Raw genomic sequence first — 55805 nt, forward strand, 5'->3', positions numbered from 1 at the left:
TCACGGAGTTGTGACTTATCAAACAAGGTTTCGTAATGACGGGCGGTGCGGCCAGGGGTGGGAGACTTCGGGCTAAGACGTACCACCGGGTAGGGAGAGAGTGATGGACGAGGCGAGGGCGCGGGAGATCCTGGCGGCGGCGGGGCTCGCGGCCGGCGGGGCACGGCTCCTCGCGCTGGGCGAGAACGCGGTCTTCGCGGTGGACGGCCTGGTCGTGAAGGTGGGCCGGTCCGCCGAGCTGTTCGAGCGGGCGGAGCGCGAGGTCGCGCTGGCCGGCTGGCTCGCGGAGGCCGGGGTGCCGGCGGTGCGGGCGGCGGAGAAGGAGCCGCGCCTCGTCGAGGGGCATCCGCTGACCTTCTGGCACCCGCTGCCGGAGGCCGTCCGCCCGGCCGAGCCGCGCGACCTGGCGCCGCTGTTGCGGGCGGTGCACGCGCTGCCCGAGCCGACGGGCCTCGTGCTGCCCCGGCGGGAGCTGCTGGGCGGGGTGGAGCGGTGGCTGCGGCTGGCCGGGGAGGCGATCGACCCGGCGGACGCGGCCTTCCTGCGGGAGCGGCGGGACTCCTTCGCCCCGGCGGCGGCCGCGCTCACCCCGCGTCTCGCCCCCGGCCCGATCCACGGCGACGCCCTGCCGCGCAACGTGCAGGTGGGTCCCGACGGGCCGGTCCTGATGGACCTGGAGACCTTCTCCTCCGATCTGCGCGAGCACGACCTGGTGGTGCTCGCGCTCTCCCGGGACCGGTACGGCCTGGACCCGGCCGCCTACGACGCCTTCACCGAGGCGTACGGCTGGGACGTGCGGGAGTGGGAGGGGTGCGCGGTCCTGCGCGGGGCGCGCGAGACCGCGAGCTGCGCCTGGGTGGCCCAGCACGCGCCGCACAACCCGAAGGCGCTGGCCGAGTTCGAGCGGCGGGTGGCGTCGCTGCGGGAGGGCGATCCCGAGGTCCGCTGGTATCCGTTCTGACCGGTTCCCGTCGCCCTACCGACTGGTACGCGTTCCGCCGGGGCTGCCATCATGATCTCTGGTGAACCGGCCGACGGGAACGGGGTGTTGTGATGCGCGTGCAGCTGTCCGAAGTGAGTCTCGACGTCGAGGTGAGCGGCGAGGGGCCGGTGGTCCTGCTCCTGCACGGCTTCCCCGACAGCCACCGCCTGTGGCGCCATCAGGTGGCGGCGCTGAACGCCGCGGGCTACCGGACGGTCGCCCCCACGCTGCGCGGCTTCGGCGGTTCGGACCGTCCGGAGGGCGGCCCGGAGGCGTACCACCCGGCGAAGCACGTCGGCGACATGCTGGAGCTGCTCGCGCACCTGGAGGTGGACCGCTTCCACCTGGTCGGCCACGACTGGGGGTCCGGCGTCGCGCAGGGGCTCGCCTCGACGGTCCCCGACCGGGTGCGGAGCCTGGGCCTGCTGTCGGTGGGGCACATCACGGCGGTCCGGGGCGCGGGCTGGGAGCAGAAGCAGCGCTCCTGGTACATGCTGCTGTTCCAGCTGGCCGGGCTGGCGGAGGACTGGCTCTCGCGGGACGACTACGCCCAGATGCGGGAGATGCTGGCCGAGCACCCGGACGCGGAGCCGGTCATCGAGACGCTGCGGGCGCCGGGGGCGCTCACGGCGGCCCTGAACATCTACCGCTCGGGCTTCCCGGCGGAGGCGCAGTTCGCCCCGGACCTTCCGGTGCCGCCGCTGCCGGCCGGCGTGCCGGTCATGGGCGTGTGGTCGACCGGGGACCGCTTCCTCACCGAGCGCTCGATGGAGCGGACGGCCGACGCGGTCGGCCACACCTGGCGGTACGAGCGGGTCGAGGACGCGGGCCACTGGTTCCCGTTGGACCGGCCGCAGGCCGTGAACGATCTGCTGCTGTCGTTCCTGAAGGAGAACGCCTGACCCGAGCGAGGCCGACGGGCCCCCGTCAGGGGGTCACGGCCACCGGCTCGCCGCGCAGGGGCCAGACCGGGTCGACGACCGCGTCCTGCTCGCCCTTGCGCCGCAGGAAGTCCTGGAAGTTCTCGGCCCAGGCGCGGTACCAGCCGATCTGCCGGTCGTGCAGTTCGGCCGGGTCGAGGGCGGCGACCTGCGGGTGCCGCTCGGCTATCGCGAGGGCGACCCGGACGGCGGCGAGGGCGTCGGCGGACGCCTGGTGGGCGCTGGTGAGCTCCACGCCGTACTCGCCGCAGACCGCTTCCAGGGTCCGCTTGCCGCGCCGGTAGCGGTCGACGGCCCGGTCGATGGTGTACGGGTCGAGGACGGGGCCGATGCCGGTGCCGCCCATCCGCTCGGCGAGCGAGGGCAGTCCGTGCCGGCGCAGCTCGGCGGAGAGCAGGGTGAGGTCGAAGGAGGCGTTGTACGCGACGACCGGGACGCCCTGGGTCCAGTACCGGGTCAGGGTGTCGGCGACCTCGTCGGCGACCTCGCGGACCGGGCGGCCCTCGGCGGCGGCGCGCTCGCTGCTGATGCCGTGGATGGCCGAGGCCTGTTCGGGGATGCGGACGCCGGGGTCGGCGAGCCAGTCCCGCTGCGCGGCCACCGCGCCGCGGCGGACCTCGACGATCGACGCGGTGACGATGCGGGATTCGAGCGGGTCCGTTCCCGTCGTCTCCAGGTCGAAGCCGACCAGTGCTTCCCCATGCCAGGCCATCGGGTCCTCCTTACGTGATCTCCCCCGTGGTGCTCACACCCTCGCACGCGCCTCTGACAACGCGGCCGAGGGGGCGGGGCACCGGGGCTCTCCCGGGAACGGGGCGCTCTCAGGAAACGGGCCGGGAGTCCAGCCAGACGGACTCGAACTCCTCCCGGTAGGTCTCGAAGAGTCCGTGGTCCGCGTCACGTCCGGGGGTGTCGTGGCGGACGACGGTGCGGCCGCCGCCGCGCAGGACGAGGACGGGGGCCTCCATGCCGCGGGCCCTGCGCAGGTAGGACTGGACGACGCCGACGCCGTCGGGGCCGTCGCCGTCGACGAGGTAGGCGGTGAAGCGGGGGGTCTCGTCGAAGACGTGGATCTGGAAGGCGTCGGGGTCGCGGAGCTTGGAGCGGACCCGGCGCATGTGCAGGATGTTCATCTCGACGGAGCGGCTCAGCTCGCCCTTGCGGATGCCGAGCTCCCGCTCGCGGCGCTTGACGGCGCTGCTGGCGGGGTTGAGGAAGAGGAGCCGTATCCGGCAGCCGGACTCGGCGAGGCGGACCATGCGGCGGCCGGAGAAGTTCTGCACGAGCAGGTTCAGGCCTATGCCGGTGGCGTCGAGGCGGCGGGCGCCGCCGAAGAGGTCCTCGGCGGGCAGCTGGCGCTGGAGCCGGACGCGGTCGGGGTGGACGGAGACGACGTCGGCGTACCGGTCGCCGACGAGGTCCTCGACGGCGTCGACGGGGAGCCGGTCGGCGGAGGGGACGCCGGCGCCGCTGCCGAGGATCTCCAGGATGCGGGCGGAGGCCCGTTCGGCCTGGGCGAGGACGGTGGGCGAGAGGGCCCGGTTGCGGGAGACGACGTTGCGGGTCACCTCCAGTTCGTCGAGGGCGAGTTCGACCTCGCGCCGGTCGTCGAAGTAGGGCTCGAAGCAGGGCCAGTGCTGGACCATCAGCTCGCGGAGCTGGGGCAGGGTGAGGAAGGAGAGGACGTTGTCGTCGGCCGGGTCGAGGAGGTAGCCCTTGCGGCGGGAGACCTCGCGGACGGCGACGGCCCGGCGGACCCATTCCTGGCCTGCCGGGCCGGCCGCGGCGACGACCCACTCGTCGCCGTGGACGGGCTCGTAGACGGGCCGGAGGACGGCGGCGACGACGGCCCGCATCCGCTGTTCGACGAGATTGAGCCAGATGTAGGCGCGGCCCGCGCGCTGGGCGCGGGTGCGGACCTCGCCCCAGGCCTCGGCGCCCCAGTCGAGCTCGGCGCCGATCTCCACGGGGCGGGCCACCGCGACCGCGCCGGGGGGTGCGGCCTGGCCCGTGGGGAGGATCACCGTGGGCGGTTCCTCCCCGGGGTCGGCCGGTCCCCCCTCGTGACCCGCGTCACCTGGGGGCAGCTCAAGGCCTCCCGAGCTCACCCGCGCACCGCCTTCTGCTCTGGACGCCCGTCCCGATTCTTCCGACAAGATCAAGGAAGGGTACTCCGCGAGCGGGAGGCGGTGCAGCAGGATCGGTCGGCGGCTTGCTCAACTCCGGGTGTCCGGCTGTCCGTTCTGGGAGGCGAGATCGGACGGAGTGAGGGGATTCATAGCGGTTACGTCCCGGGGTGCGAGCTGGAAGCCCTGCCAGTGGACGGGCATGGGCTGCTGGTCCTCGTCCCGGGCGACGTGGTGGAACCCGATGTTGACCCAGACGGTCGGACGGGTCAGCGTCTCCCCGTTCACCCACTTGTCCACGCTGTCGCCGGCGCCGGCCGGGCAGTTGCCGATGTTGTTGCTGGCGTACTGCTCGCAGGCGCGGGACTGGGTGAAGTAGACGTCGTGCCGGGTGAAGCCGCGGCCGGCGTGGGTGTCGGTGTGGCCGGGGACGATCTCGTAGCTGCGGGCGTGGCCGTCGGCGTTCTTGCCGGTGCCGCTGACCACCCGCCACCAGCGCATGTTCTTCGCGTCGCCCGCGAGTTCCTTGGTCACGGTGGTGCGCTTGGTGTGGACGGTGGGGCTGCCCTCGCCGGCGGGCGGGGTGACGGTGGAGTCGTACTGCTCGACGCGGTCCCGGCCGCCGTCGAGGCCGAAGTCGAGCTTCCAGAAGACGTTGTGGGCGTGGCTGGTGGCGTAGCCGCGGGCGCCCTTGCCGATGGGCCAGCCCCGGCCGTCGGTGGCGTTGTAGTCGACGGGCGAGAGGCTGCCGGTGGCGCCGACGTTGGCGCCTATGGTGCCGTCGGAGGAGAAGCGCCACTCGGAGATGTACTCGTACCAGCCGACCTTGTTGACGGTGTAGACCAGGAGGTCCTTGGCCTGGGCCTGGTAGACGCCGGCGCCGGAGTCGCTGGCCATGCGGTAGGCGTGGCCGCGGGCGCGGGTGGTGGTGCACAGGCCCTTGACGGTGCCGACCTCGGGGACCTTGACGGAGGAGAGGGTGCCGCCGGGGCATTCGGCGGGCTTGAGGTCCTGCAGGCCCCAGCCGAAGCCGGCGCCGGTGAGGTCGTCGTACTCGGCGCCGCCGTCGTCGTACGGCACGTGGATCTGGGCGAGGCGGGCGGTGGTGAGGACGCGGACCGGGGCGCCGCCGGGCGGCTGGTAGGTGACCCGGTCGAGGATCAGGCCGGCGTCGGTGCTGTAGCGCCAGCACATCTCCCAGGAGGCTCCGCCGTCGAGCTTCGTGGTGATGCGGTGGGCGGGCGAGCAGACGGCGGAGGCCGGGGGCCTGTCGGGGGTGGGCCGGGGTCCGGGTGTCGGCGGCGGGGTGGGCGTCGGCGCGGGTGCCGCGGCGGCGGTGGCGGTGCCGAGGAACGCGGTGGCCGCGAGGGCGGCGAGGATCCCCCTGGCTCGCCGGTGGTGCGGGCGGGTCATGCGGTCGGTACTCCTTGCGTACGGCCCCGGCGGGCGGGGCGGGTGGCAAAGCGGCGGGCGGCGGTGGTCAGCCGACGCGGACGACGTTCTTCGCGGAGAGGTCGACGATCAGGTTCCGGGTGTCGATCCAGGCGCCGTTGCGGACCTTGGTGACGAGCCGGACGCAGCGGTGCTCGCCGCAGCGGGAGAGCGCCTCGGGGACGTTCTTCTCGCGGTAGGTGCGGTAGACGTCGCCGTTGAACCAGAGCTGGTCGGCGCTGGTGAGTTCGGTGCCGGTGGCGTCCCGGTAGTCCTCCTTGACGCCCTTGCCGAGGGGGCTCGCGAGGATCAGTTCGAGGGCGGCGCGCAGTTCCTCGGGGTGGGCCGAGGGCTGCACCCCGCGCCGGGCCGCGGTGGTCTCGACCTTGCCCGTGGCCAGGTCGACGGTCCGGGTGACGAGCTCGTCGCGGGCGTAGTCGTAGAAGCGGACCCGGGCGCGGCGGTCGGTCTCCCGGCCGGGCTCCGGGTCGGCGAGTTCGGTGCCGAGGTGCTGCGGGCGGCCCCGGTCGCCGTCGACGTCCTGCCGGGCGGCGGAGTCGGCGGGGCCGAGCGCGAGCTCCCGGGCCCGGGCCAGTTCGTCGTCGGTGAGCGGATCGGTGCCGGTGCCCCGCGCCCCCTCGGCGGCGGGCGGGGCGACGGTGGCGGGGGCGAGCGCGGCGGCCCCCCGGCCGCCCGTTCCCTCCGCGCCCCCGGCGCCGTCCGTCCCCTCCGCGCCCGGGGCGCCGTCCGCCGCCGCGCTCCCGGAGCCGGCCGCGCGGCCGGCGGGCGTGTCCTCCGCCCCGGCCGTGCCCGGCAGGCTGATCGCGACCGCGACGGCGGTGCCCGTCACCGCCATGGCCGCTCCGGCCACCACCTTCCCCAGGTGGCGGCGCACTATTTCGTACACATTTCCCCCTCTATCCCCCGCTTGGTCTGCGGTCACCCGGTAGGACGGGGCGGGTTCCCGCGAGGTTGCGCGTCTTTCGGGCAGGATCTGGCCGAAGAGCACGCATGAACCCGGACAGAAGAGGAAGATTCGTATCCATGCAGGTCTGGCCGGGACAGGCGTACCCCCTGGGCGCCACCTATGACGGAGCGGGCACCAACTTCGCGGTCTTCTCGGAGGCGGCGCACCGCGTGGAGCTGTGTCTCATCGACGACGACGGCACGGAGACGTCCGTCGAACTGCGCGAGACGGACGCCTTCGTCCGCCACGCCTATCTGCCCGGCGTGATGCCGGGGCAGCGGTACGGCTTCCGGGTGCACGGGCCGTACGCGCCGGAGCGCGGCCTCCGGTGCAACCCGGCGAAGCTCCTCCTCGACCCGTACGCGCGGGCGATGTCGGGCGCGGTCGACTGGGGCGAGGCGGTGTACGGGTACCCCTTCGGGCGCCCGGACGCGCGCAACGACCTGGACTCGGCGGGCCGGACGATGACCTCGGTGGTGGTGAACCCGTACTTCGACTGGGGCGACGACCGCCGGCCGCGCACCGAGTACCACCACACGGTGATCTACGAGGCCCATGTGAAGGGCCTGACCAAGCTGCACCCGGACCTTCCGGAGGAGCTGCGCGGCACCTACGCGGGGCTCGCGCACCCCTCGGTCATCGGCCATCTGAAGGAACTGGGCGTCACGGCGCTGGAGCTGATGCCGGTGCACCAGTTCGTGAACGACCACCGGCTGGTCGACGCGGGGCTCTCGAACTACTGGGGCTACAACACGATCGGCTTCTTCGCCCCGCACAACGCCTACGCCTCCTGGGGCGACCGGGGCCAGCAGGTCCTGGAGTTCAAGTCGGCGGTGCGGGCGCTGCACCAGGCGGGCATCGAGGTCATCCTGGACGTCGTCTACAACCACACGGCGGAGGGCAACCACCTGGGCCCGACGCTCTCCTTCCGCGGCCTGGACAACCCCTCGTACTACCGCCTGGGCGACGACCCCCGGTACTACACGGACACCACCGGCACCGGGAACTCGCTGCTCATGCGGTCCCCGCACGTCCTCCAGATGATCATGGACAGTCTGCGGTACTGGGTGACCGAGATGCACGTGGACGGCTTCCGCTTCGACCTGGCGGCCACCCTGGCCCGGCAGTTCCACGAGGTGGACCGGCTGTCGTCCTTCTTCGACCTGGTCCAGCAGGACCCGGTGGTCAGCCAGGTGAAGCTGATCGCCGAGCCGTGGGACGTCGGCGAGGGCGGCTACCAGGTCGGGAACTTCCCGCCGCTGTGGACCGAGTGGAACGGCAAGTACCGGGACTGCGTCCGGGACCTGTGGCGGGGCGAGCCGCGCACGCTGGCGGAGTTCGCCTCCCGGCTCACCGGCTCCTCCGACCTGTACCAGGACGACGGCCGGCGCCCGCTGGCCTCGGTCAACTTCGTGACCTGCCACGACGGTTTCACGCTGCGCGACCTGGTCTCGTACGACGCGAAGCACAACGAGGCCAACGGCGAGGGGAACCGGGACGGCGAGAGCCACAACCGGTCCTGGAACTGTGGGCAGGAGGGCGAGACCGACGACGTCGGGATCAACGAGCTGCGGGCCCGCCAGATGCGCAACTTCCTCGCCACGCTGATGCTGTCGCAGGGCGTGCCGATGCTCAGCCACGGCGACGAGTTCGGCCGCACCCAGGGCGGCAACAACAACGCCTACTGCCAGGACGGCGAGGTGTCCTGGGTGCGCTGGCCGAAGGAGAACAGCGAGGCCGAGGCGACCCTGCTGCGCTTCACGCGGGCGATGGTGCGGCTCCGCCGCGAGCACCCGGTCTTCCGGCGCCGCCGCTTCTTCCACGGCCGGCCGGTGGAGGGCACGCACGACGAGCTCACCGACATCGCCTGGTTCACCCCGGAGGGCGAGGAGATGACGGCCCGGGACTGGCAGGCGGCGCACGCCCGGGCGCTGACCGTCTTCCTCAACGGCAACGCCATCTCCGAACCGGGCACGCAGGGCGAGCGGATCGCCGACGACTCCTTCCTGCTGATGTTCAACGCCTCTTCGCGGGAGCTGGAGTTCGCGGTGCCGGACAGCCACGGCCGGTGCTGGCGGACGGTGGTGGACACCTCGGAGCCGGACGGGCTGCCGCCCCGGGAGGGGCCGGAGATCGTGGCGGGCGAGCGCGTCACCCTCGCGCCGCTGAGCCTGACGGTGCTGCGCCGCCCGGCGTGACCGCCGCCCCGCGCGGCGCCCTCCCCGTCCGCACGGTCCAGGAGAGCGCCGCGCAGGCCACGGCCGCCCCCACCGCCACGGCGAAGGCGGCGGGGGCGCCGTGCTGTTCGGCGAGCCGCCCGGAGAGCGCCAGGGCGAGGGCCTGGCCGCCGACGATCCCGCTGGTGAGGAAGGCCATGGACTCGGCGAGCCGGCCGGCCGGGACGGACCGCTCGGTCAGCGCGAAGACCGTGATGAGGTGCGGGGCGTAGGCGGCGCCGAGCACGGTCACCACCACGTACAGGCCGGTGAGGGAGTCGACCGCGAGCAGCGGCAGGGAGAGCAGGACGAGCCCGGCGGTCGCGGTCCGCCAGCGCAGGGTCAGCCCGATCCGGGCGGGCAGCGCGGCGAGCGACAGGCCGACGGCGGCGCTCATCACCCCCATCGCCGCGTAGACGAGCCCGGCCTGGGCGGGGGCGCCGAGACCGGCGGTGAGGGCGGTGATCCCGGCCTGGGAGGCGCCGAACATGGCGCCCTGGAGGACCATCGTCACCCGGAGGGCGTACGCGGAGCCGGGCAGCCGCGTCCGTTCGGCGGCGCCCGTGCGGGTGGCGGTGCCGTCCGGCGGCGTCGCGGCGGCGGAGGCGGTCGGGTGGAGGGCGAAGCCGGTGCCGCAGAGGGCGAGGAGCAGGGACGCGCCGAGCAGCGCGGCGCCGGGGTGGGCGAGGGCGGCGGCGAGGCCGACGAGCGCGGGGCCGAGGACGAAGGAGACCTCGTCGAGGGTGCCCTCGAAGGAGAGGACCGCGCCGACGGTCCGGTCGTCGGCGCCGGCCCGGCGGGTGAGCGCCACCGAGCGGGTCCGGGCGAGCGGCCCGATCTGCGGGACGGTCGCGCCGGCGAGCAGCGCCAGCGGCACGAGCAGCCCGGTGGGGGCGTCGGCGACGGCGGCGAGGACGAGGGCCGCGACCGCGACGGCGTTGGCGAGGGAGGCGGCGAGGACGGGACCGCGCTGGCCGCGCCGGTCCGCGAGCCGGCCGAGCAGCGGGCCCGCGACGGTCTGCCCGGCGGCCAGCGCGCCGCCCGCGAGCCCCGCCGTGGCGAGCGAGCCGCTGGTCTCCGCGACCAGCAGCACGCTGCCGAGCTGGCACATCGCGGTGGGCAGCCGGCCGAGGAAGGAGAGGACCGGGAGGGCGGGGCCGAGCAGGGAGAGGGTGTCGCGGTACATCCGGAGCATCGGCCGAAAGTAACCTGATACCCCCGAACGGGTGCATCGGGTGATGACACGGAAGCTTCCGTACGGGGTACGTACGTTCGCATGACGCCCAACCCGCCCGCCCACCCGCCGTCCGACCACCCGCCGTCCGACCGCGCGCCGTCCGACCACCGGCCGTCCCACCAGCGGCCGTCCGACCGCGCGCCGTCCGGTGCCGCCGCGTCCGGGCCGCCCGTCGTCCCCCGTGCCACCTACCGGCTCCAGCTCCAGCCCGCGTTCCCGTTCGCCGCCGCCGAGCGGGTGGTGCCGCACCTCGCCGGGCTCGGCGTCTCCCATCTGCACCTCTCCCCCGTCCTGGAGGCGGTGCCCGGCTCCGCCCACGGGTACGACGTCACCGACCACCGGGCGGTCCGGGCGGAGCTGGGCGGCGAGGCGGGGCTGCGGGCGCTCGCCGCGACCGCCCGCGCGCACGGCCTCGGCCTGGTCGTGGACCTGGTGCCCAACCACATGGCGGCCTCGCCGCGCCACAACCACGCGCTGCGGGAGGTGCTGCGGCACGGCCCGGACTCACCGTACGCCCGCTGGTTCGACGTCGACCGGTCCGCCGGGGACGGCAGGATCCTGCTGCCGGTGCTGCCCGCGCGGCTCCCGGAGGTGCGGGACCGGCTGCGGGTCGAGGACGGCGTGCTCCGCCTGGACGGGCAGGAGTTCCCGCTGCGGCCCGGCACCGAGGAACTGCCGCTCGACGAGCTCCTCGACCGCCAGCACTACCGGCTCGGCTGGTGGCGGCTGGCCCGCACCGAGCTGGACTACCGGCGCTTCTTCACCGTCTCGGACCTGATCGGGGTGCGGGTGGAGGACCCGGAGGTCTTCCGGGAGACCCACGCGACGGTCCTGCGGCTCGTCGCCGACGGGGTGATCGAGGGGCTGCGGATCGACCACCCGGACGGACTCGCCGACCCCCAGGGCTACTTGGAGCGCCTGTCGGCGGAGACCGGCGGGCGGTGCTGGATCGTCGTCGAGAAGATCCTCACCGGGGACGAGACCCTGCCGGCCGCCTGGCCGGTGGCCGGCACCACCGGCTACGACGCCCTGCGCCTGGTCGACGGCGTCCTCACCGACGCCGTGGGCGCGGAGGAACTCACGCGCGTGTACCGGGAGTTCACCGGGCGGGCCGGGGACCGGGGCGGGGAGTGGGAGGCGACCGCCCGGCGCGCCGCGTACGAGGTGGTGCGGCACGACCTGGCGGCCGAGACGAGCCGGCTGACCCGGGAGGCGGTACGGCTCTGCGCGGCCGGAACCGCGCACCGGGACCACGCGCCGTGGGCGCTGCGGACGGCGATCGAGGAACTCCTCGTCCGCGTGCCGGTCTACCGGCCCTACGGCACCGACGACGCCGGGCGCCTCCTCACCCCCGCGGTGGTCCGGGGCGCGCGGGCCGCCTTCGCCGTCCCCGAGGAGGCCGCCGCCGTGGACGCCGTACGGGAGCTGCTCCTCGGCACGGCCGGCGACTCCCCCGGACACGCCGGATTCCGGGCGCGGTTCGCGCAGACCTCCTCGGCGCTGCGGGCCAAGTCCACGGAGGACACCGCCTTCTACCGGTACGCCCCGCTGCTCTCGGCGAACGAGGTCGGCGGCGATCCGGGCCGGCCGGCCGTCGGCGTCGAGGAGTTCCACGCGGCCTGCGCCCGGCTCGCCCGCGACTGGCCGGCGACCGGCACGGTCCTCACCACCCATGACACCAAGCGCAGCGCGGACGTGCGGGCGGCGATCGCGGTCCTCGCCCAGTGCCCGGACGTGTGGGCGGGGCTGCTGGCCGAGGTCGCCGGGGTCCCGGTGCCGGATCCGCACCTGGCCTGGACGGCGTGGCAGACCGCGTTCGGCTTCGGCACGCCGGACCCGGAGCGGATCGGCCCGGCCGTCCTCAAGGCCGTACGGGAGGAGGGGCTGCGGACCTCGTGGACCGAGCAGGACCCCGCGTACGAGCGGGCGGTGGCCGAGTTCACGGCCGCGGGCCCCGGCCGGGTGCCGCTGCGGGCGGCGTCCGAGGCGGCGTTCGCCCTGGAGCCGCACATCCGGGCGCACGCGGACGGCGCGGCCCTGGTCCAGCTGACGATGCCGGGCGTGCCGGAGCTGTACCAGGCCACCGAGCGGGAGTACCGGGCGCTCGTCGACCCCGACAACCGCGCGCCGTACGAGCCGGGGCCCGACGACGGCCGGACGGCGCTGGTGCGGGCCGCGCTCGGGCTGCGCCGCGAGCGCCCGGCGGCCTTCGGCCCCGGCGGCGGCTACGCCCCGCTCGCCGCGGAGGGCCCGGCGGCCGCGCACTGTCTCGCCTTCGCCCGCGCGGGCCGGGTGGTGACCGCGGTGACCCGGCTGTCGCTGCGGCTCGCGGAGGCGGGCGGCTGGCGGGACACCGAGCTGGTGCTGCCGAAGGGCCGCTGGGCCGATGTCCTGGACGGCGTACGGGAGTTCACCGGCGGCCCGGAGAGCGAGCTCAAGCTGGCGGAGCTCTTCGCCGACCGCCCGGTCGCCCTCCTCGCGCGGATCACGGAGTGAGCGCCGACGCGAACGGCGGGACACGGGCGTCGTGTTGCCCGTGTCCCGCCGGTTCGCGCCCCGCGGCTGCCGTCAGATGCGGCTGGCGCGGGTGACCTCGCACTTGGTGTACTCGGAGCCGTCGCCGGTGCCCGGGTACGGGGTGGTCAGCTCGGCGCTCGCGGAGGAGCCGGCGGTGACCGCGATGCCGGTCTCGACGGCGGTGGCCGGGACGGCGCCGCTGCCGGTGAACTTCATGGTGACGCTGTAGTCGTAGTCGAGCGAACCGTCGTTCTTGACCGTGATCTTGGCGGTCAGCTTCTTCGTGGCGGCGTCGTAGGCGCACTTGTCGATGGTGACGTCGCGGGCCGCCTTGTCGGCGCCGCTGCCGCCGCCGGGCACCGAGACGCCGCCGGAGCTGCTGCCGCTGTCACTGTCGCTGCCGCTCCCACCCGAGCTGGAACCGGAGCTGGAGCTCGAACCGGAGCTGCTGTTGTCGCAGCCGCCGCCGTGGGAGCCGCGGGCACCGGTGAGGGCGAAGACGGCGATGCCGAAGACGGCGATCGCGCGGGCATGACGAAGCTTCACGTGTTTCATTCCCCGTTGGACGTGATTCATCAGAAGGGCTCGCTTGACGAGCGCACGTCACCCTAGCAGCGGGACGGGGGTCTCGTTTCAGCCGTTCGGCAGGACGACGAGACTGCGCGGGGCACGCGTGATCAGACCGGCCTGCACCGGGCGGAAGCCGTCCGCGAGGCGCAGCCGGGGCATCGCCTCGAAGAGCGCGCGCAGCCCGTACTCGGCCTCCAGACCGGCCAGGATCACCGCCGGGCAGAAGCCGGAGCCGTACGTGAGCTGGCCGGGGTCGTCGCGGAGCGGGTCGAAGCGGTCCGGGGCGCGGAACCGCTCCGGGTCCCGCCCGGCCGCGCCGACGAGCAGCGCCACGGACGAGCCGGCCGGCAGGATCCCGCCACTCACCGGGACGTCCTCGCGGGTGCGCCGCACGGCGATCTGCACCGGCGGGTCGCGGCGCAGCGACTCGGTCCACGCCCGGGCCACCAGGGCCGGCGGGGCGTCCCGCAGGGCGGCGGCCAGGTCGGGGTCGGTGAGGACGTTGCCGAGGAAGGAGGCCAGCGCCTTCTCCCGTACGGCGATCTGCCCGCCGCACTCGCCGGCGAGCGCGGTCGCGGCCCGGCCCCTGACCAGCCGCATCATGTCCCGGTACGGGACGCCGACGGCGGCGGCGACGGTCCCGGCGGGCAGCCAGTGGCAGAAGTCGGCGACCAGGTCGGCCCGGGGCCGGTCGGCGATCCGCCGGGCGAGCACGTACGCGGTGCGCTCCGCGACGGACCGCAGTTCCGCGAGGTCCACGTCGACGTGGGCGCGCGAGCAGGCCGGGTCGCCGGGCCGGTGCCCGTGGGTGAAGCGGGCGTCGGTGAGCGCGGTGGCGACGTCCGCGTACCGGCTCAGCACCCAGGCCCGCAGCAGCGGGTCGTAGGTGAGGGGGAACTCCTCCCGCAGCCGCCGGTACACGGGGTACGGATCGGTCGCCGCGCCGGGGTCCAGCGGGCTGGGCGCGACGGTCCGCCCGCCGGGCGGCACCGGTGCCCCGGCCGTCGGGTCGGCGACGCTCCGCACCCGGCCGGGCGCGGCGGCCCCGGCCCGTCCGTCGGGGGCCATGGCCGTCAGCCGCCGGAGCCCCACGACGCGGGGGGCGCGGGAGGGTTCGGGGGTCCGGTCGTCGCGCATCGTGCCCCCAGGGGTGGGTCGTTCGGCGGTGGGTCCCCCCAGCCCATCACCGGCGGGGGCGCGCCGCCCGTCGCATACCGCCGAACGGGTGATGCGGCACGGCCCTGACCAGGACCGGACCGGGATCTCGGCCGCCCGCGGCCGCCCGGCGGCCGGAAGGGCCACGACGGGTTCAGTCGACCGACAGCCGGAAGGTCATCTCGCCGAAGCCGACCACGTCCCCGGCCCGCACCACGACCGCGCCGACGACGCGGCGGCCGTTGACCGTCGTGCCGTTGGTGGAGCCCAGGTCGCGCAGGACCCAGAGGCCGGCCTGGAGGGAGAGTTCGGCGTGCAGCCGGGAGGCGGTCTCGTGGCTGAGCCGCAGGCCGTTCACCGGGTCCCGGCCGATGCGCAGCGGGTACGGCCCCGGCTGCGGAAGCAGCAGCTTCGGGAGCCGCTCGGAGTGCCAGGCCCGGCCGATGCGCGCGGTGAACGCCGACATCCGCTCGACCGCGCCGACCACCCGCCGGGTCCAGGTGCCCTCGCTGCGCAGGTCCGCGGTGAGCACGTCGAGTTCGTCGGGGCGGCGGGCCTGGAGCGCCCGCTCCATCCGGAAGAGGAAGGTGTCGTGCGAGAGCCGGCCCTGTGCGGCGCCCTCCCGGAGCAGGCCCAGCGCACGGTCCCGCTCGGCGTCGGTCAGCCGGGGGGAGTGCGCCGGGGGCTCGTACGGGGTCGGGGTCGTCACACGGTGATTGTCCGGGTGTCCGGGCCGGGCTGTCCAGAAGCCTCCGTACCAGGCACGTAACCGCTTCCGCGCGGAAAAGCCGAGGCCCTTCCTCAAGATCACTGTTACGGTCTGCGGGCTTCGACCACACGTATCCCTGGGGGAACCACCGTATGACCGACGACCTCGTCGTCCGCCCGCTCACCGGGCCGGAGGAGCTGGACCTCTTCCTCGGCCTCAGCTACACGCTCGACCACGAACTCGCCGACGACCTCGGCTCCGGCCGCCGCCGCCCCGACTGGATGTGGGTGGCCCTCCGCGACGGCCGCCTGCTGGGCCGGATCGCCTGGTGGACCAACAAGGACGGGGGCGAGCCGCTCGCCCTCGACTTCTTCGACCTCGCCCCCGAGCTCCCGGCCGGGGAGGCCGAGGAGGTGGGCCGGCGGCTCCTGGCCGCCGCGCTGCCCGCCGTCGTCCCCGCCGGCACCGTGCCGCCGGAGTTCAACCGCTACCTGCCGCCGGACTGGCGCGAGGTGCCGGAGACCCGCGACCGCGTCGAGCTGCTGCTCTCGCTGCTCGCGGAGACGGGCGCCCGGCCGCTGGTCGAGCGGCTGCGCCTGGAGTGGCTGCCGGGGACCCCGATAGCCGAGCCGACCGGCCGCCTGGTGTTCCGTCCGGTCCGCGACCGCGAGGACCTGCTCGCGCTGATGACGCCGGTGATGGCGGGCACGCTCGACGCGCACGGCCAGGCCGACCTGGCCGAGGGGCTGTCGCTGCGGGAGGCCGCCGAGCGCCACTACGACGAGGAGTTCCCGCACTACACCACGCCGCGCGCGTGGTGGCAGGTGGCCGAACTGCCCGGCACCGGCGAGCCGGTCGGCTTCGTCGTCCCCGCCCGCAACAACTACAACCCGATCATCGCGTACATCGGCGTGCTCCCCGCCCACCGCGGCAAGGGCTACATCGACGAGATCCTCGCCGAGGGCACCCGGATCCTCGCCGCGCAGGACGTGCCGCGCGTCCGGGCCGCGACCGACCTGGGGAACGTCCCGATGGCGGCGGCCTTCGCCCGCGCCGGGTACGTGAACTTCCAGCGCCAGGTCGACTACGTGTGGGACGCGCCGGGCGCGTCGCGGTCCTGACTGCCAGGATGGGACCGACGTAGCCGACCGCCGACCGTACCGACGTCTGCGAGGAGAACCACCGTGCTCTTCGAGGTGTGGGCGCCGCACGCCCGCGACCGGGTGATCCTGGAGCTGAACGGCACCGGGCACCCCCTGGAACGGGACGCCCTGCGGGACGGCTGGTGGACCGGCACCGTGCCCGCCTCGGACGGCGACCGGTACGGCTTCCGGCTCGACGACGGGCCCGTCCTGCCCGATCCGCGCGGCCGCAGGCTGCCGGACGGGCCGGACGGGCTCAGCGCCGTCGTCGACCACGCGGCCCACGCCTGGCGGCACGAGCCGCCCCGGCTGCGGCTGCGCGGCGCGGTCCTCTACGAGCTCCACGTCGGCACCTTCACCCCCGAGGGCACCCTCGACGCGGCGGCGGCCCGGCTCGGGGAGCTCGCCGGGCTCGGCGTCACCCATGTGGAGCTGATGCCGCTCTGCCCGTTCCCCGGGACGCACGGCTGGGGGTACGACGGCGTGGCGCCGTGGGCGGTCCACGAGCCGTACGGCGGCCCGGCGGCGCTGAAGCGCTTCACGGACACCGCGCACGGCCTCGGCATGGGCGTGGTCCTCGACGTGGTCCACAACCACCTGGGCCCCTCCGGCAACCGTCTCCCGCCCTTCGGGCCGTACTTCACCGACAGCCACCACACCCCGTGGGGCGCGGCGGTGAACCTGGACGCGGCCGGTTCGGACGAGGTGCGGGCGTACTTCCTGGGCAGCGCGCTCGCCTGGCTGCGGGACTACCGGATCGACGGGCTGCGGCTCGACGCGGTGCACGCGCTCGCCGACGACCGGGCCCTCACCTTCCTGGAGGAACTGTCGTCGGCGGTCGACGCGTTGGCGAAGGAGCAGGGCCGGCAGCACTTCCTGATCGCCGAGTCCGACCTGGCCGACCCGCGCACCACCACGCCGCGCACGCTCGGCGGACTCGGCCTGCACGCGCAGTGGAACGACGACTTCCACCACGCCCTGCACTGCGCGCTGACCGGCGAGTCCCAGGGCTACTACGCGGACTTCGCGCGCGCCCCGATGGCCGCGCTCGCCAAGACCCTGACCCGGGTCTTCTTCCACGACGGCACGTACTCGTCCTTCCGGGGCCGGCACCACGGGCGGCCGGTCGACCGGGAGCGCACCCCCGCCCACCGCTTCCTCGGCTACGCCCAGACCCACGACCAGATCGGCAACAGGGCGCTCGGGGACCGCCTTTCGGCCTCCCTCTCCCCCGGGCTGCTCGCCTGCGCGGCGACGCTCGTCCTCACCGGCCCCTCGGTGCCGATGCTCTTCATGGGCGAGGAGTGGGGCGCCCGCACGCCCTGGCAGTACTTCACCGACCACACCGACCCGGAGCTCGCGGAGGCCGTACGGCGGGGCAGGCGGCGGGAGTTCGCGGCGCACGGCTGGGACGAGGGCGAGGTGCCCGACCCGCAGGACCCGGCGACCCGGAACCGCTCGGTCCTGGACCGTACGGAGCGGGAGCGCGACCCGCACCGGCGGCTCCTCGCCTGGCACCGCGAGCTGATCGCCCTGCGCCGCACCCTGCCCGACCTCACCGACCCGGACCTGGGCGGGGTGAAGGTCGCCTTCGACGAGGAGGGCCGCTGGCTGGTCTTCCGGCGCGGTGACGTGCGGGTGGCGGTGAACCTGGGCAAGGAGCGGGCCGAGATCCCGCTGGGTTCCAACGGCCGCGACCGGGTCCTGGCGGCCTGGGAGCCGGTCGAGGCGCCCGCCAGGGACGGGCTGCTGCGCCTCGGCGGCGAGTCGGCGGTCGTCCTGACGGACGGCTGAACGCCCCCGGACACCCGGACGCCCGGGCGGGCACCGGGCCGGGCTCCCGGGGGCGCTGGGCCGCACGGGCCATGGGTGGACTCCAGTCGGGCGCACGGGCGGAGTGTTCCGGGCGAGCGGGGGCGGCGCGGGCGCCATAGTGCGCGCATGACACCCCCCACTCCCCCGCGCCGGCGGGCCCGCGTCCGGGCCCGCGCGGCGGCGCTGGGCGCCGCGCTGCTCGCGCTCGCCCTCCCGTCGGCCTCCGTCGCCGCCCCGGCACCCGCTCCCCGGCACGGCTCCGAGGCGTGCGCGCGCACGCCGGGGCCGCTCTCCGGGGACGCCCGGCGCGTCCTGGACGTCGCCCGGAAGGCCCGGAAGGACCTGCGGCTGAACGCGGTGCTGCTGCGCGTCACGGTGGACGGGCGGGAGGTCGTCACCGGCGCGCTCGGCGAGTCGATGACCGGCGTCCCGGCCGAGCCGGACATGCGCTTCCGGGCCGGCTCCGTGGCCTTCGCCCACATCGGGACGGCCCTGCTGCGGCTGGTCGAGCAGCGCCGCGTCGGGCTCGACGACACGGTGGAGCGCTGGCTGCCGGAGGTCCCGAGGGCCCGCGAGATCACCCTGCGGATGCTGGCGAACAACACCTCGGGCCTGCACGACTACGTCACCGACCCGGCGTTCGGCGCCGAGCTGTCCCCGCACCCCTTCAAGGCGTGGACCCCCGACGAGCTCCTCGCCTTCCCCTTCTCCCACGACTTCTGGTACGCCCCGGGCACCAACTGGAGCTACTCGCACGCCAACTACCTGCTGCTGATCCGGGCCATGGAGCGGATCACCGGCACCCGCATCGACCACCTGGTGCGGGAGCTGGTGACCGGCCCGCTGGGGCTCCACGCGACCCGGAACTCCTTCACGCCCGAGATCCCCGCCCCGGCGCTGCACGCCTTCACCTCCGACCGGGGCCTCTACGAGGAGTCCACCTTCTGGAACCCCTCCTGGACCACCGGCCCCGGCGCCGTCATCACCAGCACCGTCTGCGACATGGCCCGCTCGGCGCAGGGCATCGGCAGCGGCGAACTGATCAGCCCGCGCTCGTACCGGATCCTGCTGGATCCCGGGACGGTCGGGCTCGGCACGCCGACGAAGACCTGCCCCGCCACGATCTGCCTCAAGCAGACCCCGGAGCGCCACTTCGGGCTCGGGGTGATCGTCTCCGGCGGCTGGCTGCTCCAGAACCCGTCCTTCTCCGGCTACGCGGCGCTCCAGGCGTACCTGCCGTCGGAGCGGCTCTCGATCGCGGTCTCGGCGACGAAGACGGCGACGACCGCCTACGGGAACATGGCCCAGGTGGTCGCCGGCCGGATCGCGGCGGCGCTGGCCCCGGAGCACCCGCTGGTGCCCTGAGGCACACGGGCCCCGGTCGCCGCTACTCGACGATCGCCATCTCGTGCGGGGTGGCGTTGAAGCGGCGGCCGGTGCCCTCCTCGGTCATCGTCACGATGTCCTCGATGCGGACGCCGAAGCGGCCGGGGAGGTACACGCCCGGTTCGATGGAGAAGCACATGCCGGGGACGACCGGCCGCTGCTCGCCCTCGATCATGTAGGGCGGCTCGTGGGTGGTGACGCCGATGCCGTGGCCGGTGCGGTGGATGAAGTACTCGCCGTAGCCGGCGTCCGTGATGACCTTGCGGGCGGCGCGGTCGACGTCCTGGCAGGCGATGCCGTCCTTCACGGCCTCGAAGCCGGCCTGCTGGGCCTCGCGGACCAGGTCGTGGACCCGGCGCTCCTCGTCGGTGGGTTCGCCGACGTGCACGGTGCGGGTGGTGTCGGAGCCGTAGCCGTGCTTGAGCCCGCCGAAGTCGAGGACGACCATGTCGCCGCGTTCGATGACCCGCTCGCCGGCCTCGTGGTGCGGGTTGGCGCCGTTGGGTCCGGAGCCGACGACGGTGAAGTCGACCTGGGAGTGGCCGAAGTCCAGGAGCAGCCGGGCGAGGTCGGCGGCGACCTCGGTCTCGCGGCGGCCCGCGAACCGCACCTTGAGGATCTCCCCGTACGCCCGGTCGGCGGCGGCCCCGGCGGCCGCGATCCGGTCCAGCTCGTGGGCGTCCTTCACGGCCCGCAGCATCGGCAGGGCCTCGGTGAGGGAGACGTACGAGGTGCCGGGGAGGGCCTGCTGGAGGCCGAGGAGGTGCATGGCCCAGGCGTTGTCGCTGACGCCGAAGCGCCCGTCGACGTCGAGGAGCGGGGCGGTGACGGCGTACGGGTCCTTGCCGTCGGTCCAGTCGCGGAGGGTGAGCGCGGGCGCCCCGACGGACTTCTCCGCGTCGGGCGCCTCCAGGGTGGGGACGACGAGCACCGGGTCCTGGCCGGGGGCGATGACGAGGACGGTGAGCCGTTCGGTGATCGCGGTGGGCTGGTAGCCGGTGAGGTAGACGAGGTCGGGGCCGGGGGCGACGAGCACCCCGGCGAGCCCGGCGTCGGCGGCGGAGGCGGCCGCGCGGTCCATCCGGGCCCGGTAGTCGTCGGCGGTGAACGGCGTCGGGGCGTCACCGACTGCGTCGGCGGAGGGGTTCGTCGGCATGGGGGCTCCTTCGCGGCGGCGGCGCGGGTGCGGTCGGCGGGGACGGGCGGTCTGGGCCTGTCGGGCGGTCGGGGCCGGTAGGGCGGTCGGGGCGGGGCGAGGCCGGCCGGACGGCCGCGCGCCCGGCGGCGAGGCGTCCTCCAGCATCCTGCCCGCCCCCCACCGCCGCCGCGACCGGGCCGGGGCCCGTCAGCGCGGGCCGGGGCCCTGGGCGATGAGCCGTTCGAGGAGGTCCTGGAAGTCGTCGCCGACGACGATCCGCAGCTCGCCGTGCTCCTCGTCGTGCTCGCTGAGCTGGGTGAGCGTGCCGCCCCGCCACCAGAAGACGTACGGGCTGATGGCGCCCGGGGTGTCCTCGTACTCGGAGGCGGCGAAGGAGGCCATGGCGCCGAGCGCCGGGATGATCGAGGTGTCCCGGATGGGGTGGAAGGCGATCTGGTGGCGGAAGGGCACGGCGACCAGGGCGCCGTGCTCGCCGAGCGGCAGGCCGGTGACCCGCTGGGCGAGGGCGTCGAGGTCGAGGACGCGGCTCGCGGTGTAGAAGGAGTCGCCGACGACGACCTCGAAGGACATCCCGTCGGCGTCCCGGACGGTCTCGTGCTCCTCGACGGGCAGCCCGCGCAGGTTCTTCAGGGCGCGGGCGCGCAGCTGGGCCGGGTCGCCGAGCCGGTCGAGGGCCTCGTCGGTGAGCATCATGACGCTCTCCGGCAGGTCGAGCGCGAGGACCTCGTACAGGCCCGGGGCGAGGGTCCTGGCGTAGCCGAAGGCGCCGGGGTCGATGCCCTCGCCGTTGACGACCCGGGGGTAGAGCTGGGCGCGGATCTGCTCGGGCGGCAGCGTGTCGAGGGCCGAGGGGCCGTCGAGGGTCCGCACCACGAGGGTGACGTGCCGGCGGATCAGGTCGGGCCAGACGCGGGGCCCCCGGCGGTCGCGGTGGCAGACGGCGGCGAGGTTGCCGAGGCCGAAGCGGCGCTGCTTGTCGTCCTGGACGGAGGAGGCGTAGACCGTGACCTCCAGGCCGAGTTCGGCGAAGGCCTCGCGGACGGTGGCGCGGAAGAGCGCGGCCTCCCGCTGGGAGAAGTACGCGAACTCCGGGTCCCGGGGCGCGTCCTCGCCGTCCCGCTTCGGTTTCCTGCGCAGCCACCCCACGCCAGCCCGCCTTCCGTCGACGTCGCGTTCAGCGTAGCGAGTGCGGCGGGGCGGTCACCGGCCGCCCGCCGAACTCGCCGACCCGGAGCCGTCAGGAGCCGTCAGGAGCCGTAGGGGGCCTTGAGGAGGTCGCGGGCGTAGTGGGCGAGGGAGCGGTTGTAGCGGGGCAGCAGGGGCGCGAGGGCGCCGAGGGCCAGCGCGGCGGCCTCCCGGTCGCGGCCGGTGTCGGCGAGCGCGAGCGCGAGGAAGGCGTCGACGGCCGGGGCGAGGGCCAGCTCGTCGGCGTCGAGCCGCTCGGCGGGCAGGGCCCGCTCGTCGGTGAGCAGCTCGACGGCGCGGTCGGGCCGCCCGAGGTTGCGCAGGCTGCTGGCGAGCTGGATGACGGCCCGGCGGCGCCGCAGGCCGGTCAGCCCGAGTTCCAGGGCGCGCGTGTAGTGCCGGACGGCTTCGACGGGCTGCCCGGTGGAGTCGTGGGCGGCACCGGCCTCGAAGAGGGCGGCGGCGTCCTCGTCGCCCCGCTCGGCGGCGAGCGCGGCGATCCGCTCCCGGAACTCCTCGCCGCCGAGGTCGTCGATCCGCTCCCAGAGGGCGGCGACCCGCCCCTCCCAGCCGTTGTCGTCGTTCATGCGGCCACCCTACTCAGAGGCCCGGCCGGGGCCCGGTCTCCCGGGCCCGGACTCCCGGGCCGGACTCCCGGGCCGGACTCCCGGGCCGGTCTCCGGGGCTCAGTCGCCGCCGCCGCCACCGCCACCGCCGTCGCCGCCGCCACCGCCGCTGTCCCCGCCGCCGTCTCCCCCGCCGGAGTCTCCGGCGTCGCCGCCGTCGGAGCCCCAGCCGTCGCCGCCGCCGGGTTCGTTGTCGGCGCTGGAGGTGCCGAGGTTGCTGAACCAGGGGCGGAGCCAGTCGGCGTCCACGGCGGCGGGCTCGAACCCCTCCCGCATGCGCCACTGGGCGGGAAAGCGGGCGAGCCCGGTGGTGTCGCCGAGGCCGAAGGCGGTGGCGAAGGCGTGGGCCATGACCGCGTCCAGCGGGTCGGACGTCTCGTGGGCGACCGGCGCGAGGGGGAGCAGGAGCGGCTCGGGGCCGGTGGGCGTGCGGCGGCGCGGCGGGCGGGCGAGGAGGGCGACGCGGGTGCCGTCCCGGAGCAGCCAGGAGCTGGTGGGGCCGTACCGGCGCAGCTCCCAGAGCCGTCCGGTCCCCGGGGAGCCGCCGGTGAACTCGGCCTCCACCACGCTCTTGGACTTGCGCAGCTTCTTGTGGGTGAGGCGGAGCTCGGCCGTCGCCTCGCCGACGGTGAGGACGAGGCCGCGGGACGGGTGGGGCTCGGCCGGGTGGAAGCCGTACGGCGCCCGGATGCGGACGGCGGGGGCGTACGGGCCCCAGACGTCGACGCGGACGAGCCGCCGGTCGACGGCGACGGTGACGTCGCCGTGGGGTCCGGGCGCGGTGCGGCGGGCCATCCACAGCGGTACGCCCTCGGTCCGGGCCCGCCCGGCGAGCTCGGCGACCCGCTCGGGTCCGCCGCAGAGCCGGACCGCGAGCCGCCCCAGCTCGTGGGCGAAGGCGGCGGTGCGCCGCACCTTGAGCGGGGTGGTGGTGCCGGTGACGCGGACGACCGGGACGACGCCGGGACCGTCGTCGAGCCGGTCGAGCGAACGCTCGGACCCGCCGCCGCCGAGCCACTGCCCGCGCAGGTACGCCTCGGCCGTCGCGGCCAGGTTCAGCTCGCCGTGCGGGGTGAGGCGGCCGCCGCGCCGCAGCCCCTCCTCGGTCAGTTCGACCGTTCGGGCCAATGGGTTCCACGACTTCTCGCCGTAGAGGACTTCGCTCACATCTCCCCCTGCTGTGTTCTCCGGGGCCGTCACGGCCCCATGTTCACCACGCGGTCGGCGCGGTGGCGGTTGCGTGCGACCAGCCGGGCGTTGGCCTCGTCGGAGCGGTGCACCCAGGCCTCGGCCTCGGCGCGGGTGCGGCCGAAGGCGACGTGGCGGTCGACGAGCCGGGGCACGCGGACGGCGTCGGGCAGCTCGGCGTACCAGACCTCGTCGAGGAGCGGCCGGACCGCGGCCCATCCCCCGGCGTCGTGGAGGAGGTAGTTGCCCTCGGTGACGACGAGCGGGGTCCCGGGCGGTACCGGGACCGAGCCGGCGACCGGCTCCTCCAGGGCCCGGTCGAAGGCGGGCGCGTAGACGACGGTCCCGGGCTCGGGGGCGCGCAGCCGGGCGAGGAGGGCGGCGTACCCGGCGGCGTCGAAGGTGTCGGGCGCGCCCTTGCGGTCCGCCCACCCGAGCCGCGCCAGTTCGGCCCCGGCGAGGTGGAAGCCGTCCATGGGGACGAGGACGGCGAGCCCGTCGAGCCGCTCGACGAGCCGTCCGGCGAGCGTCGACTTCCCGGCCCCGGGCGGCCCGGCGACCCCCAGGACCCGCCGCCGCCCCCCGGCGGCGAGCTCCCGCGCCCGCCCGACCAGCTCCTCGAACTCCCGCACGTCCATGCGGCCGATTCTCCCAGCCCCCGGCCGTGCCCCCGGCCGTGCCCCGGACCCTCGGCCGGGACCCCCGGGGACCCTCGGGGTGTCCCTCCCCCGACCCTCGTACGGACCCTCCTCGGGTCGAGGGTCGGGGCGGCCGCGACGCGGGTCCGTGCGGGTGGGTTGCCGTGCTTTCCGCGTATTACGTTGGGGTAATGCCGTCCATCGCACTCGTCACCCTCGTCGTCCGTGACTACGACGAGGCCATCGCCTTCTACACCGACGCCCTCGGCTTCGAGCTGGTCGAGGACACCGACCGGGGCAACGGCACCCGCTGGGTCGTCGTCCGTCCGGCCGGCGCGGCCGGCGTCGGCGGGCTCGGCAACGCCGGGCTGCTCCTCGCCCGGGCCAAGAACGACGAAGAGGAGGCCTCCGTCGGCAACCAGACCGGCGGCCGGGTCGGCTTCTTCCTCCACACCGACGACTTCGCCCGCGACCACGAGCGGATGACGGCCGCCGGGGTGAAGTTCCTGGAGGAGCCCCGCCACGAGCCGTACGGCTCCGTCGCCGTCTTCGAGGACCTGTACGGCAACCGCTGGGACCTCCTCCAGCCCGCCGGCTAATTCGCTGTCGCCCGGGCCGCGCCGCTCCCTAGACTCGCGGCACGGCCCGCCGCCCGGTGCGCCGTGCCCGATCATGTCGACCGAGGGGAGCCGGCCGTGCGCAGTCACCCGTCGGCTGCCCGTGCCCGCCGCTTCGACGTGATCCTCGCCTCTTCCGCCTGCCGGTGACGGCTGCGCGCCCGTCACCGCAGACCCGTGCCCCACGGACCCGTACCCGTACGCCTCCGTAGGAGCGGTCATCGCGCTGTCCTGTGATCCCACAGCAGCGAAAGGCACGTCACCGTGCGCGTTTTCCCGAACCCCCGCGTCCGCAACCTCGGCATCCTCGCCCACGTCGACGCCGGCAAGACGACCGTCACCGAGCGGATCCTCTTCCTGACCGGCGCCGTCCACAAGCAGGGCGAGGTCCACGACGGCACCACCGTCACCGACTTCGACCCGCAGGAGCGGGAGCGCGGCATCACGATCTCCGCCGCCGCGGTCGGCTGTGACTGGGACGGCCACCGGCTCGCCCTCATCGACACGCCCGGCCACGTCGACTTCTCCGACGAGGTCGAGCGCGCGCTGCGCGTCCTCGACGGCGCCGTCGCCGTCTTCGACGCGGTCGCGGGCGTCGAGCCGCAGAGCGAGACGGTGTGGCGCCAGGCCGACCGGCACGGCGTGCCCCGGATCGCGTTCGTCAACAAGATGGACCGGGCGGGCGCCGACCTCGACGCGGCCGTCGCCTCGATCCGCTCCCGCCTCGGCGCCGTCGCGCTCCCCGTCCAGCTGCCCATCGGGCGGGAGGACGGCTTCCGCGGCGTCGTGGACCTCGTCCGGATGCGGGCGTACGTGTGGGACGGCGGCGGCGGTCGCGAGGAGACCCAGGTTCCGGCCCGGCTGAAGGACGAGGCGGTACGCCGCCGACGCGCCCTCGACGAGGCCGTGGCGGAGCTGCACCCCGAGGCCCTGGAGGAGTTCTGCGCGGACGAGTCCCTCTCCGACGGGACCCTCGAACGGGCGCTGCGGGCCCTCACGTTGGCCGGCACGGCCGTCGTCGTCCTGTGCGGCTCCGCGTACCGCGACCGGGGGGTCGAACCGCTCCTGGACGCGATCGTCGCCTACCTGCCCGCCCCCACCGACCGGCCCCCGGTCGGCGGCGGCGAGCGGGCGGCCGACCCGCACGCGCCGCTGGTCGCGCTCGCCTTCAAGGTGCACGCGGCCCCGACCGGCCGCATGACCTACGTCAGGGTCTACGCGGGCGTCCTCACGAAGGGAGCCACCGTGCTCGACACCGCCACCGGGCGCACGGAGCGGATCTCGCGCGTGCTGCGCGTGCAGGCCGACCGCACGGCCGAGGTCTCCCTCGCCGTCGCCGGTGACATCGTCGCCGTCGTCGGCCCGAAGACCGTCCGAGCGGGCGCCACCCTGTGCGTCCCGGACGCGCCGGTCGTCCTCGAACCGCCGGTACCGGCCGCCCCGGTGGTCTCCATGGCGGTGGAGGCCCGCCGGAGCACCGACACCGGCCGCCTGGCCGCCGGGCTCGCCCGGCTCGCCGAGGAGGACCCGTCGCTGGTGGTGCGGACCGACCCGGAGACGGGCCAGACCGTCCTGTCGGGCCTCGGCGAGCTGCACCTGGAGGTCGCGGTGGAGCGGCTGCGGCGCGACCGTGACCTGGAGGTCACGGTCGGCCGCCCGCAGGTCGCGTACCGCGAGACGGTGGTGAAGGGCGTCACCGGCCTGCTCCACCGGCACGTCAAACAGGACGGCGGCGCGGGCCAGTTCGCCCACGTCGTCATCGACGTCCGGCCGCTGGACGGAAGCGAGGGAGAGGAGGAGTTCGTGTTCGCGTCGACGGTGACGGGCGGGCGGGTCCCGCAGGAGTACGTCCGCGCGGTCGAGGCCGGCTGCCGTGACGCCCTCGCCGAGGGTCCCCTCGGCGGCCACCAGGTCACGGGCCTCCGCGTCACGCTCACCGACGGTGCCACGCACCCGAAGGACTCCTCCGAGCTCGCCTTCCGCACGGCGGGCCGGACGGCCCTGCGGGAGGCGCTGCGCGCGAGCGTGATGGCGCTCCTGGAGCCGGTGGCCGAAGTGACGGTCACCGTCCCCGCCGAGTCCGTCGGCGCGGTCCTCGGCGACCTCGCGGCCCGCCGGGGCCGGGTCACGGACTCGCAGGTCAGGGGCGGTACGTCGGTGGTGACGGCGACGGTCCCGCTGGCCGAGCTCTTCGGCTACGCGACCCGCCTGCGCGGCCGCACCCAGGGCCGGGGCACCTTCGCCACCCGCCCGGCGGGCTACGAGCCCGCCACCGCCTAGAGGTCCAGCTCGGCCCGTACCGTCTTCCCGACCGGTACGCGGTCGAGCACCTCCCACCGCGTCGCCAGCGCCCCGACGAGCAGCAGCCCACGGCCGCCCTCGTCCAGCGGCCCCGGCGACGCGGCGGGGTCGGGCCGCCGCTCGCCCCGGGCGTCGGTGACGTCGATCCGCAGATGCAGCCCGGGCGCGTACAGCAGCCCCAGCTCGCACTCGCGCCCGGGCACGCGGCCGTGCGTCACCGCGTTCGCGGCGAGCTCGGCGACGAGCAGCCCGGCCGTGTCGGACAGCTCGGAGTCGTACGCGACGCCCCACTGGTGCAGTTCGTGAAGGGCCAGCCTGCGGGCGAGACGCGCACCGCGCGGGGTCGAGCTGAAGCGCTGCGCGAACATACGTACGGTGACGGGTCGTTTGCGCGCCAGTGGGGTCGTCATGTGGCCAATTTCGCTTCGATCATGGCGAGTTACCAGCTACCCGACTCGTACGCTGCGCTTGTACGGGTCCACTCGCTGGACTGTACCGGTCACAGTCCGTGAACCTGGACGCGTACTACGCGAGCACACTGTGCGGGAGGTGGCGGGGTGGCGGACGACGTTCCCAAGGGAAGCGCACCGGAGACGTCAGAGAGTCTGAAGGCCTTCGGAGAAGTACTCAAGGCCTTCCGCAAACGGGCGGGCCTGACACAGGAACAGTTCGCGCCGAAGGTGGGGTACTCGGTCCCCATGGTCGCGTCGATCGAGCAGGGCCGGCGCGTGCCGTCCATGAAGTTCGTGGACAAGGCGGAGGAGGTGCTGGACGCGTTCGGGGTGCTCAGGGCGGCGGCGAAGCACCTGACCCGCAAGGCGGGGTTGGCGAAGTGGTTCGAGGAGTGGGCGGAGCTGGAGCCGCTCGCGGTGACGCTGTACACCTTCGAGACCCGAATGGTGCCGGGCCTGTTGCAGACACCCTCCTACGCCCGGACGCTCTTCGAGGAGCAGCTTCCGGCGATGAGCGACGACAAGATCGAGTCGAACCTGGTCACCCGCATGGAGCGGGCGCGCATCCTCACGGAACGGCCGGAGACGATCTACAGCTTCATCATCGAGGAGCACGCCCTGCGCCGCCAGGTGGCCGACGCGGACGTCATGCGCGAGCAAATGGATCGCATTCTCGACTTGGGCAAGCGCCGCAACATCGACATCCAGATCATGCCGCAGTCGCGTGGGTATCACGCGGGGATCGGCGGCCCCCTCTGCCTTCTGGAAACCGAGGAGAACACTTGGTACGCCTACTGTGAAGGCCAGGAGACCGGCCAGCTGTTCTCCGACTCCAAAGTGGTCAGCATCCTCCAGCAGCGGTATGCCAGGATGCGGGCACAGGCTCTGTCTGTCGAGGCATCCGTGGGCCTGTTGCGGGAGATCCGAGGAGCACTATGAGCACCACTCACCTGGCCTGGTTCAAGAGCAGCTACAGCAGCGGCAGCGGCGACAACTGCGTCGAGGTCGCCCTCTCCTGGCACAAGTCCAGCTACAGCAGTGGCGACGGCGACAACTGCGTCGAGGTAGCCACCTGCCCCTCCACCGTTCACGTCCGTGACTCCAAGGTCCCGGACGGGCCGCAGTTCGCGGTGGCGTCGGGTGCCTGGACGGCGTTCGTCGCGCAGCTCGGCTGACCGCCGCACCGCCCACGAGGCCCGGCGCCGACGCCCCCGGCGCCGGGCTTCGCCGTGTGCCAGGATGCATGGCATGACCAACGAACCCGCCTCCCCGTACCTCTCCGGCCTCTTCTCGCTCGCAGGCCGCACCGCGCTCGTGACCGGAGGGAGTTCCGGGATCGGGCGGGCGATCGCCGGGGCGCTGGCCCGGGCGGGGGCGAGCGTGGTGGTGCTGGCGCGCAAGGAGGCGGAGCTGGTCGCGACCGTCGAGGAGCTGACGGCCGACGGGTGCCGGGCGGCGTGGGTGAGCGCGGACCTGAGCACGCGGGAGGGGATCAGGGCGGGCGCCGACGCGGCGGCCGAGGTGTTCGGGGAGCCGGACATCCTGGTCAACTCCGCCGGGATCAACCTCCGTCCGCCCTTCGGGGAGCTGGGCGAGGAGGTGTGGGACACGACGATGACCGTGAACCTGGAGGCGCCGTTCCTCCTCGGGCAGCGGTTCGGGCCCGGGATGGCCGAGCGGGGCTACGGGCGGATCATCCACGTCACCTCGCAGCAGGCGCACCGGGCGTTCGTGCAGAGCGGGGCGTACGGGGTGTCCAAGGGCGCGCTGGAGTCGCTGGCCCGTTCGCAGGCCGAGGCCTGGTCGTCGTACGGGGTCACCGCCAACACCCTGGTGCCGGGCTTCGTGATGACGCCGCTCAACGCGCGTCTCTCCTCCGACCCGGAGAAGGTCGCGGCGCTGGCCGAGCGGACGATGGTGGGCCGCAACGGTCTCGCCGAGGACTTCGCGGGCGCGGCCGTCTTCCTGGCGAGCCCGGCGTCGGCGTACGTGACGGGCCACTCGCTCTTCGTGGACGGCGGGTTCTCCGTCCACTGAGGTCCGTCAGGCGGCGGGCCGGTACACGAAGCCGTTGAGGGGCGCGAGGACCTTCCAGCCGAGCGTCTCGTAGAGCGCCCGGCCCGGGACGGTCGCGCCGAGGACGCCCTCGGTGGCGCCGGCGGCGAGGGCCGCGTCGGTGAGGAGGCCCATCACGACCGTGCCGAGGCCACGGCGCTGGTGGGCCTGCTCGGTGACGATCTGGTCGTAGACGCAGGCGGTGCCGGTCAGGCCGGCGAGGCCGGACGCGGCGAGGTCCCCGTCGGCGGTCTCGACGCGTACGGAGACGACGCCGTCGGCGGTCTCGACGGCGGCCGTGTAGCCGTCCGGTGTGCGCGCGGGCGAGGGGCGCAGGTCGACGGCCATCAGGAAGCAGGGGTCGACGGGTTCCCAAGCCGGCGGGAACCAGGGCCGCATGGCGTCCAGGGGCAGGAACGCCTTGACGCACGTGGTGGGTTCGGCGATCGAGGCGACGAGGTCGCGGGCGGTGGCGGCGTCCGTGTCGAGCAGGACGTGGCGGACGGTCTGGGCCGGCTGCCCGACGTCGATCCGCAGTCCCCAGGGCACGTCCACCGGCCTGGGGAGCCTCCGGGCGACGGCCCAGCCCTCGACCCACTGCCGTCCCGTGCGCGTCATCCGGTCTCCCCCGCCCCGTCGTTCGTCACCGCACTGTACGGGAGGGCGGTGAAGCCCGCCCCGTGGGCGCCCGCTCCGGCCTACGCTGGCCGTGGTCACGACCGAGGCCGATACGAGGGGGTACGCGATGACGTACGAGACCGGCGCGATGGTGAGGCTGACCAGGGACGTCCAGGTCACCGGGGACGGGAGCGCGGGGCGGGGCAGTCTGTCCGGTCCGCTGTTCCTGGCCGAGGGGCTGGAGGGTCTGGTCACGCACGTGGCGAAGGAGAGCGGGGGCGGGGCTTCGGCCGCCGTCCAGGCGGCGCTCGCGGAGTTCGACCGGACCGTGCGGGGCAGCCAGTTCACGGGCTTCACGGGGCATCTGGTCGACGATCTCCGCGAGCGGATCGTCCGGCAGGGCGGCTCCGGCGCCGCCGGGGCGGGGGCCGGGGCCGGGGCGCGGGTCACGTACCGCGTCCGGTTCGTGAACGGCTTCGTCCTCGACGGGCTCGACGAGGAGTGCCTGACCCGCGCCTGAGTCGCCTCGGGCGCGGGTCCGGCCGGGTGTCAGCCCGGGTAGGCGATCGAGCCCAGCGGCGGGCAGGGCAGGAGGACGGCTCCGGCGCCCGGGCGTTCGACGAACGCCCGGGCCTCTGCCTCCCGCTGACGGCGGGTGTCCACCTCGTCCGCGTCCCAGGCGTCCCGCCGGGCGCGGTCGTAGTCCCAGGTGTCGTCGATGAGGCCGAGCGAGGTGTTCCCGGAGCTGCGCTGGAACTCGGCCTTCAGGGCGGCCTGTTGGAGCGCGGCCTGGGTGGAGAGGAAGTCGATGCGGGTGGTCCAGACGCCGGCGGTGTGCGGGACGCGCGTCGGCAGCGGCGCCCTCGGCAGCGGTGACACCCCGGTGTCGAGGCGGCCGACGTTGTCGACGGCCGCCGTCTGCGCCTCCCGCGCCATGATCCCCATCTCCTGGTGCAGCCACAGGAGTTCGTCGAGGTCGCCCTGGGTGATCCGCATCCGCTGGTACAGCGCGTGGAAGCGGGGGTCGCCGTGCAGCGGGCGCAGCGGGTCGGCGTGCAGCATCACGCAGTCGTTGAAGCCGGCCGTCACGGCGGCGTCGAGGTGCGACACCGTCTCGTCCGCCCGGCCCCGCGCGAGCGCCAGCATGGCGAGCGCCGCGTGCCCGGTGGCGGCGAGCCACGCGCCGTCCGGCCCGAGCGCCGCACTCCGCGCGACGACGTCGTGGAACCCGGCCGGGGCGCCCGCGGAGGGCCCCTCGGTGATCAACGCCACCAGCAGGTCGTGCGCGTGGGCGGCCAGCGAGTCGACGGTGTCGGCCATGGATCTCCTCGAACCTCGATGCGGAAGAACCTCTACGGCAGGACGGAACGGACGGGGCGGGCGGTTCCTTCCCGGCCCCCTCCCGGCTTCTTCCCGGTTCCCTCCTCAGGTGAAGTCGAGGCCGCCCGTGCGCTCGCGCTTCAGCTCGAAGAAGTGGGGGCTTCGGGCCAGGACGCGGACCGCGTCGAAGAGTTCGGCGGCCTCCTCGCCCCGGGGGATCGCGCTCAGGACCGGGCCGAAGAAGGGGACGCCGTCGAGGTGGAGGGTGGGGGTGCCGACGTAGGCGCCGGTGGCCGGGTCCGTACCGGCGTCGTGGCTGCGGCGGAGGGCCTCGTCGTACGCGTCGGAGCGCGCGGCCCCGGCCAGTTCGGCGGGGAGGCCGAGCATGGCGAGCGCCTCGGCGGTCACGCGGTCGAAGTCCTTGTCCCCGTCCTGGTGGATGCGGGTGCCGTACGCGGTGTACAGGTCGCGCAGGATCCCGTCGCCGCGCAGCCCGGCCGCGGCGGCCGCGACCCGGACCGGGCCGATGGAGCGGTCCACCAGGTCCCGGTACCAGTCGGGCAGTTCGTTTCCCTCGTTGTGGAGGTACAGGCTCATCACGTGGAAGCGGACGTCGAGGTCCCGGAGCCGCTCGACCTCCAGGATCCAGCGGGAGGTGATCCACGCGAAGGGGCAGGCGGGGTCGAACCAGAAGTCGACCCGGGTGCGGGTGTCCACAGGGGCGGGCGGAGAGGCGAGGGGGCGCTGTGCTGCGTCGAGGGTCATGGGGACAGCGTGACGGAGGAGCGGCCCGCCCGTGTGGGCCATTGCCGAAACGTTCCTCTGGGCCAATCTCCCGCCTCCGCCCCGCCCCCACCCCGCCTTCCGCACCCTCCGCAGCCGTCTCGGCACCGTGGGTGATCTGCGCAAAGGGCCTGCGCGCGGGCGTTTCTTCTGCTGAGATAAAGCCCCTGTGAACCGCACGAGCGCAAGGGACGGGGGATGCGACGGGGGTTCGGTGAACGGCTGGGCCTGCCCGGCGCCCTGGGTCCCTTACCCCTCGCACCGCTCGCACCCGAGTACGGGAAGCTGACGGAGGGGCAGCGGGCGGCGGGGTTACGGTACGCGGGAGAGGCTCTGACGGATCCTCAGGAGCGCGCCGACGGCAGTGCGTTCGTCTCCGTCCTGGACGGGGTCGCCCTGTGCACGCCCCGCCGGCGGCGGCTCGTCGACGAGGCCGCGCTGCTCGACCGCGCCGACGCGCGGCCCGCGCACGCGCCCGTGCTGCGACTGCTCGCCGCGATACGCCGGCAGGACCCGGCACTGCTCCGCCGCGTCCTCCTCTACCAGCTCCTCCCCCTCGCCCGGCAGGGCGCCGACGGCCTCGGACTCGACCCCGCCGAACTCGCCCTCCTCGCCAAGGCGTCCCGCACCCTGCCCGGCCTCGACGACCGGCAGCGGACCGCCGCCGAGGCCCTCGCCCCGCTCTGGTCGCGGCGGCGGCTGCGGGCCTGCGCCCACGCCGTCACCGCCCTCGGGCCCGACGTCCTGCGCGCCGACCCGTGGCTCGGCGCCCTCGACGCGCGGCTGCGGCGGCGCCTCGACCGCTGCGACCGGGACCTCGCCGCGGCCGGGTCCGCCGCCCCGGCCGACCCCTCCCGGGCCGAGGCCGGCTATCTGCGGGTCCTCGCCGTCGCCTCCGACGACGACGCGGCCGTGCGCGGCCTCATCCGGCTCGGAGCCGTACCCGCCTCCGCCGGCGCCCCGCTGACCACCCGGCCCGTCGAGGGCGGCCGGGTGGCGCTCGCCTGGCCGACCCGGCCCGGCGTCCGCTGGCGGGTGCTGCGCGACGCACCCGGCCTGGACCGCGCGACGCCCGTGCCCGGCACCGGCGGAACGGCCTCCACCGCCGTCGACGCCGACCCGCCGGTCGGACTCCGCGTGCGGTACGCCGCCTTCCCCGTGGAGGACGGCAGGCCGACCGGGGTCCCGCTCGTCTCGCACCCGCTGCTCGTGGCACCCGACGCCGAGGAGGCCGTCGTGGAGGACGGGCCCGCCCGGATCGCCGTCCGCTGGCGGCGCCCCCGCACCGCCACCGCCACCGTCCTCACCCTGACCGGGCCCGGCGCCCGCACTCTCCGGCACACCGCCGACCACGCCGAGGAACACGTCTTCACGGGTCTCGAACCAGGCGCCTACCAGGTGGTTCTGACGGCACGCCACCCGTCGCCGACCGAGGGGACGGTGGACGCCCCGGGGGTGCTGCGGACCGTCACCGTCCACCCCTGGCCCCGGCCGCTCACCGCGCTCGCCGCCGACGCCGGACCCGAGGAAGGCGTGCGGTTCACCGGGCAGGGCGCGGAGGGCGCCGAGGTGCGGCTCGTGGTCTGGCCCGGGGGGACCGCGCCCGCGCCCGGCACCGAACTCCGCGCCGACGCGCTGCCCGCCCCGCTGTCCTGGGCCCGCTACGGCGCGCCCGGCCACACCGTGCCGGACACCGCCTTCGCCGGACTCGTCAGCGCCGTCACCGTGCTCGGCGAGCGGGCGCTCGCCGGGCCCGGGGTGCGGCTCGACGTGCCGGGGCCGGTCGGCGCGCCCCGGGCCGCGCGGGAGCCCGGCGGGCAGGTGCGGCTCCTCTTCGACTGGCCGTCCGGGGCGGGCGCCGTGACCGCCGCCTGGCCCGGCGGCGACCTGCGGATCAGCCGCAGCGCCTACGTCCGCGAGGGGCTGCGGCTGCCCCTCGGGCCCGGGCCCTCCCGCGTCACGCTCCGGCCGCACGTGCCCGAGGACGGGGCCGGGACCGGGGGCGCCGTCGTCGGCGTGCGCCGCGCGCCCGTCGGCGTGGACGTGCCCGGGGAGGCCGTGGTGCGCTACCGGCTGCTGACCCGGCGGCGCGGCCTCGGACGGCGCGTGCCGTACGCCGTCGAGGTGAGCGCCGACGGGCACGACCCGGCCGTGCCGCTGCCCGAACTCGTCCTCGTCCACCAGGCCACGGTGCGGCCCCGGCACGCCGAGGACGGCACCGTCCTGCTCAGGATCGACGGCGCGGCGCTCGCCCGCGCCCCGCTCCAGACCCTCGGACTCCCGCCGGTCCCGGACCTGTCCCGCCCGCCGTACGCGCTCCGCGCGTTCCTGCTGGGCGACGGGGCCGGAGCCGTACGCCTCGAAGAACCCGCCCTCACGACCCTGGTGGTGCGCTGACATGACGACGGTGATCTGCCCCTACTGCTTTCACCGCACACAGGCCGCCCGGCTGCCCTACCGCTGCCTGATGGCGCGGACCGGGCTGCGCGGCGGCACGCCCTGCGACCCCGAACGGGACGACGTGTGGGCGGGCTTCACCGGCTCGACCCGCGCCCCCGCCGCGTACATGCGGGGACCGGTCTTCTCCCCGCCGCGCAGCCTCGGCGGGCTGCGCGGGCCCGGGCCGCGCGCCGAGTGCCCGCACTGCGGGGTGCCCACCCCGGTCCGGGTCTGCGCCAACTGCCACAGCGACCTGCCCAGCGACTACAGCGAACAGGACAGCCGGATCATCGCCCTGGTCGGCGCCAAGGCCTCCGGCAAGAGCACCTACGTGTCCGTGCTCGTCAACGAACTGCGGCACCGGGTCGGGCACGCGTACGGCGCGGCGCTCGCCGCCATGGGCGACGAGAGCCAGCGGCGCGACCGCGAGATGGCCGAGGACCTGTACGACCGGATGCGGCTCCCGGACGCCACCATCCCGTCCGCCGCCGGCTTCAACGACCCGCTGCTGTACCGGCTGAGCCTGCCCCGCAAGGGCTTCGGCCGCGACGGCAGCCGGCACACCGCGCTGGTCTTCTTCGACGCGGCAGGCGAGGACCTCAAGTCCGCCGAGGCGATGAACCTCTACACCCAGTACCTGAGCGCCGCCGACGGCATCGTGCTGCTCGTCGACCCGCTCCAGCTCGGCGCCGTCCGCGACACCGTCGGCGACCGCGGCGGGCCGGTGCCCGCCCGGGACACGCCCGCCCTCCAGATCGCCGCCGAACTCGCCACCCAGCTCCGCTCGCACGGGCGGGCCGGCTCCCGGGGCCGCGTCGACACCCCGCTCGCCGTCGCCGTCACCAAGACCGACACCGTGCGCGGCCTGCTCGACCCGCACTCCCCGCTGCTCGGCAACGCCCCGCACACCGGCGGCCGTTACGACCCCGCCGACCGGCTCGCCGTCCACGAGGAGACCCGCTCGCTCCTGGAGGGCTGGGGCTCCGGCTCGCTGTGGCGCCAGCTCGAACGCGACTTCTCCGACGTGTCGCTCTTCGGGATCTCCGCGCTCGGCGCGCCGCCACCCGACGACTCCCCCGCCGACGCGCCCGCCGCCGGCCCCCAGCCGGTACGGGTCGAGGACCCGCTCCTGTGGCTGCTCGCCCGCCGCGGCCTCGTGCCCGTCGCCAAACCGCCGCGCGAGAACGGCAAGGGGGTGCCGGTCGCATGAGCCTCCTCCAGATGCACTACACCTCGGCGCCCCCGGGACCCGACGGCTCCGGCTTCCGCTTCACCGCCGTCAGCCCCGGCGTACCGCACGCGGTGCTGCGCGAGGCCGAACAGCTCGTCGGCTACGAGCCGCCCCGGGACGCCCCGGCCCGGCCGACCGAGGACGAACTCGGCGCGTTCCCCGAGATGTTCGGCTTCACCCGGCTGTCCGACGGCAGCGGCCTGCTGAGCCGCACCGTCTACACCGGCGCCGACTACAGCGGCCGCTGGGGCAACTTCCACGCCCACGCCCTGCTCGTGCCCGCGGGCGAACCGCTCCCCGACGACCTGCCGCCCATCGCCATGTGGGGCGCCGCCGAGTGGACGGACCGCTCGCCCGAGGGCGGCGCGCCGCCTCCCCTGGAACGGCTCACCCCGGGGCTTCCGCACGGCCTCGGGACCACGCTCACCGCCTTCGCCGCCGACGCCGGACCCCGGCTCGCCGCCCTCCTCGCCGACCTGCGGCGCCTCGCCGAGGACCCGCAGGCCCCGCAGGTCGTCATCGCCGAGCAGGACACCCGGGACGTCGCCCACTGGCTGATCGTCGCCTGCGCTGCCCTCCCCCGGGACGTGGCCCGCGACCTCACCTTCACCACCTACACCCGGCGGCCCCAGCACGCCCGCCAGCAGGTCGTCGGGGTCCGCCCCGAGGACGCGCGGGCCGTCACCGGGCAGCCCCACCGGTACGCCGTCCACGACCGCTCCGACCCGCGCGCCGAACCGCCCGCCACCGACGACGTGTGGGCGCTGACCGCCGCCGCCGTCTGGGCCGCCGGGGCCAACGGCCTCTTCAAGTCGGCCCGCGACCTGCCGGACGCCGGGCCCTTCGCCGCCGGGCCGCTCGCCGCGCTCGCGCTCGCCGGAGGCGTCGCCGTCCCGGCCGGCGCGGTCGCCGAGGCCGCCCGGTGGGCCGCCGCCCACCCCCGCGCCCTGGACGAGACCGCCCTGGAGACCTTCCTGCGGGCCGTCTGCGAGGAGGGCCGGCCCGGCGCGCTCGCCCCCGACGCCCTCGCCGGGCTGCTCGCCGCCTTCCGCGACACCGTCCCGCTCGCCGTCACCGCCCCGGTCACCGCCCGGCTCGTCGCCGCCGCCGTCCACGACCGGGCCGCCACGCCCCCGCCGCTGCCGCCCGGCGCGCTCCCGGAGCCGTACCGCACCCGGCTCACCGGCGAACTCGGCGAACCCCTCCGTGCCGGGATCGCCACCCCCACCACCCCGCTGCGGCGGGTCAGCGGCCTCCTCGCCACCGCGCGGGCGCTCGGCGTCGAACACGAGGACCTGCTGCCGGGGCTCGCCGAACGGCTCGGCCGGCGGGTCCTCGACCGGGCCGGCGCCGGCCCCGACTCCGTACGGGACGTGCCGGACGTCCTGGCCGGGTCCGAATCGCTGCGCGTCCGCTTCCTCGACCTCCTGAACACCCGGGCCGCCGACGATCCGACGGCCGTGGCCCGCGCGCTGCGCGCCGTACCGCTCCCGCTCGACGGGCCCGGGGACGGGGCTCATCTGCGCCTGTGCGCGGCGGCGGTGGAGCCCAAGCCCAGCACGAAGAACCGGACCGTGGTCCTGCGCGAGCTCCTCCGGGCCGCCGGACTCGACGGCGCCCCGCCCCCGCCGATGGTGCTGCGGACCGCGCTGGCCCTCGTCTGGCCCGACCGCACCCAGACCGCCGCCGAGGCCACCGCCCTCCTCGACGACGGGGCCGCCCTCCACCAGGCCGCCGGCACCTGGAACGACCTGGTGGCCGCGGCCATCGAGGCGCCCGCGACCGACAACGGCGCCCCGCTGCTCGCCAAACGGCTCCTCGCCGAGGGCGTCGAGGCGCTCGGCCGGTCCGTCGTCGCCGACCTGAAGCTGCTCGCCCTCGTCCACGCCCTCCAGCACCCCGACGGCGACCCCAGCGTCCCCCACGGCGGCCTCGTCCACCGGGTCCTCGGCCTCTCCCACAACGCCCGGCCCGCCGTCCAGACGCGGGCCGCGCACGCCCTCGCGTTGCTGCTGCTCAGGCCCCAGCGGCCCGCCGAGGAACTGAAGGCCTTCGCCGAGAGCAACAACCCCACGCTCATCGACGCCTACGACAAGGCGGCCCGCTCCCCCGTCCTCACCGACTTCCTCGCCGCCCCGCACCGGCTCGCCGACTGCTACGTCGTCTGGAACTCCCACGCCCACGTCGGCCCGCTGTGGGAGCTGACCCGCACGGGCCTCCTCGAAGACGTGCTGCGGCCCGTCGTGCGCAGACTCCCCGACGACCAGATACGGGCGGCGGCCGAGCTCGTCGCCCGGCAGGCGCCCTCGCGGCGGGCCGCCTTCGAGGAGTGGTGCCGGCCGGCCGGCGGGATGAAGCAGCTCTTCCGCCGCCTCGGCGGACGGAAGAGCGACAAGGCCCAGGAGCCCCGCTGGGGCGACGTCCGGCCGCCGCGCGAAGGCGGGAGGTGACCACATGGACGGCGGACGACTGACCGAACTGGTCCTCACCCTGCTCGTCGTGCTCTGGGCCGTCACGGCCCTCCTGGTCTGCGTCGGCAACGCGTTCTGGAAACTGCTCGCCACCGCCACCAAGGCCGCCGTCGTCGAACTCGGCCCCTTCGACGCGGGCCGCTCCGACCAGCGGGTCATCCCCATCGACGCCGAACCCGCCCACCCCTCGTACTGGGCACGGCAGTCGTGGGTCGACACGTCGGGCGTCCTCGGCGCCGGACTGCGGGCGCCCTGGCGCCGGTGGCGGAACCACTGGATGGCGACCGTCGTCGCCCGCCTCCTCCAGCGCCGCCGCCCCTCCACCGGCGCGCGCGGCGGCAACCCGATCACCCGGCTGTGGCTGCTGCTCATGGCCCCCGGCACCGCGCTCGGCGCCACCCTCGCGGTCCTGCTCGTCGCCGTCCTGCACGGCGCCGCGCTGCTCCTCTTCGCCCTCCTCGTCACCGTCGTGTGGAGCGGCTGGCTGCTCGCCGTCGGCGTGCTGCGCGCGGCCGAACGGGCCTGGCTACTGGCCTTCCGGATCAGGACCGTGTGCCCGCACCCCGGCTGCCACCGGCCGGTGCCGCTGGCCGCCCACCGCTGCCCCCAGTGCACCAACGAGGTCCACCGGGAGCTGCGGCCCGGACGGTACGGCGTCTTCCGGCACACCTGCCGGTGCGGGGCCCGGCTCCCCTCCTCGCTCCTCACCGGCCGGGCGCGCGTCCCCGCCGACTGCCCCGCCTGCGACCGGCCGCTGCCGCCGTCGCTCGCCACCACCCGGGTGGTGCACGTCCCCCTCGTCGGCGCCTCCTCCTCCGGCAAGACCATGCTGATGGCCGCCGTCGTCGCCGGACTGCGCTCCTGGGCCGCGAGCGGGGCCCTCACCGTCGACTACGCCTCCGACGCCGACCGGCACGACGGCGCCCTCCTCGACCGGCGGCTGCGGGACGACGACTGGGCGCTGAAGACCCAGGGCGACCAGCGGGCCTGGATGATCCTCGTCGGCAAGGGCCGGCGGCGCCGGCTGCTCTATCTGTACGACCCGATGGGCGAGGCCCTCCAGGGCGCCGACCGGCTGCGCGAACAGCAGTACCTCGCCCACGCCGACGGAGTCCTCTTCGTCGTCGACGTCCTCGCCGACCGGGAGGTCCGGAAGAAGATCGCCGAGGCCGACGGCGGCACGGTCGCCGACGCCCGGCCCGCCGCCCAGGGACCCGTCGACACCTTCGACGGCCTCAGCGGCGAACTCACCGCGCTCGTCGGACGGAGAGGAAAGCTGCCCGTGGCCGTCGTCGTCACCAAACGGGACGTGCTCGACCGGATCGCCTCCCTGCCGCCCGCGGGCGCGCAGGTCGAGAGCTGGCTGACCCAGCTCGGCCTCGGCGGACTCGTCCGCAACTTCACCCACCAGTTCGCGACCGCCCGCTACTGGTCCGTCAGCGCCTTCACCGCCACCGGCACCGGCGCCCTCGACCCCGAGGGCCGCCGGGCCGCCGAACCCGTCCTGTGGCTGCTCGCCCGCTCCGGCCTCCGCGTCGACGCGCTGGTCGACGCCCGTCCCGGCGGAGCGGGGGTGCGCGGCCGATGACCGTCGTCACCCCGCGGGTCGCCCGCTCCCGGAAGGCCGTACGCGCCCTGCTGACGACGGCCACCGTCCTCGTCCTCACGGCGGCGGCCCTCGGCGCCGTCTACGGGGCGCCCGGGCTGCTCGACGCGATCCTCCGGCTCGCCGAGTCCGTCCCCGCCTGGTGGGAGGAGCTGACGGCCACGACCCCCTGAACCACTCCCGGACCGTCCCCGAACCACCCACTCCCCGACTCCCCGACTCCCTGACTCCCTGACTCCCTGACTCCCTGACTCCCTGACTCCTCTGGAGGAAATCGTGTCCGACCTCCCCGGCGGCGCCATGGCGAACCGCCCGGTGCACTTCATCTGGCTGCTCGACACCTCGTACTCGATGTCCGGCGAGAAGATCGGCCAGCTCAACTACGCGATCCGGGAGGCGATCCCGGAGATGCGCACGGTGGCCGACGACAACCCGGCCGCCCAGCTCCTGCTGCGCACCATCACCTTCTCCACCACCGCCCGCTGGCACCACAAGGACCCGGTGAAGGTGCACGACTTCACCTGGCAGGACGTGGCGCCCGACGGCACCACCAACCTCGGCGAGGCGCTGACCCTGGTCGCCGGGGAGCTGCGCACCCCTCCGATGCCGGAAAGGGCCCTCAAGCCGGTGATCGCGCTGGTCTCCGACGGGGCGCCGACCGACGACTGGCGGGCCGGGCTCCGCGCCATCGAGGCGACGCCGTGGGGCCGCAAGGCCGTCCGGGTGGCCATCGCGATCGGCACGGACGCCGACCGGGGCGTGCTCCAGGAGTTCCTGGCCAACCCGGAGCTGCGGCCGCTGGACGCCAACAGCCCCAAGCAGCTGGCCGCCGCGATCCGCTGGGCCTCGACGGCCGCCGTGAAGGCCGCCTCGCAGCCCGTCGCCGGGGGCAACGGCTCGGGCGACGGCCCGACCAAGCCGGCCGCGCCGTACGCGCCGCCGATGCTCGCCACCGACGACGACGACGTGTGGTGAGCGCCCTGCCGACCTGGGAAGTACTCGACACCAGTGTCATGGGGCTCGGGAAGAAGCTCAACCAGGACTGGGTCGAGACCAGCGGCACGGGAGCCGCGAACGACCCCGTGATCCTCGCCGTCGCCGACGGGCACGGCTCCGCCTCCTACCCGCGCAGCAACGTCGGGGCGCAGTTCGCCGCCGAGCTCTTCGCCGCGAGAGGGCGGGAGTTCGGCGCGCTCGTCCGCCCCGGCCGGCTGCCCTGGCTGCGCGACTACGCCCGCTACGAGCTGCCCGAGCAGCTGGTGCGGGACTGGCAGGCCAGGGTGTGGGCGCACTGGGCCCGCCAGCCCGGCCCCGAGGGCGCCGACGCGCCCCGCGAGGAGGTCCTGCGGATGTACGGCTCCACGCTCATCGGAGCCGTCCTCGCCCCCGGCCTCTTCGTCGCCTGGCAACTGGGCGACGGCGAACTGACCGTCGTGGACGCGGACGGGCGGGTCCGCCTCCCGCTCGCGCCCGAGCACGCCGAACTCGGCGACGAGACCGCCTCCCTCTGCCTCCGCAAGGCCTGGCACCTGGTCCGCGTCCACTGGGAACCCCTGCCCGAACCGGCCCGGGCCCCCCGGCTGATCACCCTCTCCACCGACGGCCTCTCCAAGAGCTTCGCCTCGGACGCCGGCTTCACCGAGTTCACGGCCGGCCTGTACGAACGGCTCGCCTCCCGGGGCCTCCCCGGCATCGAGCAGGACGTACCCCGCTGGCTGGAAGCGGCGTCCCGCCACTCCGGCGACGACACCACGCTGGCGCTGGCGCATCGGGCGGAGTCGGGGGGCGGGGAGCCCGGGGGCGGGGAGCCCGGGGGTGGGGAGCCCGGGGGTGGGAAGCCCGGGGGTGGGAAGCCCGAAGGCGGGGTGACGGGGGCCGACCCACGGGAGGCGTGGGCGCGGGCTCCGGAGCCGGCGCGGCCCTGGGGGCCCGGGAAGGACGTGGATCCAACATCCGATCTCTCGGATCCGCCCTCCGATACATCGGATCCAACATCCAAGCTCCCGGATCCACAATCCAACCTCTCGGATCCAGCATCCGATGCATCGGATCCAACCAGCGGCACGAGGAACGACGACGAGGAGACCGAACGACCATGAGCGGCATGCTCGACAACGGGGACACGCTGACGACCGGCACCGGGGAGACGCTCGTCGTCGACCGGCTGCTCGGCCAGGGCGGCCAGGGCGAGGTCTACCGGGTGACGCTTCCCGACGGCTCCGCCAAGGCGCTCAAGTGGTACTACCCCGAGAGCGCGACCCCGCAGCAGCGGCGGGTCGTCGAGGACCTGGTGGAACGGGACTTCGACGACGAGCGGTTCCTGTGGCCGACGGCGTTCGTCGACGCGGCACCGGACCGCTTCGGCTATCTGATGGACGTGCGCCCGGACCGCTTCCGGGGTCTGCCCGAGCTGTTCCGGCGGACGGTCACCACCAGCTTCCGGGAGCTGCTGACCGCCTGCCTGTACACGGTGGAGGCGTACCAGGCGCTGCACTCGCGTGGCATCGCCTACCGGGACATCTCCTGGGGCAACATCTTCTTCGACCCGGCCACCGGCGACGTGCTGGTCTGCGACAACGACAACGCGGTGGTGGAGGGCGACCAGAGCGGCATCTCCGGCACCATGGGCTTCATGGCCCCGGAGCTGGTGCGCGGCGACCCGGGGGCCATGCCCGGCACGCAGAGCGACCTGCACTCGCTGTCGGTGCTGCTCTTCATGTTCCTGGTGAACCACCACCCCTTCAAGGGGGCCAGGGAGCTGGCGATCCGCTGCCTGGACGAGCACGCGGAGCGCAGGCTGTACGGCAAGGACCCGCTGTTCGTCTTCGACCCGGACGACACCGACAACCGCCCGGACCCGGTGGAGCACACGACGGCGCGGGTGCTGTGGCCGCTGGTGCCGCCGTCGCTCCAGAAGCTGTTCACGCAGAACTTCACGGTGGGGCTGCGGGAGCCCTCGGCCCGGGTGCGCGAGTCCCAGTGGCGCGACGCCCTCCGGGCGGCCCGGGACGCGATCGTGGAGTGCCCCAACTGCGGCCGGCCGAACATGACCGAGCCGGGCTCGGCGGCGCCCGGGACCTGCTGGAAGGACGGCGCCCCGCTGGTGCTGCCGCCCCGGCTCGTGGTGACCACCCCGCCGCCCCGGTCGGAGCGGCACATCATGCTGGGGCGGGCGGCCCGGATCCACCGCCACCACCTGACGGCGGAGCCGACCCGGCACGACTACTCGGACGGCAGCCTCGTCGCCGAGCTGGTCGAGCACCCGCAGAAGCCGGGCCGGTACGGGCTCGCCAACCGCTCGGCGGAGGCGTGGACCGGCACCCGTTCGGACGGCACCAGCCAGCGGATCGTGCCGGGCCAGACGGTGCCGCTGCGCGCCGGTCTCGCCCTCGAACTCGCCGACGGCGCCCGGGCCGAGGTCCGCGCCCGCTGACCCGGGACGGCCGCCTCAGCCGCCGAAGAACGCCAGGATCCCCTGGAGCAGGGCCATGCCGCCGCTGCCGACCGTCACGTACGGCTCGACGGCGGCGAGCGCGGTGCGCACCCGGCCCTCGTCGGCGGGGCGGTTCTCCCGCTCCGCGGCGGCGAGTTCGTCCCGTACGGACTCCGCCGGGGCGACCGCCGTGGTGGCGGCGGGCTGCTCGCGCAGCAGGGTCACCAGCTGCTCGGCGAGGGCGCGGGCGGTGACCGGTTCGGCGGGCTGGTGGTAGTGGTTGTTGGTGACGGTGTTGTCGTTGCCGAAGGCGTTGCCGCTCACCGGGCCGTTGAAGTTGAAGGTGTTCACGGGGTCCCCTTTCCTTGTGCCCACTGGCCGCCGGGGCCGGGCTGTCCGCCGCCGGCCCCGGGCTGGCCGGGTGTGTTCTGGACGACGTTCTGGTGGCCGAAGGCGTTGCCCTGGACGATCCCGTTGAAGTTGTACGTCGGGTTCGAGTTGATGATCTGCTTCGTCGAGTCGAAGGACGCGCTGTCGATGTGATGGTCCTTCAGGAAGCGTTCGGTGGCGATGAGGATGCCGCCCTGGAGGCGCTGGAGGTAGTCCTGTGCGTCGGCGGAGTCGCTGAAGAGCATCTGCTCGGGGTCCGAGACGCGTTCGCGGACGCTGTCGGTGGCGCCGTGGTCGTGCAGGGTGTTGCGGCGGGTGATGTCGCGGCGGTCGCGCCGCAGGGCCCGCTCGCGGCCGCGGCGCAGGGAGGCGCGGCGGGCGGTGCGGGACCAGGAGCCGGTGAGGCAGCGCCACCAGATGGAGTTGGTGCCGCCGAAGAGCATCCGGAACCGGTCGAAGCCCTGGGTGGGGAGGGTGGTGACGGTGTAAAAGCGGGCGGCCGGCGGCGGGATCACGAAGATCATGAACTCCCAGGAGAGGCTGGGGGGATGGAGCCGCGCGCGCATGTGGACGGAGACGACGACCCGGCCGCCGTCGCTGATCCGCTCCAGGCTGAGGTAGGTGCGGGTGCCGGCGCCGGGCTTGATCAGGCCGGTGCGGACGAGGTCGGGGGAGATCTGGGGGCGGGGGCGGCCGACGCGCGAGTCGAGGAGTTCGCCGACGAGGTACGGGACGTGGTCGCCGGAGACGTACAGGCGGTTCCTGGCGCGCAGCCCCTCCAGGCCGGATATGGTCTCCATCTCGCGGGCGACGAAGGTGTGCAGGTCGACCGCGTCGAAGGGCCGGGCGGTGAGCTTCCGTCCGGGGTTGGCGGGGTCGTCGGCGGGCTGGGAGACGTCGATGGGGTGCCAGACGACGTCCTTCACCTTCTCGCCGTGGCCGACGAACGGGTCGTGGTGACCGGCGGAGGCGGTGTACGGCAGGACGTTGGCGCGGGCGAGGGCCCGCAGCCGGTCCTCGGCGTCGCTCTCGACGGCCGGGGCCTGCTCCTCCGGCCGGGTGTCCTCCTGGAAGACCCGCTGGGCCTCCCGCCAGGAGACGGCGAGGTCGTGGTGGGTGGCCCACCAGCCGCCGACGAGGGCGGCGAGCCCGGTCGCGGCGCCGGCCCCGCCGAGGAACGGGTCGACGGCGAGCCCGAGAGGGAGGAGCGCGATGCCCGCCCAGAGGAGGAGGAAGAGCAGCGACAGGGTCCGGTCCCTGGCCCGGACCCGTCGGGCGGCCACCCGGGCGTGCCGCGCGAGCGCCACCAGGTTGACCCCGAGCGGCAGCCCTATGGCGGTCAGCCGGTCGCCGGTGAGCTCGACGTCCATGTCGTGGGCGAAGGCGTCGTCGAGGTAGACGTGCGCGCAGAGCTTCCTCGTCACCGCGTCCTTGCGGTAGGTGGGAAGCGGAGCTAAGTTCCGGCCGGCCATGCGGTCCCCCTGAGTCCGTCACCGGACACCCTAGGGGGACCGCGGCGCCGTGTCAGTCCTCCGCCGGCTTCAGCCTCAGGGAGATCGAGTTGATGCAGTAGCGCTGGTCCGTGGGGGTCGGGTAGCCCTCGCCCTCGAAGACGTGGCCGAGGTGGGAGCCGCAGCGGGAGCAGCGGACCTCGGTGCGGATCATGCCGTGGGAGGTGTCCGCGATCAGCTCGACGGCCTCGCTGTCCTTCGGGTCGAAGAAGGACGGCCAGCCGCAGTGCGACTCGAACTTCTCGTTCGACGTGAAGAGCTCGGCCCCGCAGGCGCGACAGGAGTAGACGCCCTCGGTCTTGGTGTCCGTGTACTCACCGCGGAAGGCGGGCTCGGTGCCGGCCAGCCGGAGCACCTGGTACTCCGACGGGGTCAGCTGCGCCTGCCACTCCGCGTCCGACTTCTCGACCTCGTACGTCATCGTCCGTCCACTCCCTCAGTTCGCCAGGCGGGCCAGGATCGCCGGACCGAGGTCCGTGACGTCGCCCGCGCCCATGGTCAGAACGAAGTCGCCGGGCCGCGCCATTCCCGCGATCACCTCGGGGACGGCCGTCTTGTCGTGGACGGGGGTGACGTCGGCGCCGGCGGCGCGGGCCGCGTCGAGGATCAGCTCGCTGGTGACGCCGGGGATCGGGTCCTCGCGGGCCGGGTAGATGTCGAGGACGACGGAGCCGTCGGCGAGCGCCAGGGCGTCGCCCATCTCCTTGCCGAGCTCCTGGGTGCGGGAGAAGAGGTGCGGCTGGAAGACGACGAGCAGCCGGGAGTCGCCCGCGGCGCCGCGCATGGCCTCCAGGTCGGCGGTCATCTCGGTGGGGTGGTGCGCGTACGAGTCGATGACCTGGACGCCCGCGGCCTCGCCCTTGAGCTGGAGGCGGCGGCCGACGCCGGTGTAGGCGGTGAGCGCCTGGGCGAGGGCGGCCGGGTCGAGGCCCGCGCGGGCGCCGGCGGCGAGGGCCGCGGCGGCGTTGTGGGCGTAGTGGCGGCCGGGGACGGAGACGGTGAAGGTGTGCTCGGCGCCGTCGAGGGCGACGGTGACCTCGCTCGTCATCCCGTTCGGGACGATCTTGAGGATGCGGGCGTCGGAGCCCTCGCCCTCGCCGACGGTGACGATGCCGAGGTCCTCGCGGCCGGCGGCGGCGACCCGGGCGGCCAGCTCGCGGGCGCCGGAGTGCTCTCCGACGACGAGGGTGCCGCCGGGGCGGAGCTTGGCGGCGAACTTCTCGAAGGACTCGTAGATCTCGTCCATGGAGGCGTAGTTCGCGTGGTGGTCGAGCTCGACGTTGAGGACGATCGCGACCTGGGGGTCGTACTTCTGGAAGCTGCGGTCGCTCTCGTCGGCCTCGGCGACGAAGACCTCGCCGTCGCCGTGCCGGGCGTTGGTGCCGGGGCCCGCGAGGTCGCCGCCGATCGCGTACGAGGGGTCGACGCCGAGCTCGGTGAGGGCGACGGCCAGCATCGAGGTGGTGGTGGTCTTGCCGTGCGTGCCGGCGACGGCGATCGCGGTGAGGCCGTCCATGAGGGAGGCGAGCGCGTCGGAGCGGTGCACGACGGGGATGCCGAGCTCGGCGGCGCGGGCCAGCTCGGGGTTGTCGGCGCGGATGGCGCTGGAGACGACGACGGCGGAGGCGTCGTCGGCGAGGTGCTCGGCGGCGTGGCCGAGGTGGACGGTGACGCCGTGGGCGCGCAGCGCCTCGGCGGTCGGGGAGTCCTTGGCGTCGCTGCCCGCGACCTTGGCGCCGCGCTGGGCGAGGATCTTCGCGATGCCCGACATTCCGGCACCGCCGATGCCGATGAAGTGCGGCCGTTCCATGGCGGCAGGGATGGCGGGTGCCATGCGGTTCTCTCCCCGGGTGTGCGTGAGACGTTTCGGCTCCAGCCTAGTGGCTGTGGCCGGAGGGCCCGGGGACGCGGCGCGTCCCCGGGCCCTCCGCCCCGCCGTCACTCGCTGTGCGCGAAGAGCTTCAGGACGGGGACGCCCACCTTGTGCCGGGCGCGGGAGGCCCAGTCCCGGTGGAAGAACTCCTCCACGTAGTGGGGGGCGGTCAGGACGATGACCTCGTCCGCCCCGGCCTCCTCGACGACCGCCTTCATCTTGTTCAGTGGGTGGTCCTCGACCACCTGTCCGACCGCCTCGCAGCCCGCCTCTCTCAGGGCCCGGAGCGAGTGCTCCAGGGCCAGCTCGGCCGGTTCTCGGGCGGCTTTGCCCTCCGGTTCGTCCCCCTCCCGGGCCGCCTCCTTGAGTTCGCCCAGCGCGACGTCGTCGATGGCGCGCAGCAGTACGTCGGCCTGATCACCGCGCGGCTGCATCAGCACGATGAAGGACACGCCCTCGTCGCCGTGCAGGGTGGTGACGAATTCCACGTCCACGGACGTCAGGGGCTTCTCGATCATCAGAACGCTTGTGAACACCTCAGGAGCCCTTCTGCGGAAACCATCCTTCCCCGTGACCGCACGGGGACTGCGACTGTGATTGTGCCCAGCAGACGCTAAGCGGAACGGCAAATTCCGCCGATTGTCAGATCCGACGGTAGCGGCTGAAGAGGAAGCCGTCCTGCTCCAGCAGAGAAGCCAGCCCAAAGCGTGTCGGAAGCGCGATCGAAGGCCCGTGGGCGATCCGCTGGGCATCACCCGCTGTCATCGTGGGGGAGAGCGTCAGGCACAGCTCGTCGAGCACCTCCGCGGCGGTGAACTGGCCGAGCAGCCGGGGCCCGCCCTCGGTGAGCTGCCGGCGCAGCCCGCGCCCGGCGAGCAGGGCGACCGCGCGGGCCGGGTCGACGGCGGCCCCCTCACCGGCGAGGAGCACCTCGACCCCGGCCTCCCGCGCCGCGGCGAGCCGCTCGGCGGGCGCCCCGGCCCCGGTCAGGATCAGGGTCGGGACCAGCGGGGCCGCGAAAAGCGGAAGGCTGAGGTCCAGGTCGAGCGAGGCGGTGACGACGGCGATGACGGGGGCGGGGCCCTGGCCCGCGGCGGCCCGGCGCGCGGCGAAGGCCTCCCGGGCGCGGGCGGGGCGGTACCCCTCCTGGCGTACCGTTTCCGCACCCACGACGACCACGTCCGCGAGCCCGCGGAGGGTGCCGAAGATCCGCATGTCGGTGTCGGAGGAGAGCGGCTGCGAACGCCCCTCGTGCTGTCCGGCGCCGTCGAGCGAGGAGACCATGTTGGCCCGCAGCCAGGTCCCGGCCTCCGCCTCGACCTCGGCCGGATAGGCATAGGCGTCGGCCAGCTCGTCGAGGGACCACTCCCGGTCCACCGCGTTGACCTGGGGGTTCGGGGCTGTCGTGTCCGTCACAGGGAAGAGCTGTCGCATTCTCGCAGTCTGACACGGCCCTTACAGTGGAGAACTGTGTCGACCCGTGCCCTGAACGAAGCCGCCCCCGCAGCGGCGACCCCGCTCTCGCTCTGCTCCCGAGAGCCCCGCGTCCCCGCAGACCGGCTGGTCGCGGAGATGGTCCCGCCGCCGCGCTTCGACTCGGTGCGCTTCGACACCTACCTCCCGGACCCGAACCAGCCGAGCCAGTGCGAGGCCGTCAAGGTGCTCTCCGGCTTCGCCGAGGGCCTCGGCGGGGCGCACGCGACCGGCGCGGGCCGCCGGCGCTGGTTCGCCCGCAAGCCCGCCGCCCCGGCCGGCCCGCGCGGCGTCTACCTCGACGGCGGCTACGGCGTCGGCAAGACGCACCTGCTCGCCTCGCTCTGGCACGCCACCCCCGCCGAGCCCGCGCTGAAGGCCTTCGGCACCTTCGTGGAGCTGACGAACCTGGTCGGCGCGCTCGGCTTCCAGGAGACCGTGCGGACGCTGAGCGGGCACCGCCTCCTGTGCATCGACGAGTTCGAGCTGGACGACCCGGGCGACACCGTCCTCGTCTCCAGCCTGCTCGGCAAGCTGGTCGACGCGGGCGTGGCGCTCGCCGCCACCTCCAACACGCTCCCGGGCAAGCTCGGCGAGGGCCGCTTCGCCGCCGCCGACTTCCTCCGCGAGATCCAGGGCCTCTCCGCGCACTTCCGGCCGCTGCGGATCGACGGCGAGGACTACCGCCACCGGGGCCTGCCCGAGGCCCCCGCGCCCCACTCCGACCAGGTCGTCACGGAGACCGCGTACCGGACCCCGGGCGCCTCCCTCGACGACTTCCCGCACCTGCTCGAACACCTGGCCAGGGTTCACCCGAGCCGGTACGGCGCCCTCACCGACGACCTGACGGCGGTCTGCCTCACCGACGTCGGCCCGGTCCCCGACCAGTCGACCGCGCTGCGGCTCGTCGTCCTCGCCGACCGTCTCTACGACCGCGAGATACCGGTGCTCGCCTCCGGGCTCCCCTTCGACAAGCTGTTCAGTGACGAGATGCTGAACGGCGGCTACAGGAAGAAGTACTTCCGCGCCATCTCCCGGCTCACCGCACTGGCGCGGGACGCAAAGGGGCTCGTGGCGCAGTAGGTTGGGGGCCGTACCCGATCGGAAAGGCATCCACCATGGCCACCGTGCGTCACGCCCACACCATCTGGGAGGGCAACCTCCTCCAGGGCTCCGGCACCGTCACCTTCGACTCCTCCGGCATCGGTTCGCAGCCCGTCTCGTGGCCGTCCCGCGCCGAGCAGGCGAACGGCAAGACCAGCCCCGAGGAGCTCATCGCGGCCGCGCACTCCTCCTGCTTCTCGATGGCCCTCTCGCACGGCCTGGCCGGCGCGGGCAACCCGCCCACCCGTCTGGAGACCAAGGCGGACGTCACCTTCCAGCCGGGCGAGGGCATCACCGGCATCCACCTCACCGTGCGCGGCGAGGTCCCCGGTCTGGACGCCGAGGGCTTCCAGTCGGCCGCCGAGGACGCCAAGAAGAACTGCCCGGTCAGCCAGGCCCTCACCGGCACCACGATCACGCTGACGGCCGAGCTGGTCTGACCCTCCGTCACCCTGGGTGACAGGGTCGGTTTTACGCCATCCGAGGCGCCGTGGACCCGCGTCATGGCATCGCGCACACCGCTGCGTGGTACATGAAGCGGGTCCACACCTGTTCCGGCGGGAAGGTCCCCCTCATGGCAGTGACGCGACGTCAGATCCTGGCCGGCACCGGCGCCTCCGTCGCCGGGATCGCCTTCACCGGCGCTCTCGCCGACCTCTTCACCGGCACCCCCGCCGTCGCCGAACCGCGCGGCGGCTACGGCCCGCTCCTCCCCGACCCGGCCGGCCTGCTCGACCTCCCGGCCGGATTCTCCTACCGGGTCCTCTCCCGCGAGGGCGAACCGCTCCGCTCCGGCGAAGGGGCGGTTCCCGGCCGCTGCGACGGCATGAGCGCCTTCATGGGGCCGCGCGGCGGCGTCCGGCTCGTCCGCAACCACGAGAACCGCCCCGACGCCCGCCATCCCGTCCCGCTCGCCCCCGGCCTGGTCTACGACCGCGGCGGCAAGGGCGGCTGCACCGTCCTCGGCCTCGACGCCGACGGCACGGTCCGCTCCGAGCGCGTCGGCATCGCCGGCACCGCCGTCAACTGCGCGGGCGGCCCGACCCCCTGGGGCACCTGGCTGACCTGCGAGGAGACCGAGGACAAGGCCGGGACCAAGGGGTACGAGAAGGACCACGGCTTCGTCTTCGAGGTCGACCCGGCCGCGCCGTACCGCAGCGGCGCCGTCCCGCTCACCGCCCTCGGCCGCTTCGCCCACGAGGCCGTCGCCGTCGACCCGCACACCGGGATCGTCTACGAGACGGAGGACGCCTTCGAGCATCCCTTCGGCCTCTTCTACCGCTTCCTGCCCGAGCGCCCGCACGGCGGACCGGGCTCGCTGCGCGCGGGCGGCACCCTGGAGGCCCTGCGGGTGCCCGGCGTCCCCGACCTGTCGGTGGTGCGGGAGGCGGGGACGGTCTTCGAGGCCGTGGAATGGGTGCCGGTGCCGGACCCGCAGGCCACCTCGACGCCCATCCGCTTCCAGGACTTCGGGCGCGGCGGCATCACCCACGCGCAGAAGCTGGAGGGCTGCTACTGGGGCGGCCGCGCCGTCCACTTCGTCTCCTCCTTCGCCCGCGCCTCCGACGGCTCCGGCGCCACCCACTTCGGGCAGGTGTGGAAGTACGACCCGGCCGCCCGGCGCCTCACCCTCGCCGTGGTCTTCGGCCCCGACACCGACGCCCGGCTCCCCGGCGAGTCCCCCGACAACATCTGCCTGGCACCCGCCGGCGGCCTGATGGTCTGCGAGGACGGCGGCGGGGCGCAGCACGTCTACGGCGTGAACCGGCGGGGCGAGGTGTACGCGGTGGCGCGCAACCGGCAGGACGTGGGCGAGCCGGGCGCCCCCGAGTGGGGCGAGTTCGCCGGCGTCACCTTCTCCCCGGACCACTCGACGATGTACGTGAACTGCTACGACCCCGGCACCACCTTCGCCGTCACCGGCCCGTGGCGCTGACCCCGGGCACGGCGGGAAGGAAGGCACGCACGATGACGCAGGAGCACGACGTGACGCGGGACGGGACGGACGGCGACGGGGGCCGGGCCGCGCCCCTGAGCGCGGCGCTGCGGCTCCCGCCGGGCGAGCGCGTCGACCTCTCCGCGTACGACCCCCGGGCCACCCCCGGCGGCCCGGGCGGCGCGGACGGCCAGGGCGGCAAGACGGCCGGGCGCGCCGCCACCGCGCTCCTCGCGCCGCGGCTCGCCGCGCTCCAGGAGCGGCTGTACGCGGCGAGCACGGCGGGCGACCGCCGGCGGCTGCTGCTGGTCCTCCAGGGCATGGACACCAGCGGCAAGGGCGGCACGGTCAAGCACGTCATCCGCCCCTTCAACCCGTCCGGCTGCCGGATCCGGGCCTTCAAGGCGCCCACCGAGGAGGAGCGCGCCCACCCGTTCCTGTGGCGGGTCACCCGGGCGCTGCCGCTGCCCGGCGAGATCGGCATCTTCGACCGCTCGCACTACGAGGACGTGCTGATCGCCCGGGTCAGGGAGCTGGTCCCGCGCGCGGAGGTGGAGCGGCGCTACGAGGAGATCGACGGCTTCGAGCGGGCGCTCGCCGAGGACGGGGTGACGCTCGTGAAGGTCTTCCTGCACCTCTCGTACGAGGAGCAGCGCGAGCGGCTCCTGGAGCGCCTGGACAACCCGGAGAAGCACTGGAAGTTCGACCCGGCCGACATCGAGGACCGGACCCGCTGGCCCGCCTACCGGGAGGCGTACGAGCTGGCCCTGGAGCGCTGCTCGTCGCCGGAGACGCCCTGGTACGTGGTCCCCGCGGACCGGAAGTGGTACCGGAACTGGGCGGTGAGCACGCTGCTCCTGGAGCACCTGGAGGCGCTGGACCCGCGCTATCCGCCGGGCGGCTTCGACGTGGCGGAGTGCCGCAGGCGCCTGCTCGCGACCTGACGGGTGACGGGACGGCGCCCCTCCGGGGGTGTGACGGCAGGCCTCCGAGTTCGATCGGATAACTTCCGTTCGTGACCATTTCTGTACGTAAAGTGGCGGCGGTCGGTCTGCTGGGCGCCGTACTGACCGGCTGCGGCGGGGGCGCCGGAACCCCTGCGGCGGGACCGGCCGGACCGACGACCACGGCCTCCGCCCCGACGGCGAAGCCGACCGCCGCCCCGGGCGCGAAGCCCGCGCCCGCCGCGCGGCCCGCCGCGCCGCCCACCCTGGCGGCCGGCCCCCAGGGCCGTACCCCCGTGTACGAGCGGCGGACCGGCCGGAGCGCCGAGAAGGTCGTCGCGCTCACCTTCGACGCCGACATGACCGCCGACCAGGGCCCCCGCGCGGCGCGCGGCGAACGCTTCGACAACCCGGAGCTCATCGCCACGCTGCGCCGCCTGAAGGTGGACGCCACGATCTTCATGACGGGCCGCTGGGCGGAGGAGTACCCCGACCAGGCCCGCTCGATCGGCAACGACCCCCGCTTCGAGATCGCCAACCACTCCTACAGCCACTACGCCTTCGCCGAGCCCTGCTACGGCCTGCCGACGGTCGCCGCACCGGACATGGCGGCCGACGTGAAGCGCGCCTTCGACTCCTTCCGGGACGCCGGGGCCGTCCACGTCGTGCCGTACTTCCGCTTCCCCGGCGGCTGCTACGACGACACCGCGCTGCACGCCCTCGCCCCCGCCCGCGTCACCGCCGTGCAGTGGGACGTGGTCGGCGGCGACGCCTTCGCGAAGGACCCCGACGCGGTGGCCGAGCAGGTCCTCTCCGGCGTCCGCCCGGGCTCCGTGGTCGTCCTCCACTGCACCCGCAGCGCCGCCCCGGCGACCGAACGGGCCCTGCGCCGCGTCGTCCCCGAACTCCGGGCACGCGGCTACCGCTTCGTGAAGGTCTCGGAGCTGATGCGGGAAGGCTGACGGCCGACGGGGCGGGGCTCATTCGAGCAGCTCCGCGAGCCGGACGAGCTCGTCCCCGGCCTCCGCCCGCTCCTCACCGGAGAGCGGTACGGCTCCGGCCTCGGCGAGCGCCGCCGCCGCGGCCTCCTCGTCACCGAGCCGCCGGGCGACGTCCGCGCGCAGCACCAGGAGGCGCAGCAGTTGTACGGGGGTGGGCCGCTCGTCCTCCCGGCCGAGCGCCCGCTCGACGATCCGCGAGGCCCCCACGAGGTCCTCCTTGGAGTCGGCGAGGAGGGCGGCGTGGTGCAGGGCGCGGGCGAAGGTCCCCTCGGGGGCGGCGGCGTGGTGGAGGTCGCCGCCGATCCGCTGCCCGACGCGGACGCGGTTGCCGCCCGGGTCGGTGAGGAGGAACTGCCGCATCCCGTAGCCGGTGTCCCGGAGCGCCCCGAGGCGGGGCAGCCCCCGGGCCGGGATCCGCCCGTACGCCTCCTTCAGTCCGGCGCGGAAAGCGGCGTACAGGCCGTCGACGTCGTCGGTGACCACGTAGCAGGTGCTCATCGTGGTGGCGGGGTCGTGGTGCCGCACCCCGAAGAACTGGAGCTCCAGGGAGCCCCGGGCGACGGCGGCGTACGGGTTGGGGCTCTTCTGGACGAAGGTCACCTCGAATCCGAGGGCGGTGTAGAAGTCCAGGACGGGCTGGAGGGTCCGGCAGGGCAGGATCGGGATCGTTCGCTCGGCCATGCGCCCAGCCTACTACTCAAACTTGACTAGCAGGGGAGAAGCGTGCGGCCGATCGCCGGACGGACGGCACCTCAGCCGGAACAGGCGGTGCGCTGGGCCTCCTGCCATTCGCAGACCGGGCACAGGACGATCCCCTTGACCGACTCCGCGTACTCGGTCGGCTCCAGGCACAGCACGCAGCGCGCGTACGGCCCCTCGGCGGCCTTGGGCGGCCGGGGCGCGGGCTCGGGGGCGCAGTACGCGGCGGATTCCGTGGTCATGACACCGAGGCTACTCCCGTCGCGCACCGGCCCGGCGGGAAAGGGTCGCCGTCACCACGGCGAGGAGGACGGCGGCGGCGCAGGCGGCCCACGGCGGGCCTGCCGTCCCCTCGGCGGCGACCAGGGCGGTGACCGCGTGCTTCGCCGGCGAGCCGGTGGTCACCAGGGCCAGCAGCGAGCCGAGCAGCAGCCCCGCCACCGACCAGCCCGGCGCCCTCACGAACGGCCGGGAGGCGAGCGCGCCGACGGCCCCGCCGGTGAGCGCGCAGGCGGTGGTGGCCAGGAGGCCGGCGAGCAGGGCGGCCGGCCCGCCCGTCCCGGCGAGGTCGCCCGTGCCGGTCACCACGGCGACGGCGACCGCGCCCGCGAGGACGGGCCACCCGGCTCCGGTGAGCAGCGCGGCCAGGTGCGCGCGGGACCGCCCGCCGGCGGCGGCCGTCACCGCCCGCGCGGCGGCCGCCTCCTGCGTCAGGCAGATCCGCACCGACCAGGCGGCGACCGGCAGCAGCCCGGCCGCCGCGATGCCGAGCGAGCCGAGGACGGGATCCCCGGGCCGGACCCCGACCGCGACCAGCGCCGCGTACAGGAGCAGCGGGGCGAGCCACCGCTGGGAGCGCAGGAACAGGGCAGAGTGGTACCGCAGCAGCGCCGTCACGGGCGTTCCCCCTCCGCCCCGGCCCGTCCGGGCCCGACGCGGTGGACGTGCCAGGCGGCGGCGAGCAGGGCGCGCAGCAGGTCGTCGGAGTGCGACGCGGCGACCTGGAACACCACGGACCCGTCGGCCGCGCGCGCCGCCCGGGTGGCTCCGCCCGGGAGGAGCTCGGGCAGGGGCCGGGCGCCGGAGGCGACGACCCGGACGGGGGCGGGGCCGGGTGAGCGCGGGTCCGGGTGACTGCGGCCGGCCGCGACGGTCGGGGACGTGCCGGGTTCGCCTGCGGAGCGACCCGGGTCGTGGCGGACGTGGCCCTCCGCGACGGTCAGGGTCGTGGCGGGGGTGTCGGCGAGGCGGCGGGGGTCGTGGTCGACGAAGAGGGCGGTGGCGCCGGCCTCGACGCGCTCGCGGACCGCCGCGTCGAGTTCCGCGCGGGCCTCGGGGTCGAGGCCCGTCCACGCCTCGTCCAGGACGAGGAGCTCGGGCTCCGCGAGCAGTGCCTGGGCGACGGCCACCTTCTGCGCGGTGCCCTTGGAGAGGGCGGCCAGCGGGGTCCCGGCGTACCCGCCCGCGCCGAACCGCTCCAGCCACTCCCCCGCCCTGGCCCGGGCGGGACCGGTCCGCAGGCCCTGGAGGCGCCCCAGGTGCACCAGGTAGTCGAGGG

53 protein-coding genes (1 of these 53 only partly in view) are annotated in these 55805 nt (G+C 74.8%); 26 read left to right on the plus strand and 27 right to left on the minus strand.

The features are described 5' to 3' along the window. Positions 1 to 103 precede the first annotated feature (103 nt). Together ABZ621_RS16100 and ABZ621_RS16105 are read left to right on the plus strand one after the other, a co-directional pair. A complete protein-coding gene (locus tag ABZ621_RS16100) occupies positions 104 to 961 on the plus strand; it encodes an aminoglycoside phosphotransferase family protein (protein WP_360604792.1) in 858 nt (285 codons plus the stop codon). Between the two features lie 92 nt (positions 962 to 1053). Further along, positions 1054 to 1884 (plus strand): alpha/beta hydrolase, encoded by an 831-nt coding sequence (locus tag ABZ621_RS16105; protein ID WP_360604794.1) that lies wholly within the window; start codon positions 1054 to 1056, stop codon positions 1882 to 1884. Between the two features lie 25 nt (positions 1885 to 1909). On the opposite strand, the gene ABZ621_RS16110 is transcribed toward ABZ621_RS16105, so the two are convergent. From ABZ621_RS16110 to ABZ621_RS16125, 4 genes are all read right to left on the minus strand, one after another. Then, the gene (locus ABZ621_RS16110; RefSeq protein WP_360604796.1) at positions 1910 to 2635 is read right to left on the minus strand and encodes a 3'-5' exonuclease; all 726 of its coding nucleotides are present in this window, start codon (positions 2633 to 2635) and stop codon (positions 1910 to 1912) included. Positions 2636 to 2744: 109 nt separating this feature from the next. Continuing rightward, complete coding sequence (locus ABZ621_RS16115) at positions 2745 to 4031, minus strand: SAV2148 family HEPN domain-containing protein (RefSeq protein WP_360604798.1); 1287 nt, start codon at positions 4029 to 4031, stop codon at positions 2745 to 2747. Positions 4032 to 4139: 108 nt separating this feature from the next. Beyond that, positions 4140 to 5462 (minus strand): copper amine oxidase, encoded by a 1323-nt coding sequence (locus ABZ621_RS16120; RefSeq protein WP_360604800.1) that lies wholly within the window; start codon positions 5460 to 5462, stop codon positions 4140 to 4142. 67 nt (positions 5463 to 5529) lie between these two features. Continuing rightward, positions 5530 to 6387 (minus strand): Tat pathway signal sequence domain protein, encoded by an 858-nt coding sequence (locus tag ABZ621_RS16125; protein WP_360604802.1) that lies wholly within the window; start codon positions 6385 to 6387, stop codon positions 5530 to 5532. 137 nt (positions 6388 to 6524) lie between these two features. On the opposite strand from ABZ621_RS16125, the gene glgX reads away from it, so the two are divergent. Then, positions 6525 to 8645 carry a glycogen debranching protein GlgX gene (glgX, locus tag ABZ621_RS16130; RefSeq protein WP_360604804.1) on the plus strand — a complete coding sequence of 707 codons (2121 nt, stop codon included), beginning with the start codon at positions 6525 to 6527 and terminating at the stop codon, positions 8643 to 8645. Here glgX and ABZ621_RS16135 read toward each other — a convergent pair. Further along, the gene (locus ABZ621_RS16135) at positions 8599 to 9849 is read right to left on the minus strand and encodes an MFS transporter (RefSeq protein WP_360605117.1); all 1251 of its coding nucleotides are present in this window, start codon (positions 9847 to 9849) and stop codon (positions 8599 to 8601) included. The two genes, glgX and ABZ621_RS16135, sit on opposite strands and share 47 nt — an antisense overlap. Positions 9850 to 9939: 90 nt before the next feature. On the opposite strand from ABZ621_RS16135, the gene treY reads away from it, so the two are divergent. After that, positions 9940 to 12396, plus strand: a complete 2457-nt coding sequence (gene treY, locus ABZ621_RS16140; RefSeq protein ID WP_360604806.1) for a malto-oligosyltrehalose synthase — start codon at positions 9940 to 9942, stop codon at positions 12394 to 12396. Between the two features lie 72 nt (positions 12397 to 12468). Here the strand turns inward: treY and ABZ621_RS16145 are convergent, their stop codons facing one another. The 3 genes from ABZ621_RS16145 to ABZ621_RS16155 form a co-directional block, all read right to left on the minus strand. After that, on the minus strand, positions 12469 to 12963 hold the full coding sequence (locus ABZ621_RS16145; protein ID WP_360604808.1) for a hypothetical protein: 495 nt from the start codon (positions 12961 to 12963) through the stop codon (positions 12469 to 12471). Positions 12964 to 13050: 87 nt separating this feature from the next. Next, positions 13051 to 14124 carry a cytochrome P450 gene (locus tag ABZ621_RS16150; protein WP_360604810.1) on the minus strand — a complete coding sequence of 358 codons (1074 nt, stop codon included), beginning with the start codon at positions 14122 to 14124 and terminating at the stop codon, positions 13051 to 13053. Between the two features lie 172 nt (positions 14125 to 14296). Further along, entirely contained in the window at positions 14297 to 14851 is a 555-nt protein-coding gene (locus ABZ621_RS16155) for a DUF1707 and FHA domain-containing protein (protein ID WP_360604812.1), read from the minus strand. A gap of 152 nt (positions 14852 to 15003) precedes the next feature. Here ABZ621_RS16155 and ABZ621_RS16160 point away from each other — a divergent pair, with 152 nt between their 5' ends. From ABZ621_RS16160 to ABZ621_RS16170, 3 genes are all read left to right on the plus strand, one after another. Then, positions 15004 to 15972, plus strand: a complete 969-nt coding sequence (locus ABZ621_RS16160; protein WP_360604814.1) for a GNAT family N-acetyltransferase — start codon at positions 15004 to 15006, stop codon at positions 15970 to 15972. 63 nt (positions 15973 to 16035) lie between these two features. Then, complete coding sequence (gene treZ / locus ABZ621_RS16165; protein WP_360604816.1) at positions 16036 to 17787, plus strand: malto-oligosyltrehalose trehalohydrolase; 1752 nt, start codon at positions 16036 to 16038, stop codon at positions 17785 to 17787. A gap of 147 nt (positions 17788 to 17934) precedes the next feature. Beyond that, positions 17935 to 19173: a serine hydrolase domain-containing protein gene (locus ABZ621_RS16170; RefSeq protein ID WP_360604818.1), complete on the plus strand. Its 1239-nt coding sequence runs from the start codon at positions 17935 to 17937 to the stop codon at positions 19171 to 19173. Positions 19174 to 19195: 22 nt separating this feature from the next. On the opposite strand, the gene ABZ621_RS16175 is transcribed toward ABZ621_RS16170, so the two are convergent. The 5 genes from ABZ621_RS16175 to ABZ621_RS16195 all read right to left on the minus strand — a co-directional run bounded on the left by ABZ621_RS16175 (position 19196) and on the right by ABZ621_RS16195 (position 23990). Beyond that, a complete protein-coding gene (locus ABZ621_RS16175) occupies positions 19196 to 20350 on the minus strand; it encodes an aminopeptidase P family protein (RefSeq protein ID WP_360604820.1) in 1155 nt (384 codons plus the stop codon). Positions 20351 to 20539: 189 nt separating this feature from the next. Next, positions 20540 to 21499 carry a hypothetical protein gene (locus tag ABZ621_RS16180; protein WP_360604822.1) on the minus strand — a complete coding sequence of 320 codons (960 nt, stop codon included), beginning with the start codon at positions 21497 to 21499 and terminating at the stop codon, positions 20540 to 20542. A 101-nt stretch (positions 21500 to 21600) separates the two neighbouring features. Then, a complete protein-coding gene (locus tag ABZ621_RS16185; RefSeq protein WP_360604824.1) occupies positions 21601 to 22125 on the minus strand; it encodes a tetratricopeptide repeat protein in 525 nt (174 codons plus the stop codon). A gap of 99 nt (positions 22126 to 22224) precedes the next feature. Beyond that, a complete protein-coding gene (locus ABZ621_RS16190; RefSeq protein ID WP_360604826.1) occupies positions 22225 to 23331 on the minus strand; it encodes a hypothetical protein in 1107 nt (368 codons plus the stop codon). Positions 23332 to 23360: 29 nt separating this feature from the next. After that, positions 23361 to 23990 (minus strand): nucleoside/nucleotide kinase family protein, encoded by a 630-nt coding sequence (locus ABZ621_RS16195; RefSeq protein WP_360604828.1) that lies wholly within the window; start codon positions 23988 to 23990, stop codon positions 23361 to 23363. Positions 23991 to 24181: 191 nt separating this feature from the next. Here ABZ621_RS16195 and ABZ621_RS16200 point away from each other — a divergent pair, with 191 nt between their 5' ends. Beyond that, positions 24182 to 24589 carry a VOC family protein gene (locus tag ABZ621_RS16200; protein WP_360604830.1) on the plus strand — a complete coding sequence of 136 codons (408 nt, stop codon included), beginning with the start codon at positions 24182 to 24184 and terminating at the stop codon, positions 24587 to 24589. A gap of 282 nt (positions 24590 to 24871) precedes the next feature. Beyond that, positions 24872 to 26887 carry an elongation factor G gene (fusA, locus tag ABZ621_RS16205; protein WP_360604832.1) on the plus strand — a complete coding sequence of 672 codons (2016 nt, stop codon included), beginning with the start codon at positions 24872 to 24874 and terminating at the stop codon, positions 26885 to 26887. Here the strand turns inward: fusA and ABZ621_RS16210 are convergent. Beyond that, positions 26884 to 27318 carry an ATP-binding protein gene (locus ABZ621_RS16210; protein WP_360604834.1) on the minus strand — a complete coding sequence of 145 codons (435 nt, stop codon included), beginning with the start codon at positions 27316 to 27318 and terminating at the stop codon, positions 26884 to 26886. The genes fusA and ABZ621_RS16210 overlap by 4 nt on opposite strands. Before the next feature lie 147 nt (positions 27319 to 27465). Here ABZ621_RS16210 and ABZ621_RS16215 point away from each other — a divergent pair, with 147 nt between their 5' ends. The 3 genes from ABZ621_RS16215 (at position 27466) to ABZ621_RS16225 (ending at position 29397) form a co-directional block, all read left to right on the plus strand. Further along, positions 27466 to 28299, plus strand: coding sequence for a helix-turn-helix transcriptional regulator (locus ABZ621_RS16215; protein ID WP_360604836.1), 834 nt, complete (start codon positions 27466 to 27468; stop codon positions 28297 to 28299). Further along, positions 28296 to 28535 (plus strand): DUF397 domain-containing protein, encoded by a 240-nt coding sequence (locus tag ABZ621_RS16220; RefSeq protein WP_360604838.1) that lies wholly within the window; start codon positions 28296 to 28298, stop codon positions 28533 to 28535. Before ABZ621_RS16215 ends, ABZ621_RS16220 begins: the two co-directional genes overlap by 4 nt. Before the next feature lie 73 nt (positions 28536 to 28608). Then, the gene (locus tag ABZ621_RS16225) at positions 28609 to 29397 is read left to right on the plus strand and encodes an SDR family oxidoreductase (protein ID WP_360604840.1); all 789 of its coding nucleotides are present in this window, start codon (positions 28609 to 28611) and stop codon (positions 29395 to 29397) included. A 6-nt stretch (positions 29398 to 29403) separates the two neighbouring features. Here the strand turns inward: ABZ621_RS16225 and ABZ621_RS16230 are convergent, their stop codons facing one another. After that, positions 29404 to 30033, minus strand: coding sequence for a GNAT family N-acetyltransferase (locus ABZ621_RS16230; protein WP_360604842.1), 630 nt, complete (start codon positions 30031 to 30033; stop codon positions 29404 to 29406). Positions 30034 to 30124: 91 nt separating this feature from the next. Here ABZ621_RS16230 and ABZ621_RS16235 point away from each other — a divergent pair, with 91 nt between their 5' ends. Then, on the plus strand, positions 30125 to 30553 hold the full coding sequence (locus ABZ621_RS16235; RefSeq protein ID WP_360604844.1) for a hypothetical protein: 429 nt from the start codon (positions 30125 to 30127) through the stop codon (positions 30551 to 30553). Between the two features lie 29 nt (positions 30554 to 30582). Here ABZ621_RS16235 and ABZ621_RS16240 read toward each other — a convergent pair whose 3' ends face one another. Further along, positions 30583 to 31353 (minus strand): hypothetical protein, encoded by a 771-nt coding sequence (locus ABZ621_RS16240; RefSeq protein WP_360604846.1) that lies wholly within the window; start codon positions 31351 to 31353, stop codon positions 30583 to 30585. Positions 31354 to 31458: 105 nt separating this feature from the next. Further along, positions 31459 to 32118: a DsbA family protein gene (locus ABZ621_RS16245; RefSeq protein ID WP_360604848.1), complete on the minus strand. Its 660-nt coding sequence runs from the start codon at positions 32116 to 32118 to the stop codon at positions 31459 to 31461. 216 nt (positions 32119 to 32334) lie between these two features. Between ABZ621_RS16245 and ABZ621_RS16250 the strand changes: the two genes are divergently transcribed. The 8 genes from ABZ621_RS16250 to ABZ621_RS16285 all read left to right on the plus strand — a co-directional run bounded on the left by ABZ621_RS16250 (position 32335) and on the right by ABZ621_RS16285 (position 43316). Further along, positions 32335 to 34533, plus strand: coding sequence for a hypothetical protein (locus ABZ621_RS16250; RefSeq protein WP_360604850.1), 2199 nt, complete (start codon positions 32335 to 32337; stop codon positions 34531 to 34533). Position 34534: 1 nt separating this feature from the next. Next, the gene (locus ABZ621_RS16255; protein ID WP_360604852.1) at positions 34535 to 35785 is read left to right on the plus strand and encodes a hypothetical protein; all 1251 of its coding nucleotides are present in this window, start codon (positions 34535 to 34537) and stop codon (positions 35783 to 35785) included. After that, positions 35782 to 38256, plus strand: coding sequence for a GTPase-associated protein 1-related protein (locus ABZ621_RS16260; protein ID WP_360604854.1), 2475 nt, complete (start codon positions 35782 to 35784; stop codon positions 38254 to 38256). Before ABZ621_RS16255 ends, ABZ621_RS16260 begins: the two co-directional genes overlap by 4 nt. A gap of 4 nt (positions 38257 to 38260) precedes the next feature. Next, on the plus strand, positions 38261 to 39865 hold the full coding sequence (locus ABZ621_RS16265) for a hypothetical protein (protein ID WP_360604856.1): 1605 nt from the start codon (positions 38261 to 38263) through the stop codon (positions 39863 to 39865). Beyond that, complete coding sequence (locus ABZ621_RS16270; RefSeq protein WP_360604858.1) at positions 39862 to 40056, plus strand: hypothetical protein; 195 nt, start codon at positions 39862 to 39864, stop codon at positions 40054 to 40056. The genes ABZ621_RS16265 and ABZ621_RS16270 overlap by 4 nt, the downstream gene beginning before the upstream one ends. Before the next feature lie 127 nt (positions 40057 to 40183). Then, positions 40184 to 40858 carry a VWA domain-containing protein gene (locus tag ABZ621_RS16275; RefSeq protein WP_360605119.1) on the plus strand — a complete coding sequence of 225 codons (675 nt, stop codon included), beginning with the start codon at positions 40184 to 40186 and terminating at the stop codon, positions 40856 to 40858. Beyond that, entirely contained in the window at positions 40855 to 41982 is a 1128-nt protein-coding gene (locus ABZ621_RS16280; RefSeq protein ID WP_360604860.1) for a PP2C family serine/threonine-protein phosphatase, read from the plus strand. The genes ABZ621_RS16275 and ABZ621_RS16280 overlap by 4 nt, the downstream gene beginning before the upstream one ends. Then, positions 41979 to 43316 (plus strand): protein kinase, encoded by a 1338-nt coding sequence (locus ABZ621_RS16285; protein ID WP_360604862.1) that lies wholly within the window; start codon positions 41979 to 41981, stop codon positions 43314 to 43316. Before ABZ621_RS16280 ends, ABZ621_RS16285 begins: the two co-directional genes overlap by 4 nt. 15 nt (positions 43317 to 43331) lie before the next feature. Here the strand turns inward: ABZ621_RS16285 and ABZ621_RS16290 are convergent, their stop codons facing one another. The 6 genes from ABZ621_RS16290 to ABZ621_RS16315 form a co-directional block, all read right to left on the minus strand. Continuing rightward, a complete protein-coding gene (locus tag ABZ621_RS16290) occupies positions 43332 to 43667 on the minus strand; it encodes a hypothetical protein (RefSeq protein ID WP_360604864.1) in 336 nt (111 codons plus the stop codon). After that, positions 43664 to 45178 (minus strand): hypothetical protein, encoded by a 1515-nt coding sequence (locus ABZ621_RS16295; protein ID WP_360604866.1) that lies wholly within the window; start codon positions 45176 to 45178, stop codon positions 43664 to 43666. Before ABZ621_RS16295 ends, ABZ621_RS16290 begins: the two co-directional genes overlap by 4 nt. A gap of 52 nt (positions 45179 to 45230) precedes the next feature. Continuing rightward, positions 45231 to 45638, minus strand: coding sequence for a peptide-methionine (R)-S-oxide reductase MsrB (gene msrB / locus ABZ621_RS16300; protein WP_360604868.1), 408 nt, complete (start codon positions 45636 to 45638; stop codon positions 45231 to 45233). 15 nt (positions 45639 to 45653) lie between these two features. Beyond that, positions 45654 to 47051 (minus strand): UDP-N-acetylmuramate--L-alanine ligase, encoded by a 1398-nt coding sequence (gene murC, locus ABZ621_RS16305; protein WP_360604870.1) that lies wholly within the window; start codon positions 47049 to 47051, stop codon positions 45654 to 45656. 104 nt (positions 47052 to 47155) lie between these two features. Further along, positions 47156 to 47626 carry an indole-3-glycerol phosphate synthase gene (locus ABZ621_RS16310; protein ID WP_169089252.1) on the minus strand — a complete coding sequence of 157 codons (471 nt, stop codon included), beginning with the start codon at positions 47624 to 47626 and terminating at the stop codon, positions 47156 to 47158. A 106-nt stretch (positions 47627 to 47732) separates the two neighbouring features. Beyond that, positions 47733 to 48524 (minus strand): pyrimidine reductase family protein, encoded by a 792-nt coding sequence (locus tag ABZ621_RS16315; RefSeq protein ID WP_360604872.1) that lies wholly within the window; start codon positions 48522 to 48524, stop codon positions 47733 to 47735. Positions 48525 to 48560: 36 nt separating this feature from the next. On the opposite strand from ABZ621_RS16315, the gene zapE reads away from it, so the two are divergent. The 5 genes from zapE to ABZ621_RS16340 all read left to right on the plus strand — a co-directional run bounded on the left by zapE (position 48561) and on the right by ABZ621_RS16340 (position 53509). Next, a complete protein-coding gene (gene zapE / locus ABZ621_RS16320; RefSeq protein ID WP_360604874.1) occupies positions 48561 to 49646 on the plus strand; it encodes a cell division protein ZapE in 1086 nt (361 codons plus the stop codon). 35 nt (positions 49647 to 49681) lie between these two features. Further along, positions 49682 to 50107 (plus strand): OsmC family protein, encoded by a 426-nt coding sequence (locus tag ABZ621_RS16325; RefSeq protein ID WP_360604876.1) that lies wholly within the window; start codon positions 49682 to 49684, stop codon positions 50105 to 50107. 134 nt (positions 50108 to 50241) lie between these two features. Further along, the gene (locus tag ABZ621_RS16330; RefSeq protein WP_360604878.1) at positions 50242 to 51603 is read left to right on the plus strand and encodes an alkaline phosphatase PhoX; all 1362 of its coding nucleotides are present in this window, start codon (positions 50242 to 50244) and stop codon (positions 51601 to 51603) included. A 32-nt stretch (positions 51604 to 51635) separates the two neighbouring features. Next, positions 51636 to 52547, plus strand: coding sequence for a PPK2 family polyphosphate kinase (locus ABZ621_RS16335; RefSeq protein ID WP_360604880.1), 912 nt, complete (start codon positions 51636 to 51638; stop codon positions 52545 to 52547). A gap of 71 nt (positions 52548 to 52618) precedes the next feature. Beyond that, positions 52619 to 53509, plus strand: coding sequence for a polysaccharide deacetylase family protein (locus ABZ621_RS16340; protein ID WP_360604882.1), 891 nt, complete (start codon positions 52619 to 52621; stop codon positions 53507 to 53509). Between the two features lie 18 nt (positions 53510 to 53527). On the opposite strand, the gene ABZ621_RS16345 is transcribed toward ABZ621_RS16340, so the two are convergent. From ABZ621_RS16345 to ABZ621_RS16360, 4 genes are all read right to left on the minus strand, one after another. Next, positions 53528 to 54229, minus strand: coding sequence for a VOC family protein (locus tag ABZ621_RS16345; protein WP_360604884.1), 702 nt, complete (start codon positions 54227 to 54229; stop codon positions 53528 to 53530). Positions 54230 to 54300: 71 nt separating this feature from the next. Then, positions 54301 to 54489 carry a hypothetical protein gene (locus ABZ621_RS16350; RefSeq protein ID WP_169090038.1) on the minus strand — a complete coding sequence of 63 codons (189 nt, stop codon included), beginning with the start codon at positions 54487 to 54489 and terminating at the stop codon, positions 54301 to 54303. A gap of 10 nt (positions 54490 to 54499) precedes the next feature. Beyond that, entirely contained in the window at positions 54500 to 55144 is a 645-nt protein-coding gene (locus ABZ621_RS16355) for an ABC transporter (RefSeq protein ID WP_360604886.1), read from the minus strand. After that, a protein-coding gene (locus ABZ621_RS16360) for an ABC transporter ATP-binding protein (RefSeq protein WP_360604888.1) crosses the window boundary here: on the minus strand, positions 55141 to 55805 show its 3' portion. The gene runs 271 nt beyond the window's last position; 665 of the gene's 936 nt are visible here — the last part of the coding sequence; its start codon lies off the right edge, out of view — the gene reads right to left on this strand; its stop codon occupies positions 55141 to 55143. The genes ABZ621_RS16355 and ABZ621_RS16360 overlap by 4 nt, the downstream gene beginning before the upstream one ends.

The sequence above is a fragment of the Streptomyces sp. NPDC007863 genome (genome assembly GCF_040633895.1).
In the GTDB taxonomy this organism is placed as follows: Bacteria; Actinomycetota; Actinomycetes; order Streptomycetales; family Streptomycetaceae; genus Streptomyces.

Coding starts and splice junctions, on each gene's coding strand:
- ABZ621_RS16220 (WP_360604838.1), top strand. CDS start 28,296: ATGAGCACCACTCACCTGGCCTGGTTCAAGAGCAGCTACAGCAGCGGC.
- msrB (WP_360604868.1), bottom strand. CDS start 45,638: ATGACGTACGAGGTCGAGAAGTCGGACGCGGAGTGGCAGGCGCAGCTG.
- glgX (WP_360604804.1), top strand. CDS start 6,525: ATGCAGGTCTGGCCGGGACAGGCGTACCCCCTGGGCGCCACCTATGAC.
- ABZ621_RS16210 (WP_360604834.1), bottom strand. CDS start 27,318: ATGACGACCCCACTGGCGCGCAAACGACCCGTCACCGTACGTATGTTC.
- ABZ621_RS16120 (WP_360604800.1), bottom strand. CDS start 5,462: ATGACCCGCCCGCACCACCGGCGAGCCAGGGGGATCCTCGCCGCCCTC.
- ABZ621_RS16260 (WP_360604854.1), top strand. CDS start 35,782: ATGAGCCTCCTCCAGATGCACTACACCTCGGCGCCCCCGGGACCCGAC.
- ABZ621_RS16195 (WP_360604828.1), bottom strand. CDS start 23,990: ATGGACGTGCGGGAGTTCGAGGAGCTGGTCGGGCGGGCGCGGGAGCTC.
- ABZ621_RS16265 (WP_360604856.1), top strand. CDS start 38,261: ATGGACGGCGGACGACTGACCGAACTGGTCCTCACCCTGCTCGTCGTG.
- ABZ621_RS16275 (WP_360605119.1), top strand. CDS start 40,184: ATGGCGAACCGCCCGGTGCACTTCATCTGGCTGCTCGACACCTCGTAC.
- ABZ621_RS16160 (WP_360604814.1), top strand. CDS start 15,004: ATGACCGACGACCTCGTCGTCCGCCCGCTCACCGGGCCGGAGGAGCTG.
- ABZ621_RS16170 (WP_360604818.1), top strand. CDS start 17,935: ATGACACCCCCCACTCCCCCGCGCCGGCGGGCCCGCGTCCGGGCCCGC.
- ABZ621_RS16345 (WP_360604884.1), bottom strand. CDS start 54,229: ATGGCCGAGCGAACGATCCCGATCCTGCCCTGCCGGACCCTCCAGCCC.
- ABZ621_RS16250 (WP_360604850.1), top strand. CDS start 32,335: ATGCGACGGGGGTTCGGTGAACGGCTGGGCCTGCCCGGCGCCCTGGGT.
- ABZ621_RS16185 (WP_360604824.1), bottom strand. CDS start 22,125: ATGAACGACGACAACGGCTGGGAGGGGCGGGTCGCCGCCCTCTGGGAG.
- ABZ621_RS16285 (WP_360604862.1), top strand. CDS start 41,979: ATGAGCGGCATGCTCGACAACGGGGACACGCTGACGACCGGCACCGGG.
- ABZ621_RS16330 (WP_360604878.1), top strand. CDS start 50,242: ATGGCAGTGACGCGACGTCAGATCCTGGCCGGCACCGGCGCCTCCGTC.
- ABZ621_RS16245 (WP_360604848.1), bottom strand. CDS start 32,118: ATGACCCTCGACGCAGCACAGCGCCCCCTCGCCTCTCCGCCCGCCCCT.
- ABZ621_RS16110 (WP_360604796.1), bottom strand. CDS start 2,635: ATGGCCTGGCATGGGGAAGCACTGGTCGGCTTCGACCTGGAGACGACG.
- ABZ621_RS16315 (WP_360604872.1), bottom strand. CDS start 48,524: ATGCGACAGCTCTTCCCTGTGACGGACACGACAGCCCCGAACCCCCAG.
- murC (WP_360604870.1), bottom strand. CDS start 47,051: ATGGCACCCGCCATCCCTGCCGCCATGGAACGGCCGCACTTCATCGGC.
- ABZ621_RS16270 (WP_360604858.1), top strand. CDS start 39,862: ATGACCGTCGTCACCCCGCGGGTCGCCCGCTCCCGGAAGGCCGTACGC.
- ABZ621_RS16175 (WP_360604820.1), bottom strand. CDS start 20,350: ATGCCGACGAACCCCTCCGCCGACGCAGTCGGTGACGCCCCGACGCCG.
- ABZ621_RS16325 (WP_360604876.1), top strand. CDS start 49,682: ATGGCCACCGTGCGTCACGCCCACACCATCTGGGAGGGCAACCTCCTC.
- ABZ621_RS16255 (WP_360604852.1), top strand. CDS start 34,535: ATGACGACGGTGATCTGCCCCTACTGCTTTCACCGCACACAGGCCGCC.
- ABZ621_RS16350 (WP_169090038.1), bottom strand. CDS start 54,489: ATGACCACGGAATCCGCCGCGTACTGCGCCCCCGAGCCCGCGCCCCGG.
- treY (WP_360604806.1), top strand. CDS start 9,940: ATGACGCCCAACCCGCCCGCCCACCCGCCGTCCGACCACCCGCCGTCC.
- ABZ621_RS16335 (WP_360604880.1), top strand. CDS start 51,636: ATGACGCAGGAGCACGACGTGACGCGGGACGGGACGGACGGCGACGGG.
- ABZ621_RS16295 (WP_360604866.1), bottom strand. CDS start 45,178: ATGGCCGGCCGGAACTTAGCTCCGCTTCCCACCTACCGCAAGGACGCG.
- ABZ621_RS16225 (WP_360604840.1), top strand. CDS start 28,609: ATGACCAACGAACCCGCCTCCCCGTACCTCTCCGGCCTCTTCTCGCTC.
- ABZ621_RS16150 (WP_360604810.1), bottom strand. CDS start 14,124: ATGCGCGACGACCGGACCCCCGAACCCTCCCGCGCCCCCCGCGTCGTG.
- ABZ621_RS16240 (WP_360604846.1), bottom strand. CDS start 31,353: ATGGCCGACACCGTCGACTCGCTGGCCGCCCACGCGCACGACCTGCTG.
- ABZ621_RS16230 (WP_360604842.1), bottom strand. CDS start 30,033: ATGACGCGCACGGGACGGCAGTGGGTCGAGGGCTGGGCCGTCGCCCGG.
- ABZ621_RS16105 (WP_360604794.1), top strand. CDS start 1,054: ATGCGCGTGCAGCTGTCCGAAGTGAGTCTCGACGTCGAGGTGAGCGGC.
- ABZ621_RS16135 (WP_360605117.1), bottom strand. CDS start 9,849: ATGTACCGCGACACCCTCTCCCTGCTCGGCCCCGCCCTCCCGGTCCTC.
- ABZ621_RS16200 (WP_360604830.1), top strand. CDS start 24,182: ATGCCGTCCATCGCACTCGTCACCCTCGTCGTCCGTGACTACGACGAG.
- ABZ621_RS16100 (WP_360604792.1), top strand. CDS start 104: ATGGACGAGGCGAGGGCGCGGGAGATCCTGGCGGCGGCGGGGCTCGCG.